We start from the raw sequence: 57,671 nt of genomic DNA, 5'->3' as shown, positions 1-57,671 counted from the left end.
GCAATTGCACCTAACACAACCGTATGTGCCTGTGTTGTAAAATGCTCCTGATGACTTTCACCAACTGCAAAAACATCAATACCCGCTTCATCTGCTAATTTACTTGCTTCAATAATTTCATTAATACGTTGCTCATAACTAACTTTTTCACCTTTAAATGGATTCAATAAATGATCACCTAAGGAATACAAACCAAACTCAAGAGGCGTATTTTTATTCATTTCTAATTTTGCCATTAAACATTCTCCTTTATATTTCGTGTAACTTACTTTCAATTTGTTCACGTTCTGCTTCTAAAAAGTCGGGCAAGTTCAATTGACTTCCTAATTGTTCAACAGGTGTATCAATAGTAAATCCAGGCGCTTCAGTCGCAAATTCATACATAATTGAATTATGTCGATAGTATAATGATTTAAAGAAATAGCGATCAATTATACCCGAATTACTTTGTGGTTGTTGTTGTAATTTCTTGTAAATTACATCTAATTCACTCATTTGTGGTGTATTAACTGCAATATGATGGATATAACCTCGTCCAGGTCTTTCACGTTGTTCCTGTTGCTCAATAACTACAAAATCCGAATATAAACCTTGTGGTGCTAATGTCAGCACATCGAATGATTTATTATCTCTTTTGCGATAACCTAAGACATTTTCCAAAAATTCTACCGTACGCGCTGCATTTCTAACTCTTAATTCTACTGGCCCTATTCCTAAAATTTGATATGCTTGAGGTATTTCACTATAAGCGTTATGTTGCCATTGATGTGGTACTTCAAAACTATCATTAACAAGCAGTATGATTTCTAAGTCGTCTTCATCTTTAAAAACAACACCTTCTTGTCCAAGATAGTACAAATGTTCAGACTTAATACCATTATTCTCAAGACGTTTTTCAAAATAATGAAGTGCCGCTTGATTTGGTACTAATAATGAAAATCGATAAATCGTTTCAGTACCTGGCTGCTTATGACCCGCATTGGGAATTTCAAAAAAGCTTAAAATTGTTCCGGCTGTACCTACTTCGTCCCCATAAAACAAATGATACATTGAAGGATTGTCTTGATTAACCGACTTTTCAACCAATCGTAATCCAAGGACATTTGTGTAAAAATCCTTATTACGTTTTGCATCTTTTGTATACATGGATATGTGATGATGCCCTACTATATTCATACTATCCCTCCTATTAGTATAAATTTTATACCAACTTACATAAAAAAGATAGTTATATGCCATTTACCCCTTTTCTGCAAATAAAAATATGTTTGCACTCATTCGTAGATACACAGCTAGTATGTAAAACGCCATAATAATTGCATAATTATAAATTTATGTGTGGCAATTTATTTTTTCTAAACGTTTATAAAATACTTCAAAAACTAAATCTTCAAGATTTCACAAAAGTATATTGACAACGCTTTCATACATGTCTAATATAAGTTTATCGCACAAAATGCATATAAATACATATTAAGGAGGATTTTATGAATTTTCTTAAACCTGCAAAGCATATTAAGCCTTTGCCAGAAAATCAGATAGATGATACCTATAAACGATTACGTCTCCAAGTATTTCTTGGTATTTTCATCGGTTACGCTGGGTACTATTTATTACGTAAAAACTTTTCATTAGCGATGCCGGCATTGCAAGAGCAAGGTTTTACAAAAGCGGAACTAGGTTTTGCACTTTCTGCTGTTTCCATCGCATATGGATTTAGTAAGTTCTTTATGGGTACTGTAAGTGATCGGAGCAATGCTCGGATATTCTTAGTTCTTGGATTAGTACTCACTGCTATCGTCAATTTGTTAATGGGATTTGTACCGTTCTTTACATCAGGTATCGGTATTATGTTTGTCCTATTATTCTTAAATGGATGGTTTCAAGGTATGGGCTGGCCACCTTCAGGCCGTGTTCTCGTTCACTGGTTTAGTGTAAGTGAACGCGGAAGTAAGACTGCCCTTTGGAACGTTGCGCATAATGTTGGTGGAGGTATTATGGCACCTATTGCTGCTTGGGGTATTACAACAACAGCATTTATCAACTTTGGTTATTTAAAAGGTTTCGAAGGTGTATTCATTTACCCTGCACTCTTAGCACTTATCATTGCCGCAATTTCATACGTATTGATTAGAGACACACCTCAATCTCAAGGTTTACCTCCAATCGAAATTTATAAAAATGACTTTGCTACAAGCGATAAGAAAACATTAGAAACAGAATTAACTACAAAAGAAATTTTATTTAAATATGTACTGAACAATAAATGGGTATGGGCAATTGCCTTTGCAAATATATTTGTTTATTTCGTGCGTTATGGTGTACTTGATTGGGCGCCAGTCTACTTAAGTGAAGAAAAACATTTCGACTTAAAAGCATCAGGTTGGGCATACTTCTTATACGAATGGGCTGGAATTCCTGGTACATTATTATGTGGTTACATTTCTGATAAATTATTCAAAGGTCGTCGTGGACCTGCAGGTTTCTTCTTTATGTTAGGTGTCACAGTATTTGTATTAATTTATTGGTTAAATCCTCCAGGCAATGCTTGGTTAGACAATGTCTCATTAATTGCCATTGGTTTCTTAATATATGGACCAGTTATGTTAATTGGTTTACAAGCATTAGATTATGTACCTAAAAAAGCAGCTGGCACAGCAGCTGGATTAACAGGATTATTTGGTTATCTGTTTGGTGCTGTAATGGCCAACATCGTCTTAGGTGCTGTAGTTGATAAATTCGGATGGGATGTCGGTTTTATTTTATTAACAGCAATCAGTGTGTTTGCAATGTTGAGCTTTATCCTCACTTGGAATAAAGTAGGACAAGAAACCGTTCATCATTAAATGATAAAAAATAAAGTCATATGGTTATCTTATCGAAAGATGATATATTCATCTCTTATAAGTTCAACCATATGACTTTTTAATTAGTATTCAAAAAATATTTACATTGCCACTTTTGTGTTTGCTCTGCTCTTTTATTCAATTGATTACACCACTTAGGATAAACTCTAAAAGCCATCTTACCTTTATGTTCAAATGTAGTTAAGATACCTTTTTCTATCAATAATTCCCTAGGAAATAAAAAATAACCGCTTAATTCTTCATCAATAACTATAATCATTAAGTAATCTGCAAATGCCTCTTTTGAGTATGGTTGATTACAATTGTTCTCGTCTTTTGTCCAACATGTAACAAAATACCCTGCTTTAGTCGGTGTTTTCTTAGCTAACCTACTTTGATATGTTTCCTCTTTAAAGCTAAATGTTAATGCTTCGTAATCTTGATTATATTTTTCTTCAGTTAAATCTTTAACTTCTGATTCTTCACTAAAAATATATTTCAACAGTATTTTAGATTTATACATATGCCATTCTCACTTTATTTTTTCATAATCGTATCATATATTTATTTTTTATTTGAAAAATACACTTCCGACCGAAATATACTCAGCCAGAAGTGTACGAAATATTTAACCTTCTATTAATTCAGATGTATCAACTGTCAAACGATCACGTAATAAATAGACGATTAACATTGCTGCTAAAGCACAAAGTGACTCAGCAATTAATAATGACCAAATGACACCTGTTAGTCCAAACAAAGCATTCATAATAAATAGTACTGGAATGATAACCACACCTTGTAAAATGGCCATAATTGTAGCACCGCGACCTTGACCAGTTGCTTGAAGCATACCAGTAAACAAGAAACCTATACCATTTAATAATAATGATGTCATTGTTACTTTCAAAATAAATGTCGCCATCTCAACGATGGCTTGATCAGTAGTAAATAGTCCGACCATATGATGACCAATTGTAAATACAGCAATCATACATACAACAAAGATAACGCCGATAGACATGATAACTGCTTTGATAACGTCTTTCATACGACCTTTATTTGACATAAAGTTATATGCAATTAATGGTACAACACCTTCACATAATCCCATGATAATAAGTTCTGGAAATTGCACAAGTCTAAATGAGATACCATAACTTGCAATCACGAAGTTTCCATAATGTGCTAAAAATAAATTTAAAACTAATCCTGTGAATCCCATTAAGATACTCATTAAAAATGCAGGAATACCTATTTTAAAGATTTCAGAAAGCATTTCTTTATTAGGTTTCGCAAGTTTAATATTAACTGACACAACGTCACTATTTTTCATAAAATAAACGATAAAGAACAGAGCAGCAGCAACATTACTGATTGCAGTACCCAAAGCTGCACCAACAACGTTTAAATCAAAACCAAAAATTAAAATTGGATCTAAAATAATATTTAAGCCTACACTAGCTAGCATACCAATCATAGAAATCATTGGTGCCCCAATTGCACGTGCAAATTGTTCTAATATGAAGAATAAAATTACAAAAGGCACACTTAAAAACATTACTTTCAAATAATTACTTGTTAAAGCTAACGTTTCACCTCTAGCCCCTAAAATTGCTGCGATTTGATCACTGAATGGTAAAGCAACTAAAATTACGATAAGTCCTAGTGCAATACCACCATAAATAGAGAAACTACTTACAAATTTACTCTTACTATAGTCTTTCGCACCTAATAAACGTGAAATATAAGTTCCTGCACCAACGCCAAATAAATTACCCAACCCCATTAAGATAGCAAATACTGGCAGTGTTAGTGAGATAGCAGAAATCATGTGGCTATCTTCTAAAAATCCTATAAAGTAAATATTTAATATGCCATAAATAACGCTTAATAAAGTCCCTATCATCATTGGCAATGAGAAATGCATCATCGCTTTAAATACTGGCGATTTCTCAAAATAATATAATTGTTCGTCTTTCATTGTTCAATACTCCTTGTCTTTTTCAATAATTAGCTCACTAACAATTAGATATCTAACTATAACATTAAAGATAAAGTGACTGATTTCTACCAGTCACGCTTACCATTTATTGTAAACTAGATAACATTTTCGTTAAGTTTGCTTTCATTTGTTCATTTTCTTCTTCAGATAACTGCGATACGAGTGTTTGCTCCATTTCATCAAATATCGAAGTGAATGCTTCTACAAGTTTAATCCCAGAGGTAGTCAGTCCTATATTCTTTCTTCTCGTATCTTGTGCATCGACATAGCGATAAATCAACTTTTTACGTTCAAGGTTCCTTAATAAATTACTGACAGTTGGACCTGTTCGTTGTAATGCTTTAGCAATATCATTTTGTGTCAGTCCATCTTGTTGATGTGCATAAAGATAACCTAACGTATGACCTTGCTCATTTGTAATATCAAATTGCTCTAACTTTTGATCAGCCTTTTGTTTCATCTCATGACTAATCATTCTAAATAAATACGAATAAGTGAATTCCATTTATTGCACCACCATTTCGTTAGATGTCTAACTAAATATACTGCGACATTTTTAAATTGTCAACATGAAAATCTAATTTATTTTAAAAGTTCCTATAAAATCTTGCGCCATAAACATTTTGATATGCAATTTTTCGGATTAAAATATGAAAGAGATTGCATATCTACGTTTTTAAGAAATCGCTTACAATTACAAACAGGAGGATATTACGTTGTTAAGTTATAGACAAATCGAAATTTTGTATCTTTTAATTCATGAGCAAACGTTTATTCCAATCAATACCATTGCTAATCAACTTGGTGTATCACCTCGTACCATTCAATATGATATAGCATATATTGAGCAATATGCTGAAACTTATCATTACCAAGTCAGCCGTAATAAAGCTGCAGGCATCAAAGTAACAACAGCTAACACAACGATATTAAATGAATTAGAGCACAATCTAACGAATCAAATTCATTTTTCAAAAGATGAGCGACTCACACATATCGCTTTAAAGTTATTCGAAACAACTGATCCTGTTTCAACAAAGCAACTTGCACAAGATGTTAATGTTTCGCGTCGGACAATTGCAGATGATATTAAAATGATTCAAGCCCAACTAGATCAATACCATTTAAAGTTAAATTATGTCCACAATAAAGGATTCAATATTATTGGTGAGGAAGATCATTATCGTAAAGCGTATGCACACTTTATACATCAATATATGAAACAAGCTGCACCTTTTATAGAGGCTGATATCTTTAATTCAGAATCTATCGCATTGGTTCGCCGTGCCATTATTAAGACATTAAATAGTGAAAATTATCAATTAGTTCAGTCGGCTATCGATGGCTTAATCTATCATATACTCATTGCCATTCAGCGTTTAAATGAAAATTTTTCGTTCGATATACCTATCAATGAAATTGATAAATGGCGACATACTAATCAGTATGCTATTGCTTCAAAACTGATAGAAAACTTAGAACGCAGTTGTAATGTCACATTTCCAGAGTCTGAAATTATCTTTATCACGTTACATTTACTAGGCTCTAAAATGACCGAACATACAGCATCTTCAATTACCTTTGAATACCATGATTTATCGCAAAATATACATGAATTGATCACTTGTGTTAGCCAAGAATTAGGCATTGACATGTCAAAAGACAACAAGTTGCATACCAGTCTGATCACACATATCAAACCAGCTATACATCGTATTAAATACGATATGCTACAACCTAATCCTTTGAGGCAAGAAGTTATGCGTCGCTATCCTCAAATCATTGAAGCCGTTAGCAAGCATATTAGCCCAATTGAACAAGATGCTGCTATTCGCTTCAACGAAGATGAATTAACATACATTACAATTCATTTCGCATCAAGTATAGAGCGTGTTGCAACACATAAACAATCAATGATTAAGGTTGTCTTACTATGTGGTTCTGGTATAGGCACGTCGCAACTTTTAAAATCAAAACTAAATCATCTGTATCCTGAGTTTCACATTTGGGATGCCTACTCCATTTATCAATTGGAAGAAAGTCGATTATTGCAAGATAACATTGATTATGTCATTTCAACAGTACCTTGTGAAATCTCAGCTGTACCAGTTATTCATGTCGATCCATTTATCAACCAGCAATCTCGTCAAAAATTGAATCAAATTATCAATGACTCAAGAGAACAACGAGTCATGAAAATGGCAACTGATGGCAAGTCACTCGCAGATTTATTGCCTGAACATCGCATCATAATAAATAAACAACCATTATCAATTGAATCGGCAATTACAGTGGCTGTGCAACCTTTAATCAATGATGGCATTGTCAATTCAAATTATACAGCTGCAATTTTAAAACAATTAGAACAATTCGGGTCATATATGGTCATTAGTCCACATATTGCACTTATTCACGCTGGTACTGATTATGTACAGAATGGTGTAGGTTTCACACTAACTTATTTCACTGAAGGGATTATTTTTGGTAGTAAAGCTAACGATCCCGTTCACCTTGTAATTACATTAGCAACAGACCACCCCAATGCACATTTAAAGGCATTGGGACAGTTAAGCGAATGCTTAAGCAACGACTTATATCGACAAGATTTCTTAGATGGGAATATTTTTAAAATTAAACAACACATTGCTTTAACTATGACAAAGGAGGCTTAATAACGTGTCATTAGACATTTTGTCAACAACACGCATCATTGTAAAAGAACAAGTAAATGATTGGACTGAAGCTATAACTATAGCTTCTCAGCCATTACTACAAGAACAAATTATTGAACAAGGCTATGTTCAAGCAATGATTGATAGCGTTAATGAGCTTGGACCTTATATCGTTATCGCACCTGAAATTGCAATTGCACATGCAAGACCAAACAATGACGTACATCAAGTTGGTTTAAGTCTATTAAAGTTGAATCAACATGTGGCATTTTGTGATGAAGATCACTACGCATCACTCATTTTTGTATTGAGTGCCATCGACAATCATTCACACTTATCTGTATTACAAAATTTAGCAACCGTACTGGGCGATAACCAAACAGTCCAGCAACTATTAACTGCAACAAACGCACAAGACATTAAAAACATTTTAAAGGAGCATGATTAATATGAAAATTTTAGTAGTATGTGGCCACGGTTTAGGAAGTAGTTTTATGGTAGAAATGAACGCACAAGAAGCACTTAGGCAACTTAATGCACCATCTGATATCGAAGTTGAACATAGTGACATTATGACAGCAAGTCCAGAGATGGCTGACTTGTTTATTTGTGGTAGAGATTTAGCTGAAAATGCCGAACGTCTAGGGGATGTCTTAGTTCTTGATAATATTTTAGACAAAGCTGAATTACAACAAAAGCTCGCAGAAAAATTACAACAACTTAACATGATTTAAAGGAGGTACGACCTATGCAAGCAATCCTTAATTTTATAGTCGATATTTTAAGTCAACCAGCCATTCTTGTTGCACTGATTGCCTTTATAGGTTTAATCGTTCAGAAAAAACCTGCCGCAACAATCACTTCAGGAACCATTAAAACGATATTAGGCTTCTTAATTTTAAGTGCAGGTGCTGATGTCGTCGTTCGATCTCTTGAGCCATTCGGCAAAATATTCCAACACGCATTCGGTGTGCAAGGTATCGTACCTAATAACGAAGCTATCGTCTCACTAGCCTTAAAAGATTTTGGAACAACAGCTGCACTCATCATGGTCTGTGGCATGATTGTTAATATTTTAATTGCCCGCTTCACTAATTTAAAATATATCTTTTTAACAGGTCATCATACATTTTACATGGCTGCGTTTTTAGCAATCATTTTAACAGTCAGTCATATTAAAGGCTGGCTAACGATTGTTATCGGCGCACTCGTATTAGGATTAATCATGGCAGTCTTACCTGCATTACTCCAACCTACGATGCGAAAAATTACAGGGAATGATCAAGTAGCGTTAGGTCATTTCGGCTCAATCAGTTACTTTGCCGCAGGTGCTGTAGGTCAATTATTCAAAGGTAAGTCTAAATCAACGGAAGAGATTAAATTTCCAAAAGGATTAAGTTTCTTGCGAGAAAGTACAATTAGTATCTCGATTACGATGGCATTACTTTACTTCATCGCATGCTTATTTGCGGGCGTTAGTTATGTACACGAATCTATTAGTGATGGTCAAAACTTTATTGTCTTTTCATTAATTCAAGGCGTGACATTTGCTGCTGGTGTATTCATTATTTTAACGGGCGTTCGCTTAATCTTAGCTGAAATCGTCCCAGCATTTAAAGGCATTTCTGAAAAGCTTGTACCAAATTCTAAACCTGCATTAGACTGCCCTATTGTGTTCCCTTATGCACAAAATGCAGTACTAATTGGATTCTTTGTCAGCTTTATTACAGGTGTCATCGGTATGTTTATCTTATTCTTATTTGGTGGCGTCGTCATTTTACCTGGCGTAGTTGCACACTTCTTCTTAGGTGCAACGGCTGCTGTATTCGGTAATGCAAGAGGCGGTATTAAAGGTGCTGTTGCTGGCGCCGCTCTAAATGGTATCCTAATAACGTTTTTACCATTATTATTCTTGCCATTTTTAGGCGAATTAGGTGGTGCTGCAACAACTTTCTCAGATACAGACTTTTTAGCTGTCGGTATCGTGTTCGGTAACGCAGTAAAATATATGGGATTATTTGGTGCGATTCTATTTATTATTATCGTAGGTGCGACAGCAATTTTATTAAAAGGTCGTCAAAAGCCACAGCAATAGTGCTAACGTAAAAATATAAAACACCGTCACATATTGAGTGAATGCCCCTTTTATCAAGAGGAAAGCCACTTACTTATGGACGGTGTTTTTGTATTATATTAAATAATGTTTAACGAGGGTGCGACATTAACGCCTAAACAAAATTAACTTAAAATCATCTCAACCAATGATTCCACCGTAACATTACCAAAATAATAAACGATGTCTAATTGCTTTAACTGATGCGTTAAATCTTCTCTTGTCATTTTTGTTCCTTGTAATGCTTGTTCCACATCTTTTATGTCACCTTGTCCAAAGAAATCACCAAAAATTCTACAATCTGCAATACGATTTTGTTCAACAGAAATGGTAATATCTACAGTACCTGATGATAATCTTTCACTTCGATTATATTCATATTTGGGTGACTTCCCATAATTCCAATCCCAATTTTTATACTTTTTACTCGCCAATTCTTCAATCGATTCCCAATCTTCATCAGATAATTCGTATCGTTTTGCCTCTTTAATGTCATCGATTCCCAAAATCTGCCTCACCATTAAATTTTTAAATTCTTCAATGGTTATATCACGATACTTTTCATCCAGTGCTTCTCTAAGATGACCAACACGTGCACGCACAGATTTAATCCCTTTCGATGCAATCTTTTTGCGATTAGGCTTTAACACTTTATCCATTGCTTCATAATTAACATCAAGTAATAGCGAATAACCGCCATAAATACGATTGTTCATTAATGTCATTGCGGCGCCTGACACTTTTTTACCATTCAATGTTAAATCATTTCTACCGCTTTGTATCACATCTGTCGCACCTAATGCATGCAACGCCTTTATAGCTGGTTGATAAAATCGTTGAAAATCACCATAAATTGAAGTGTCTTGTTCTAAAATACAACACATATTAACGGCACCTTTATCAACATACACAGCGCCACCACCAGTATCTCGGCGAACTACTTGAATACTGTGTTTATCTATATAATCTTGATTCACTTCTATAGCAGTATTTTGAAAACGTCCAATTTCCACTTTTGGATCACAATAATAAGGAAATAAAATATCTTCATCTAAAAAGATATTCTGGTTAACATAAACTTGCATAGCGAGTGCAATCGCACCATCAGTAATATATTCTCCATTTCTAATCGGTTCTATTAAGTACATCTTCTGTCTCTCCAATGTTGTTATTTTTCGTTGTGCTGTCGTTCCGGAGTGCTACTGTAATCAATGTTGAGATATCATCAGTCAAATGTATGGTACGTTCTTGAATTGAATTCGGAATGCGATATGCTTTTTTATTCATCGTCATATAAAGGGCATTTTCATTTTTACGTGTCATACGCTGAAAAGGATGCTTCACAAATTGTGGTGTAGTATAACCAATTCCAATTTCCAAATACAACACTTTATCATCTTGATGTTGCTCTAGAAAAGCATTATAACGTTGTAGTTGCGCATGAAATTCAGCATCTTCAACCATGCCAACTTCCGCTTTACGTTTATTCACTTCCATTGGGGCATCACATTTTGGACATCTTGGAATCATCTCCCAAGGTATAAGCATATCTTGTTGCGCAACAACCATTTTACGAATTAAATCATCATTGCGATACGTTTGAGCATGACAATGCTGACTACACTGTTGCAGTATATACTCCCCTTGTATATGAAATACATGAGTCATATCATATTCAGCAGCATCGAAAGCATTGTCTGCATTCGTAGTTATGATATGGTACTGTTTACCTTCCACTAAGGATTTTAATGCGAGATAAGACTGACCTACAGGTTGATCTAAATAGTTTAATGTAATAAAACGACTCTCAAATGCCCAATACTCTTGCCAACTGCCATAAGGATGTAAACTCGCTTGCAACATATCAAAAAAGCGATATTTTTCAATGAAATCTGGGAAATTTTCCGTAAAACGCTCTCCTACATATGTAAATCCGTCAGATGCAGACATGCCTGCACCAATTCCAATCACTATCGCATCTGCTTCATCAATCGCAGTACGCAATACTTCAGCCTGCTTTGTCTTGTCATCCATTAAAAGAGACATTGCATTCCATTTACTACTCTGCATCACGGTTCAATGCCTCCTTATACAGTTGTAAATCCTTATCTGTAAATACATTGAACACGACTTTCAATGTTGAATTTGTTTCTTTGAGATAGCTTTCTACTGTTCGAATAGCAATTTCTGCTGCTTCATCTTGAGGAAAAGCAAATACACCTGTAGATATACAGCAAAAAGCGACATGATTTAAACTATGTTGATCAGCAAGCTTAAGACAACTCAAATAGCATTTAGCTAACAAGTCCTGATTCATCTTTGAAACAGGCAATCGACGTATTTGCGGACCAACCGTATGAATTATATACTTTGCTGGCAAATTATATCCACGTGTTATTTTGGCTTTACCTACACCTTCATTGCGCCCTTGTTGTCGAATAATCTCTGCACAATCAAGTCGAACTTGAACACCCGCTTTTGTATGAATAATATTATCAATGCAGTCATGATTAGCTTGCATACATCCTAGAAAACGACTATTTGCAGCATTAACAATAGCATCGATTTTTAATGTCGTGATATCACCTTGCCAAACAAAGATATTGTCACCTTTAATCGGCTTCAAATCCTTCAAATCCGTAACATGTTGACGATTCAAATCACTTAACATAGCATCTTGTACAGCTAAATATTCATCACTTACAGGTAATGCCGGTCTGACATTTGCTAAGCCTCGATATAATTCCCACAAATCTTCAAATGAAGATGGCATTACCAATACGTCATTGTCATTTCTCTCTCGACGCATATCATTGATTAAATATTCAAGTCTCGCTTTATTTGATTTTAATGTTTCCATTTAAGCCTCCGGTAATGCCAGGAATGCTTCTTTATCGACATCATCCAATTTGAACAACCAATTTTCTTCTGGTTTTTCAGAATTTAAAATTGTCGGTTCTTCTTCCGCTTTTGTATTTCGCTCAATAATCGTTCCTGACAATGGCGTTTGCACATCAATGACCGTTTTCGATGCTTCGATACTCACAATTTCATCATCCACTTTAACTTCATCTGGACTTACGAATTCAACATAACCTACCGTCCCAATATCATCTTGCAATTCAGGTGTCATACTAAACACATACAAATCTCCTACTTTTTCTACCCATAAATAATTGGCTAACTTTTTCATCTTATCTTCATCCTTTCTCTTCTATTTAAAATGCTACAAATAGATTTCTGCGAGTAATTTTAATGTTTTACAACGCTGTTCAATGCCTGGAATAAGCGGTGCTACTAACACCTCATCAACTTCAAACGTAGCAATGAAATCATCTAATTGTGCTTTAACCTGTTCTTGTGTACCTGCAATGATGCGTGCTTGATGTGCTTGAATCACCTCTTTGTCTCGATCATTAAGCTTATACTTTTGTGCTGTGTCTACCGATGGAAAATGTTCAAATTCTGCAAATTGTAATTTACCTAATAACCAAACATCTAAGGCATGTTGCAATGCTGCTACTTCCGCTTCATTATCAGCTACAATGACAAATACAGATGCCATCACCTTTGCGTCCATTTTAATCGTTGATGCTTGGAAATGTTTTTTGTAAATATCAATGTTATCCTTCGCTGCATGTATCGCATTTATATCTGGTAGCAAAAATGTTCCAACAGAAAGCCCTATACCTAGTTCGGCAGCTATTTTGGCAGATGTTGCGCTACTACTTAATAACCACATTTCTGGAAAATGATCAATGTGTGGTTGGACACCTAACGTATGCGCACTTGGTTTATCCTTTATTGTAAGATAATCACGTAATAACGAAATCGATTCATCGTAACTATCATATGTAGGATTTATTCCATCTAAAGCTTGCTTTACCATAGTAGTACCGGGATTATTACCAATACCTAAATCAATACGATTTGGATATAACGCTGCCATCATTCTAAAATGCTCAGCAATTTTATAAGGTCGATAGTGCGGCAACATCACACCACCAGAGCCAACTCGTATGTGATTTGTCTGCGCCAATGTATGCATCATCAAAAGTTCTGGACTACTACACGCAAACGCTGGTACATTATGATGTTCCGTAAACCAAATTCGCTTAAAGCCAAGTCGATCTGCTAATTTTGCAAGTGTCACTGAATCCTGCAACGCCTTTTGTGCATCCTTACCTTCATCTATTAAGGCATAGTCTAATACGCTTAATTTAACCAATCCGTCATCTCCAAACTTATCCTGTCATGTCAAACCGACATAACATTTTAACGTTCTTAATACCATTCCCTCTTCATATACCCACGTATATGATAACGTTTTTCAATTAACTTTTATATCTTTTCGCTTTTATTTTTCTTTTTCATATTCATATTTTCAGACCTACAAATGCCATTCATTAGTTTAATTTTAATTTTAAAAATGTTTTCCATGTACCAATTCTATTCTATCAAGACTGTTCATCATTGATTATTCATTCTTTCCATGGTACTTTGAAAACAATATTGAATAGAAAAGGAATCATAGTATGTACCGATACAAACCACTTTTACAATCAATCCACTTACCTAATGGCATCAAAATTTCGAATCGCTTTGTATTATCACCAATGACCGTAAACGCATCAACAAAAGAAGGCTATATTACAAAGGCAGACTTGGCTTATGCTGCACGTCGCTCTAATTCAGCTGGTATGCAAGTCACCGGCGCTGCTTACATTGAACCTTATGGTCAATTGTTTGAATACGGCTTTAATATTGACCATGATGCTTGTATCCCTGGATTAACTAACATGGCATCTACGATGAAACAACATGGTAGCCTCGCTATTATTCAGCTAGCGCATGCTGGTCGTTTTTCAAATCAAGCAATTTTAAATTTTGGAAAGGTGTATGGACCAAGCCCTATGACGTTGCATTCACCGATTGAACACGATGTTATCGCCATGTCTCATGAGAAAATCAATAGTATCATTCAGCAGTATCACGATGCTACATTACGCGCGATTAAAGCAGGGTTTGATGGTGTGGAAATTTCGATTGCACAACGTTTGCTGATTCAAACATTTTTCTCAACTTTTTCGAATAAACGTACAGACCATTACAGTGCCGACTCATTAAAAAATCGTGCAAGATTATGTTTAGAAGTTATGCGTGCGGTACAAGAAGTGATTGATAAAGAAGCACCTGACAATTTTATTTTAGGATTTCGAGCAACGCCAGAAGAAACCAGAGGTAGTGATTTAGGATATACCATTGACGAGTTCAATCAATTAATCGATTGGGTCATGGACGTTTCAAACATCCAATATTTAGCAATCACTAGCTGGGGTCGACATATTTATCAAAATACGTCTCGTACACCAGGTGAACATTTCGGTCGGCCAGTTAACCAAATTGTCTATGAACATTTAGCAGGTCGTATCCCTTTAATTGCAAGTGGCGGGATTAATTCTCCAGAGTCTGCTTTAGATGCTTTACAACATGCAGATATGGTCGGCATGTCTTCGCCTTTTGTCACAGAACCTGACTTTGTGCATAAACTTGCTGAACACCGACCACATGATATCAATCTTGAATTTTCTATGGCAGATTTAGAAGATTTAGCCATTCCACATGCTGCTTTTAAAGATATTGTTAAAATGATGGATTATGGGGAAGGTCTAAAGAAGCATACCCGTGACGCTTTACGTCAATTGGAACAGAATTATCATGACTCATCGTCTTAAGACTATTTTTCATGGAAATTTAATACAGTGTTATAATGACATCAATTTCAAAAATAAGGAGTCTGTATAGTCGTGACTGAAATTAAAGATAAAGTAATTACTAAAGATGCATTTGAATTACCCTACACAATTATTAAAGCAAAAAATCAACCAACAAAAGGCGCTATTGTCTATATCCACGGTGGTGGATTAATGTTCGGTAAAGCTAACGATTTATCCCCACAGTATATCGATATCCTTACGGAACATTACGATTTAATTCAACTAAGTTATCGCTTATTACCAGAAGTAAGTCTCGATTGCATTATTGAGGATGTCTAAGCATCATTCGATGCGATTCAATCACAATATTCTAATTGCCCTATTTTTACCTTTGGCAGATCATCAGGTGCATATTTAAGTCTATTAATTGCACGAGACAGAGATATTGATGGTGTTATTGATTTTTATGGTTATAGTCGCATCAACACTGAACCTTTTAAAACAACTAATAGCTATTACGCTAAAATAGCTCAAAGCGTAAACGAAACAATGATTGCACAACTCACTTCACCAACACCGGTTGTTCAAGATCAAATCGCACAACGTTTTTTAATCTACGTTTATGCACGTGGCACAGGTAAATGGATAAATATGATTAATATTGCTGATTATACCGATTCAAAATACAACATCTCACCAAATGAACTTAAAACACTTCCACCTGTTTTCGTTGCGCATTGTAATGGCGATTATGATGTTCCCGTTGAGGAAAGCGAACATATCATGAATCATGTTCCACATTCAACATTTGAACGCGTGAATAAAAACGAGCATGATTTTGATCGTAGACCTAATGACGAAGCAATCACTATTTATCGTAAAGTTGTTGATTTCTTAAACGCTATAACAATGGTGTAATATACCATTATTTTTAAAAACTCAATTTATCATCATGATAAACAGTTATTCAATCAACCATATTATTCATACAATTTATTAAGCTCATAAACAGATACGCCTGTCCCTTTAGTTTTCGCTAATGAGACAGGCGCTTTATTTCACTTTACTATTTTTAAATTCAACACTGTGATGTTACTTATATCTGCTGTGCCATGTTAGTAGCACGAAATGCATAGCATATTAAATTACGAAAATGAATTTAACTTGCTTTCAATTGTGTACCTTTACCTTCAGTTGCTTCAACACGCAACAAGTCATTTATAATACCTGTATAGAAGTTGGCGAGTTCTGCACCTTTACGCTTGAAATCTAGGAAATCTACACCGATAAAATCGACATGATCCCATCCTTGTATGATTGGTTTAACTTGCCAGATACCTCTTCGTGTGGCAGGTTCATCATTCGTAACATTAACAAATGGTTGATTGGACGGATGTAATGACGAAATCACTGGCACGACACCATCATTTTTACGCCATTCTTCTCTTGCATCATGACCAATAATTCTACTCGTTGTATCCATTAAGAAAAATGTACCTAAATCAGGATTTTCATAACCTAATGGACCAGTATGAGATGATACACCTGTATAAGTCGTGTACGTAATATTTGGATTCATACTTGTCATGTTGTTCAATTTTGCAGAGCCATCTAACGTTAAATCATAGGCAGCATTGTCGTCTGATGTCCAAATTTTGCTTTTACTAACGCGTTTTATATAGTCAATGTAACTCTCATTTGGTAATTGTTTAAAGCCCCATTGCGTTAATCCTAAATCGATATTCGAATACTTGTTACCCATAAATCGATTTAAAGCGAACATGATTTTTCTAACAGCTTCTGTATTTCCAAACTTATCAGCTGCTTGTGAACCATTATGTGGTGTTGCTAATGTTGTGATTGATGCAACCATATTGTCATGACCACCAGTGAATAATGGTGATATTTCTCCACCATGCGCTTTATGATAGGCAATTTCTTCTTTGTTACCATTTCTTAAAAACTCTTCCATTAAACGAATTGTTTGACCACCCATACTATGCCCTACAAGATGTACCTTTTTACCAGGTTCCCAATTAGGCATGATTCCTTTATATGTCTTACCATAGCGCTCATGTCCGTATTTAGCTGCATGTGCTGCACCATAATCTACGCGACCACCTTTGATGTAATAATAAAGTTCTACAGCACGATCATAGTTGCTACCAAATGCACTAACACTTGCTTGATGTACATTATAGCCTTGCTTTCTCAATTCTTCGATAACTTTAAATTTATTCCCACCCCAATAATTTGGGTATAAAGCAGGTGCATTATCGCCTACTAATCCTAAAAATCCATGTACAAAAACAACTGGATATTTGTTAAGTGGTTGTACTTGATTCGCTTTAAGTGGTCGAACCTTTTTAGCATCTGCTGCTGCATTTGTAGTCGAACGTGTTTTAGGCGCTTGAAGCGCATCTTTGATTAGTTGTTTATTATCAGTATTTTTATCTGTCGGTTTCTCTGGGGAATTTTGACCATCGATATGTTTACTTAAATCGCCAACTTGTGGTTTCTGTTCACTTTGGCGAACAGTATCATCTTGCTTTGCATCTATGATTTGATGCGCGGGTTGATGTGTATCTTGTTGATTTGGATGCTTGTCCGTGGTTGCATCTTGTGTTTTTGTTGATTTAGGTGCAGTTTTATCATTAGATGGGGGTGTTGTTGAAGTTGGTGCTGCTTTATCATGATTTGGTATTACCTTTTGTGCCGGAATGGATGGTTGTGATTTATCAACATCATTCGATTGTGACGTTGTCGATTGTGATCCATTACATTCAGCATGATGGGTGTTTTGAACCTGGTCATTTTGGCGTTCAGTTTTGTTAATCGCGTTATTTTGGTGTGACTGTCTAGAACCTTGTCGTTCAGAATCTTGCTTTACTTGATTATCATTTTGCGTTCTGATTGTTTTACTATTTTGTGTTGATTGATGCTTCGATGATTGAAGCGTATCTTTACCTTCTGTCACTGTTCCACTTTTACCATTCTCTTTATGCATATCGTCTAATTGCTTTCCTGACTGCATTTGATGTGACGTTATGGCATTCCCTTGTTCTCCCGGTTGATTTAGTGTTTCTTTTTGTGCCGCTGCATTAGTCGTTGGTGTTTTTTCCGAGGCTTGTGCTTCATGTGATGTCACAACAAACATTGTAGCCGCTAACACTGACACCACGCCTATTGAATACTTTCTAATACTATACTTTCTTTCTTCTTGTCCTCTTAACATATAATCACCTCAAAAGTATTTTTTTGACCCCCTCTTGAGAATGAAAAACAACTGCACCTTCAATATAACATGACATATATTATTTTTTGATTAAGACTACAAAATTAATAAAAATTTAATAATACGATATTAAATCGATACTAATCATTTACAAATATCTGTATCCTCAAATAATTTGTAATCACTTTTAATTGTGGCGTTGAATCAACACAACAACATTTAAGATAAATATTTTATTAAGTAATATAGTTTCAATCTATATATAATTAGTTAATTTGTATTGGTATGAAAATAATTCAAACTATACAATTATAGTAAGTTTTCAGATTTTTCTAAATTAAAACAATGATTCATCTCATTAAGGGGAAGATGCATCATACAGTTTTGTGTATTCATTTAAACAAAGGGGTTGCTTTAATGAATCAATATCATTCTAATGCACAACAACCAAGTGCATGGCGTTTTTTTGTCTATAGTTTAGTGGGCATACTATGTTTCTTTATTCCTTTTACGATTAATGGTAACAACACTATTTTCGTCGATCATGTTCATCTAGCCATTCGCTCAATCATAGGTCCACTTATGCCCTATGTTGCACTGATTATGATTTTAATTGGTACAGCGTTACCAATAGTGAGACGTACTTTTATGACTTCAATCACAAACTTGGTCATTACATTATTTAAAGTTGCAGGTGCAATAATCGGTATAATGTATGTATTTAAAATCGGTCCATCAATACTATTTAAAGCTAACTATGGTCCGTTTTTGTTTGAAAAATTAATGATGCCATTAAGTATCTTAATTCCAGTAGGTGCAATTGCGCTTTCTTTATTAGTAGGCTATGGCTTATTAGAATTTGTCGGTGTTTATATGGAGCCTATTATGAGACCTATTTTTAAAACACCAGGAAAATCCGCTGTCGATGCAGTGGCTTCGTTTGTCGGCAGTTATTCCTTAGGATTATTGATTACTAATCGTGTCTATAAGCAAGGGATGTACAACAAACGAGAAGCCACGATTATTGCGACTGGCTTTTCAACAGTTTCAGCAACTTTTATGATTATCGTTGCTAAAACTTTAGGATTAATGCCGCATTGGAATTTATACTTTTGGATAACTTTAGTCATCACATTTGTCGTGACTGCAATTACTGCATGGCTACCGCCAATCACCAATGAATCAACAGAATATTATAACGGACAAGAAGGAGAACAAGAAGTTGCTATTGAAGGAAGCAGACTGAAAACTGCATATGCAGAGGCGATGAAACAAAATGCATTAACACCTTCCCTCGTGAAGAACGTTTGGGACAATTTGAAAGACGGTTTAGAAATGACTGTTGGTATTTTGCCTTCTATATTATCGATTGGTTTTTTAGGACTGATTGTAGCGAACTATACACCATTCATTGATTGGCTTGGCTATATATTCTATCCATTTATTTATATTTTCCCAATTGCTGATCAGGCTGTACTTGCAAAAGCTTCAGCGATTTCTATTGTAGAAATGTTTTTACCATCTTTGTTAGTAACTAAAGCTGCAATGAGTACTAAATTTGTCGTCGGTGTAGTAAGCGTATCAGCCATTATCTTTTTCTCAGCATTAGTGCCATGTATACTAGCAACTGAAATTAAAATACCTGTCTGGAAACTCATCATCATTTGGTTTTTACGCGTGGCATTGTCGCTATTAATCACCATCCCCGTCGCTTTACTTATTTTTGGATAATTCAAATTGAAAATAAAATCACTATCATAAACAAACAAAACGAGATGAACCCATTACATTCATTCAGCCACCTAAGATAATTAGGTACCTTTAATTAATGATGGTCATCTCGTTTTTTATCGTTATCATTTAATCTTCCATAACTTGAACAAAACGTTTCGTAATTTCTTTTGGTCGTGTTATCGCACCACCAACGACTGAACAATGAACGCCTAAGTCCATCACGCGTTTATACATATCCGGTGTAATGACATTACCTTCCGCAATAACTTTTGCATCAACACTTTGTAGTACATCTTTTAGAAATTGGAAGTCATTTTGATAAAGTAATTGTCCTTGCGTATAACTAGTATAACCATGTAACGTCGTGCCAATATAATCAAAGCCAAGTCGTGCCGCATTTTTAGCTTCTTCAACGGTCGCGATATCAGCCATGATTTCAACGTTAGGTGCATGTGTTCTAATATATGTCACTAATTCGTCTAACGTTTCTTTCGGGCGTTGCTGTAACGTTGCATCCAATGCAATGACTTCACATTGGCTTTCTATCAGTTCATCAACTTCTTTTGACGTTGCAGTAATGAAAACATCTGAGTGATCATAGTCACGTTTCACAATGCCAATAACTGGTAAATCTACCGTTTCTTTAATTGCTAAAATGTCTTCCTTAGTATTTGCGCGAATACCAACAGCACCACCTTCATACGCAGCTAATGCCATTTTCGACATAATAAAAGATGAATGTAATGGTTCATCTGGTAGTGCCTGACAAGATACTATTAATCCATGTGGTAACATTATTCCTCACTCCATAAGTCGTTTTTTCACGTAAAGTCATTTACAATATATCATTAAGATAATTTTTATCAATGCTTTTTACTATCTTGAAAATATTTTTCATATATAATAGTAATCATTAAGATGAAGGGGTGACACAATGAAATTTGAGAATCGTGTTCAACGTTATCAACATTTATTTACAAAAACTGATAAACGCATCGTCAATTATATAAGACAAAATGGTTATAGCGATGCCTTTTCAACGATTAACTCCTTAGCCCATGCGATTGGTACATCACCAGCAACGATGACACGCTTTAGTCATAAGCTGGATTATGAGAATTTCCAAGATTTAAAATTTAATATTCAACAAGAAATGACAGAGACAGTTATTGAAAATAGCCCAATCATTCAAAGAATTCATAAATATCATCAACAAATCATTCAACAAACTGGTGAATTTATTGATAACGACATTATCCAAACCTTTATCGACAAACTTCAATCAAGTCGACATATACTCTTTGCTGGACTAGGTAGCTCTGGTTTATCAGCGACTGAATTTTATTATCGTATGATTCGTATGGGGCTAAAAGGTAATGTTACTACCGATTCACATTTAATGAAAATATCGGCATCTCTACTATCTCATTCGGACATGTTTATTGCTATGTCAAATAGTGGTAATACTTCGGAATTAATTTCAGCAGCGGAAGTCGCCAAATCTCATGGTGCATATGTCGTTGCCATCACAAATTTCGAAGGTAGTAAACTTACAGATTGTGCAGATTTAGTACTTTTAACAACGGATCAATCGCGTAATACCGACCATCAATTTATCAACACACAAATTGCGACACTCTTTTTAATCGATATCGTGAGTTATCATTTATTAGAAAATACAAATCTGAGTCAAACTTATCAACATACTAAATCTATTATCCTAGACAACAAATAACTAGTAGTATATTCAAATCCACCTGCAACTGTAAACAATCATCGTGATTGTCCCAACAAGTTGCTAGGTGCTTTTTTAATTTCAATGCCAAATACTTTTTTACATTTTTGAGAACTATACTTTCAAGCGTCTTCAATTTAATATGCCCGTGTCACACTGTTGGTTGATATAGTTTAGATTGGTCCTAGATAGAGTGTGATGTGTGGAACTAACAACAGCTCTCATCTCTCTTATCGGTTTCAAATTCTATTTTAGAATGACTCCTTCTTTCAACCATCATTGCAAACAGCCATATAATGCTGCATCATTTTTACTCTTAGTCGTTTGTATCGGTGCATAAACATAGTCTTTTGGTAAATAGTGTGCAACTTTCGGCTCGATATATTTAATGAGATTGTCTCCTTGTTCAGATATACCGCCACCAATTAATATAAGACCTGGATCATACATGACTTGTATTTGGGCAATCCCTTCTGCTACATCTTCTGCCCACTCATTCAATATTTGTTTTGCAATATCATCACCTTCTTCAGCTGCTTCAAACAATACTGGCACATGTGTGCTTCTCGTAAATCCTCCGTCAATCATGCGCTTTTTCAATGCACTCGTTGCAGCACGTTGCTCAAACGTTGTATTTTCAGTTGGACGATACAATAAATACCCAACTTCATTTGCCTTATGAAGTTCACCATTATCAATATGGCCTTGATTATTTTTGTACGCACCCCCAATGCCTGTACCAAGCGTCATACAAAAGATCCGTTCTGCTTGATATTGATGTAATTTCAATTCGCCTAGTAATGCAGCGTTTACATCATTTTTTACTTTGACATAAGGAGACAGGGATTTTAATAATCGCTTAAAATTAGTACCTTTATAATTCGGAATGGTTGGCCCTGCGTATACAATTTCGCCTTTTTGTTCATCAACAACGCCTGCTGATGAAATACCTATGACAGGTTGGATCAAATGATATTGCTTCATATATCCTGTTACAATCTCATATACTTTGTCAGTAATAAGCTCACTTTTATTGTCCGGCGTTGGTATTTGTTGATAGTCAAACATATTCAATTGCTTATCAATAACTGCCGATTTAATTTGAGTGCCTCCAATATCGATTGCGATGTAATACACCTTACTCACTCCATTTCTATTGATTTTGAAAAATATTTTCATTAATTATACATAAATATGACTACAATTTTCAAAAAATATTGTTACATTTTATGATAGCGTTTACAATTATAGCTGTAAACTATATTATCAAATGATTTTTTGGAGGGACTTCATAATGAACAAAGATTTAAAAGGTTTATATGCAGCGTTACTCGTTCCTTTTGATGAAAATGGTCAAGTAAATGAACAAGGACTTAAACAAATTGCTCAAAATGCCATTGAAACTGAAGAATTAGACGGTCTTTATGTAAATGGCAGCTCAGGCGAAAACTTTTTATTAAATACAGAGCAGAAGAAGCAAGTTTTCAAGGTTGCCAAAGAGGCAGTTGGGGATAAGGTGAAATTGATTGCTCAAGTAGGTTCGTTAGATTTAAATGAAGCCATTGAACTTGGAAAATATGCCACAGAACTCGGTTATGATGCACTTTCTGCCGTAACACCATTCTACTATCCATTTACTTTTGAAGAAATTAGAGATTACTATTTCGATATTATCGAAGCAACACAGAACAATATGATTATTTATGCAATACCAGATTTAACAGGTGTGAATATTTCTATTGAACAATTCAGCGAGCTATTTAATCATGAAAAAATTGTTGGTGTTAAATATACAGCGCCGAACTTCTTCCTACTCGAACGTATTAGAAAAGCATTCCCAGACAAATTAATCTTATCTGGCTTTGATGAAATGTTAGTTCAAGCTACGATTTCTGTCGTAGATGGTGCAATTGGTTCTACATATAACGTTAATGGTCGCCGCGCTAGAAAAATCTTCGACTTAGCAAGACAAGGTCAAATTCAAGAAGCTTACCAACTACAACATGATTCAAACGACATTATCGAAACAGTGTTATCAATGGGGATTTATCCAACATTGAAAGAAATATTACGTCATCGTGGCATTGATGCAGGATTACCGAAACGTCCATTCAAACCTTTTAACGAAGCACATCGACAAACATTAGATCAACTCATTGCAAAATACGATTTATAGACATCAAAGAATCAATACATTGTAAAGGGGATGTTGTCCATGAAAGAAGTTGGATTTGGCACACTGAACTGGGTTGCCGTTATCATTTATCTACTAGCTATGTTGTTCATTGGCGTTTATTTTACCAAGCGCGCGAGCCAAAGTACGAATAGTTTCTTTACCGCAAGTGGTCGCTTGCCATCTTGGGTAGTTGGGTTTTCAATTTATGCAACTACATTAAGTGCAATTACGTTTATGTCTACACCAGAGAAAGCATTTTTAACAGATTGGTCATATATTGCAGGTAACATCGCTATCGTAGCAATTATTCCATTACTCATTTATTTCTATGTTCCATTCTTTAAAAAGTTAAAGGTAACATCTGCATATGAATATCTAGAAGCACGTTTCGGACCTAGCATTCGTGTCATTGGCTCTTTACTATTTGTAGTTTATCATCTAGGGCGTGTAGCAATCGTTATCTACTTACCAACATTAGCGATTACATCTGTATCAGACATGAATCCTTATATCGTTGCATCACTCGTTGGTTTACTATGTATTTTATATACATTTTTAGGTGGATTCGAAGGTGTGGTTTGGAGTGATTTCATTCAAGGCGTCATTTTATTAGGCGGCGCTTTAGTTATCATTATTCTAGGTGTTATGAACATTAATGGCGGTTTTGGCACTGTCTTTGCAGATGCGATTGAGCACAAAAAATTAATTAGTGCAGACAATTGGAAACTGAATACTGCAGCAGCTGCCATTCCAATTATTTTCCTAGGAAATATTTTCAACAATTTGTATCAATACACGGCGAGTCAAGACGTCGTGCAGCGTTATCAAGCTTCTGATAGTTTAAAAGAAACAAATAAATCGTTATGGACAAATGGTATCCTAGCTTTAATTTCAGCACCTTTATTTTATGGTATGGGTACAATGTTGTATTCATTTTATGCACATGAAGCTGTTTTACCAAAAGGCTTCAATACATCATCTGTAGTGCCATATTTCATTTTGACTGAGATGCCACCATTTGTAGCAGGATTACTTATTGCTGCCATTTTCGCAGCTACACAGTCTACCATTTCATCTAGTTTAAATTCTATATCTGCTTGTATTTCAATCGACATTAAGCAACGCTTCTTCGGAAAAGGTAGCGAGCGACACGAAGTTAACTTTGCGCGTTTCATTATTATCATTGCAGGTATTTTCGGTTTTGGAATGTCACTATACTTAATTGCTTCTAATTCAAATGACTTATGGGATTTATTCTTGTTTGTAACTGGATTATTCGGCGTTCCATTGGCTGGTGTATTTGCAGTTGGTATTTTCACTAAACGTACGAACACATTCGGTGTTATTTGTGGATTAATATTGGGTATCATCTTTGCTTATGTCTATAATGGTGTTGGCAAAGGTAACTCACCTTTCTATGTATCTACCATTTCATTTACAGTTGCTTTTGTCTTTGCTTATATACTTAGCTTCATTGTCCCTTCAAAACATAAAAAAGATATAACGGGATTAACAATTTTTGAAAAAGATAAACCATCAACATACATTTCAAAAACGGCTACGAAAAAGTAGATTGTTATGATAAAACCCCATCACTAAGTTATGATGCGCTGTTGCGCCAACTTGGTGATGGGGTTTTGATGTTGTTATAAATTTAATTTAGATACTTCGATTAATTTACAATACTAGGCCAATGATTGATCCTGAAATGATTGAAGCTAGAGTTGAACCAAGTAACAGCCTCATTGCAAAGGATGCAACTTTTTCTCCTTGTTTATCACTAATGCCTTTAATTGAACCTACGATGATACCAACCGTACCAAAATTAGCGAAGCTTACTAAGTAAACTGAAATGATACCTTGTGTTCGAGCAGATACATCACCCAGGACATTTTTAAAATCAAGCATTGCTACAAACTCATTTGTAATTAATTTAGTCGCCATTAAAGAGCCAGCTGGAACAGCTTCGCTCCATGGAATCCCCATTAAGAATGCGATTGGTGCAAACACATAGCCAATAAGCTGTTTAAAGTTCAAACCAACACTACCAAACATGATATTAATTGCTTCCATTAGTGAAATAAATGCTAACAACATTACGGCTACTACAACAGCGATTTTAAACCCATCCATTGCACTATCACCAATCATTTGGAAAAAGGCAACTTTCTTAGGTTTTCCTGTTTTTCCATTCAATGTTTTAGTTTCTGTGGATTTCGTTAAGTTATCAATTTCAACATCAGTATCATCAGATTTATAGGGATTGATTACACTGGCGATGATAAGCGCACTAAAAATATTTAACATTACTGCTGTAACTACGAACTTAGGCTCAATCATCTGCATATATGAACCCAACATTGCCATACTAACAGCACTCATACCAGATGTCGCAATTGTATATAATTTTGCTCTAGACAACTTTGGTATAATGTCTTTTATAGTTAAATAAACTTCTGGCTGTCCAAACATCGCTGTCGAAATAGCAAAGTAACTTTCTAAACGCCCCATTCTCGTTATTTTATTAATAGCAATACCTACATATTTGATAATAAATGGTAATACCTTAATATAATTAAAAATGCCTATTAATACAGAAATGAACACTAATGGCAGCAACACATTTAAAAAGAATGTAAAGCCATTTTTATTTTGTATATCTCCAAAAACAAAGTTTATACCTGCTTTACTAACATTTATTAACCCTTCAAAAAATGAACCTAATGCAGTTAAGATTGTTAAACCAATCGTTGTGTTCATCATAAATAACACAATCAACACTTGAATAAATATCATTATTAACGTCTTTTTGAAGTCTATGTTTTTACGATCAAAACTGAATAAAAACGCAACAAATAGTGCAAATGCTATCCCTGTGATAGCGAATAAAATATTCATGTATCATCACCTACAATAATTTATTAACAGCGACAGCAATTTTAGCACCCAACGCCGCATTGTTTTCAACAAGTTTTATATTTGCTGCTAAACTTTTACCATTCGTTTTTTCTACAATTTTCCCTAACAAGAACGGTGTGGCGTCCTTACCTTTAATACCTTGGTTTTCGGCTTCAACAACAGCTTCATTTATGATTGCCTCAATATATGCTTTTGATAAGGCATGCTCATATGGAATTGGATTAGCAACAACAATGCCACCTTCAAGATTTAACTGCTGTTTTGTTAAATGAATGTCAGCAAGTCGTTCTGGCGTTTCAACCGAACTTGTTAACTTAATACCGCTTTCGCGAGTGAAGAATGCTGGCAATTCATTCGTTTGATATCCAATAACTGGAACGCCTTTTGTTTCTAAATACTCCATTGTCTTAGGTAAGTCTAAAATTGATTTGGCACCTGCACAGATAACAGTGACATTTGTTTTAGACAGTTCTTCTAAGTCTGCTGAAATGTCCATCGTATGTTCTGCACCTTTATGGACACCCCCAATACCTCCAGTAACAAAAAATTGAATACCAGCCATTGCAGCACATATCATCGTCGTCGCTACAGTAGTAGCACCAATACGCTGCATAGCAACAATTTCTGCTAAATCCCTTCTAGACACTTTAGCAACGTCTTTATTAGTTGCAAGTATTTCTAAATCTTCACTTTCTAAACCAATTTTAATTTTGCCATCTATAATGGCTATGGTTGCTGGAATGGCACCATTATTCCTGATAATTTGCTCTACTGTTGTTGCCATTTCAACATTTTGTGGGTACGGCATACCATGCGAAATAATTGTTGATTCTAATGCTACAATCGGTTGATTGTTCTCCCGTGCTTGCTGAACTTCTCGAGAATATTCAATATACTTTTGTAAATTTGCCATTTTTATAATCCTCCATATCGTGATAAAGTTGCTGTTGATCTAGGTTTTGCCTAACTGTATATTTCGTTTCTATCGTTTTCTTTGCGTTAACCATACCAGCAATTAATATATCTTCAGTAGGCATCCCATTTAACCAGCTATACACTACTGCAGCACAGAATGAATCACCTGCACCTGTAACATCTTTCACACTATTTGATGGCATAACTGACTTGATGATTTCTTCCTCACCACTTCGATAAATGAGTTCTTTCACGCCATTTGTCACAATAACATTTTTAACACCTAAATCATTCCAGCGTTTAGCAGCTATTTTTAAATCATCAGTAGATTCTATTTTTAAATTTAAGTATGTTTCTGTTTCATCTTTATTCGTGATAATCCAATCAATAGCATGTAATGAATCAGGCATATTTTTCATTTTTGGGGAAGAAACCGTGGTGATAACTAATTTGATTTGATGTTTCGTGGTATAGGCACATAAGAAGTTTAATGCCTCTTTGCCTAAATTCAAATCGACAATAATGCACTTAGCCTTTTTCAATAAGTGTGAACGCTTAATTAAAAATTCAGGCGTAATGTAGTCAAACACTTCCATATCTGCTAAGCCATATGTCATGTCGCCTTCTTTACTAATTAAAGCTGTATATGAACCTGTACTCGCATTTTCAAATTGTTGAACATGATCCAAATTCATAAATGGTGTGGACAATCGTTTAATCATTTCCCATTCACTATCTTGTCCACTAGCAGATAAAAAAGCGACCGTTTCGCCAAGCCTACCTAAGTTCTCAGCAATATTTCTTGCTACGCCACCAATAGAGCGTGTTGACGTTACAGGATTTGATGTTTCTGCAACTAAATCTTTATGCACATAAAACTTACGATCTACATTCGCTGCGCCAATACAAACAATAGGATAATCTTCATTTAAAACATATGCCTTTCCCATAACATATTCCTTTTGTATTAATCCTGAAATAATGTTTGCTACGCTGGGTCTAGATAATCCAATTGCCTCAGCAAGTTCACGTTGTGAAATAAACGGATTATCTTTAATTCTTTTTAAAATTTCTTTCTCAGAATCGCTCATAACATCCCTCCTCATATTGACTTAAAATAATTGAATCAGTGAATTTACAAAAATATCGTAGCATGCAGTTATTTCTGTTGTAAACGCTTACATTTACCGTTATATCAATGATATTTGTTTATAAAATACGCATAATTTCGTAAAAAGTAAGTTCATTCCATCGCGTAAAAGGCACTTGAGAAAATGATAAATGTTTATACAGTATGATATTTGTCGACTATAAATTATGACATTTTTATGTCTTATATTTTCTATAAAAAAACGTGACTCATTATCGACTTTTACATCGACTGAATCACGTTACTATGTTTTATTTGTTTTTACTATTCAATATGATGATGTTATGCGTCTACTGCACCTCGATTAATCATGTCTTGCTTAGTAACAATTGGATATTTTTTAAATACGATTGAACCAAGATAACCTGCAAGCGCACCTACAATCGCCATTACTACACCATAAATCACAATTGTCGTCGGATGATTAAATCCAAACATAACTAAAAATCCTGCAATCGGTGTAGCTGTACCTGTCGCATCGTTAATTAAACCTGACATAGCAATAATTAAACCAGCAATCGCACCACCAAAGAAATTTGTAATATAGATTGGAATTGGATTGGCTGATACAATATCTGCTTGTGATAAAGGTTCAATACTTACTGCAATCGTAGACTTACGATCACCTAATTTTAAGCGATGGAATAGCGTCCCATTCATAAATGCCGAACTAAATGCTGCCATGGCACCAATAGCCATAGGTACACCCGTTAAACCTAACAAAGCTGTCAATGCCATTGAACTCAATGGCGCTGTGCCGACAACCGTGATAATACCACCTAAAATGATACCCATGATAATTGGATTCGTATTCGTACTACTTTGGATAATATCACCAATTCTAATCAATGTACTATTCACTACTGGCGTTAATAATACTGCAATAAGACGAGCTAATGGCGCTAAGATGACAATCGATCCAATTAAGTCGACACCATCCGGCACATATTTCTCTGTATATTTCATCACATATCCAATCATATAACCCGCAAAGAAACCTGGTAATAAATCCATACCACCGCACGCGGCTGCTATAACTAATGCATATACTGGTGACACCCCGATAGCTAATGCTGTTAATCCAGCGGCAGCGACACCACCTAGACCTCCCGCAGCGTCTCCTAGCTCTTCTAAAAATTTAATACCGAATACTTCGCCACCAACATATTTATTAAATGCTTCTACTAAAAATGTTGCGATTGCTGCATTAGCTAATGCTCCCATGGCGCGCATACCATTAGGCGCTTTATATGTAAATAATGTAAAAATCACTAAGACCAAAAATAAAAATAAAGTACCTATCAATAAATCCATAACCATTGACCCCCATTACGATAATTTTATATTCAATCCCCATATTTAAATATTGAATACTTAGAGGCCATTTTACTACAAAAAATATTATATTTCACGGAATATTTCTAATTTTCGATAATAATTATTATTAATTGAATGTGAAAGTTTATTCAAATAATACATAAACATAAAAATACCGGCACATGATGTACCGGCTTAATAAAACTATTCTACTGTTTCATTTTCAAGATTAAGGATGCCATCTTTCATATGATATGAACGATCACAATATGCTTTAAGTCGTTCATCATGTGTAACAATAATACATGCTTTCTTTCTTTGTTTGGCTTGATCACGTAGAATTTTAATGACTTCAATCGCATTTTCAGTATCTAACGCCGCGGTAGGTTCATCCGCTAAAATAATCGACGGATTCGTATATAACGCTTTGGCTATGGCCACACGTTGTTTCTGACCACCTGAAATTTCTGAAGGTAACTTATTAAGCAATGATGTTAGCCCTAATTGTGACATAAGTTGCTGATAGTCTTCATTAGACATAACATTCTTATTTTTCTTTTTCAATAATGTAAATTGTTGCTTTACCGTTAAAAATGGCACAAGGTTTGTAGCTTGTAAAATAAAACCTATCTCAGACATTCTAACTTTTGCCAATGCTTTTTGCTTCATTGTCGTAATATCTTGGTTATTGATTAAAATGTGCCCAGATGTCGGCGTTTGTAAAGCACCTGCCATAGTTAGAAATGTACTTTTACCAGAGCCAGAAGGTCCAACCAATGCTATAATATCACCTTTATTTATCTCAAAATTTGTATCTTTAACCGCTTCAATGTTACGATTCCCATCTTTAAATGACTTTGTTACATTTTCAAATTTCAACATTTGCTACACCTCCTACCCAATCGCCTTTAACGGATCTATTTTTCTAATTGTTAAAATGGAGAATAAACTTCCTAATACAGAGACAATCATTAACACAATTGCAAATACGAGTAATGTTAGTACATCGAATTTGACAGGTACTGCATCAGGTAAAAATGCACCTGTAACGCCTGTTAACAGTAAACCAAATGCCGTACCAAATAATGCTAATATGAGCGTCTGCGAAATAACTACGTTCGCTAAATAGCCATTCGTAAATCCTTGAGCCTTTAATATGCCAAATAAACTTGTTTTTTGTAATGTCATGACATATAAGAAAATGCCTATAACTGTAGCTGAAATGACAAATAAGAATGAAATCATAAAGTTTAATGTTAAGTTCTGTGGTTTATAACCTGGTAAATTTTCAATAAAGTCATTAATACTTACCGCTTCAAGCTCTTGGTTTAATTTTTTGTCTTTCCAATTTGTATCACGTACAACAACTGCATTGATTTTATCTCCAGTCAATCTAGGATTGATTTTGGCAATGGTAGCGTCATTCGTGAAAATGACTGGTGACGCATTATATTTTGCACTTTCTGTAAAACCTACGATATGCAATTTTTCATCTGATTGAGATAGTGATAATGTGTCACCAATTTTAAATCCTTTATTTTTAAGTGTTTCATCAGCTAACACTTCATTATCTTTAGTCGCTTTATGCCCTTCTATTAATCTCGGAACTAAAAATGATGACTTTTCAACACCGAACACTAAAACATTGTCTTTTTGATGGCCATTAGAGACAATTTCACCTGTTTGCTTCAAAGTAGCTTGCTTCTTGTATTTATTTTCAATATCTTTCTTGTTAAAAACAGATTGTTGCACAGTTTGATTGGCATCTTTATTTAGAACAATGGCATCTGCTTGCCACTTATCAATGCCTTCTTTATTCATATTGATAAGACCATTCGCCAATCCAGATAATAAAAATAGCAAGTAACTAATCATCGTTAACACACCAATAATTAGTCCAAACTTCAATTTGTTGCGCCGTATTTCATTCCAAGCTAAAAACATGCATTTCTCTCCCTACTACTATGATTTAAACATTGTTTATATTCTTAGATGCACGTACGTCGTGTTGCGCTCTGTAATGTTATACATACACTTATCCTTCATTATACCCGAACTTTTTATATTAAAAGCAAATTTATGGAAAATGCAATTAATTGTCTATTATTTTTGTACGGTACATTTAAAATTAAGGATCAATTTAAAAACGCCTACATATACCTTTAAGTACATGTAGACGTCCAATTCATATATTATTTAACTTCGCCTGTTTTAGGATCGAATTGCTTAATAGCATTTTTACGTAATTTATCTTTTGCTTTGTCACTTGCTTTATAGTTATTGTTGTAAATTGTAGCTTCCCAACTACCATACATTGGGTTAGGGAAAATGATATATTTCTTACCGAAATCGTCTTTATGTTTTTCAATTAATGCTTCACGAGATTCAGCTGTAGCTTCTTTTGGATCTGTAAAGTCTAATAAATTATCTCCAAATAGCATGACAAGTTTATGATCCTTTTGAACTATTTGTCTGCGTGATTCTTTACTCTTATCATGTTTACCTTTTAGTAAAATATGACTCTTCTTAGCTTGAGGGATACCTTGTTGTTTTAAGTTCTTTTGTGTTGCCTTTAAATCTTTTTCTTTATCTCTATCAGAAATATAGTAGATATCGACACCTTTTTTGTCAGCATATTTCAAGAATTCTTTTGCGCCATAGACAGGTTTAGCTTTAGCAGCTTGTACCCATTCATGCCAACCTTCCGGGAAAGGTTTATTATGTATTGATGCATAGCCTTGATATGGAGAATTATCTAAAACTGTTTCATCTAAATCCAAAGCAATAGCTAACTTATGTTTACCTTTATTCTTTTTAATCTCTTTATCTAACTGAGTCTTTGCACTGTTATAACCTTGTAAATATAATGCTTTTGCTTCAGCTGAATTTTGATACCAAGCCACTGCCATAATATTTTGATTACCAAGATTCACCTTTTGTGATGCTGGTATAGAAGCTTGTTGCGTTTGTTGAACTTCAGCAGAACTTTTGGCAAACGCTGTAGAATTTGTCGTTTGTGGTGCTGAAACTGTAACCGCTACCGATAATGATGCTATTGCAATATACTTTGAAATTTTATTCATCTTATCACCTCATGATTAATATTTAAAATACAGTTAAAATTATAAATGCATTTATTTAATATTGCTATACTATGAAAAGATATTTAATATTATTTCTTGAAAAGCTAACAAATATGTGAACATTTCATATAAGCATGATTTAATGGGAGACCTATCACATGAGAGAGATTTGTGATTTATCACGTAATAAACTTAAATTCATTTGAGTGACTAGGCCTTTCTATCAGACATATTAACTCATCCACGTATCATTATGTGTACAGTGTGCTATCTCTTATTTACCTATTGGAACAACCATAAACCCATCCATAGTTTACCTTTTATAAATAGCAGTCCTCACTCATACAATTTCTCATAAAAATCACAACGCTCCAACGTATTTCCAACTTACTTTCACCTATTTTAATTCATAAAAACGACACTTTAATTGTCATTATCCAATAATAGCAAGACGTTATTATTGCAATCTTTTTTATAAAATAATAGAATCATAGTATTGTCATTTAAAGATAAAGTAAGTACGTTTTTTTTTTCAGATTTTTTAAATTATTATGAATATCTAGTTTTAGGAAGGAAATTACATTGAAAAAACAAGTTATTATTTCGGGCCTCATGTTATTTTCACTATTTTTTGGAGCCGGAAATTTAATATTCCCGCCCATGCTCGGCCATACAGCGGGTCAAAATATGTGGATTGGCATGTTTGGCTTTGCCCTTACTGGCATTTTACTACCCTTTATTACTGTTATCGTTGTCGCATTTTATGATGAAGGTGTTGAAAGTGTAGGCAATCGTATACATCCATGGTTCGGGTTTATTTTCGCTGTCGTCATTTACATGTCTATCGGGGCATTTTACGGTATTCCACGTGCTGCAAATGTCGCGTATGAAATTGGCACAAGACACATTTTACCAGTACATAACCAATGGACTTTAATTATATTCGCAGCAATCTTTTTTGCTATCGTTTATTGGATTAGTTTAAATCCATCGAAAATCGTTGATCATTTAGGAAAATTATTAACACCGTTATTACTATTAATGGTCGCTCTATTAAGCATTGCTGTCATTTTCAACCCTGAATCTGCACTAAGTGCACCTAAGGATAAATATATAACACATCCTTTCATTGCAGGAAGTTTGGAAGGCTATTTTACAATGGATCTCGTTGCAGCATTAGCTTTTTCCGTAGTCATTGTCAATGGCTATAAGTTTAAAGGCCTCACAGATCGCATGAAAATATTAAAATATGTCTGCTTTTCAGGTCTTATTGCAGCCATATTACTTGGTATGATTTACTTTGCGTTGGCATATGTAGGTGCGTCAACAGCTCCAGGAAACTTTAAAGATGGTACTGATATATTGACGTACAATTCATTACGCGTATTTGGTTCGTTCGGTAACCTCGTATTTGGAATGACGGTTATTCTTGCATGCCTAACAACATGTATAGGACTCGTCAACGCTTGTGCAACATTTACTAAGAAACACGTGCCTAAGTTTTCTTATAAAATATTCGCACTTGTTTTCTCTATCATAGGATTTTTATTTACAACACTTGGTTTAGAAATGATTTTAAAAATTGCTGTACCATTGTTGACATTAATATATCCCGTGTCTATTGCACTTGTACTGATATCATTTGCTAACATGTTTAGCACATTCAGATTCAGTTGGGCCTATCGACTCGCAACTGTTATTACATTGATTATTTCAATTTTACAAATACTAAATAGTTTCAACTTATTACAAGGTGTTATTTTGAAATGGTTTATGATGTTACCTTTAGCAGATATCGATTTAGCTTGGCTTGTACCATTCATTCTTTTGGCAATCATAGGTTTCATCATCGATGTAGTTATACGTCGTCCGAAACAAGCGACAACTTAATAGATGCATAATCTCCTAGTAATGATCGTCGCATCATTACTAGGTTTTTTTTGCATGAAAATCTGTATTTATTCATTGATACTAACTGACGATTAATTATTTTAAAATAAATGATTTGTTAAAAAATCCTAGCTGTTATTCAAAAATATTAGTTTTTAAAATTAATTTTGTGAAATTATTCACAAATAAGGCGATTCATAGTATACTCTGATTAACAAATGAAAAGTGAGGATGTCATTGTGAAGGAGAAACATATTAAATGGGATAAAATATTTTATGGGGACGACTGGGTAAATAACGTAGTCGAAACGATAAGAACGAAAGATATATTACAAATCGTTTATTTAAAACGTTATTTATTACGCGCTATGATGGCAGGATTTATTATCGGTATTATTACGGTCTTCGTGCTATCAGTTAAAGCAACACACGAACCAGATTTACCGCCAGGCATTGTGAATATGGCCAGCGCCATTACATTCAGTTTTGCGTTAGTACTCATTTTATTTACAAACTCCGAACTACTAACCAGTAACTTCATGTACTTTACTGTAGGCCTGTATTATAAAGTAATTAAACCGACTAGAGTATTGAAAATATTTTTATTGTGCTTTGCAGGAAATATTTTAGGTGCTGCTATTTTATTTAGTTTCATGCGTTTTTCAAATGTAATGACGCCAGATATGTTAAATCAGTTATCAGCAGTTATTGAGCATAAAACGTTGTCTACTGGTTTTGTAAGTATATTAATGAAAGCGATATTCGCCAATTTCTTTATCAATATTTCATTAGTTATTGCCATGCAAATTGACGATGTACTCGCAAAAATGTTTGTCATGATGTTCGGTGTTACCATATTCGCCTTTATGGGTTATGAACACGTAGTTTACAACAGTTGCTTATTTATGGGTGGTTTAATTTATCAAGTTGATACATTGCACTCCATACCAGCTATTTCGAATATTGCTGCCGCTTTTATCGGTAACTATATCGGAGGCGGTCTCATTATAGGTTTATTCTATGCTTACTTGAATGATCATCATCAATTTTATAAAAATAATTAACTCTATTTGAACAATGCGTTAGTCGATGCCTTTAATATTTAGAAGTGCATTGTCTAACGTATTTTTTTAAAGTTCGTCAATGCTTTTTGTCCGATGGCATGCTTATTATCAAATACAAAATACTCTCTTAAAAGCAGTTATTGACTGAAAATCTACTTCTAAGAGAGCACTTTATTTAATCGGTTAATTTGTTAAAACCTAACAGAAATATAATTACTTAAGAAATCTTGAAATTTCAATATACGATGTTTATGATAAGTCGCTTATTTGATCTTTAGGCTTGTTATTAGTAAGTAGTTTAATACCACTGACTAACCATAAAGCAAATGTAATTATGTTACCACTTATTACAGCTCCAATAATCAACAATATACCACTCATTTTTTTGTTTTTAGATGCTTTAAACATACCGATTGCACCTAAAATAATTGAAATGATTCCAAATATAAATAGGAATAAGAATAATACAGTGAAAATTGCTGCTGCTGTTTCTGCATCAACTGGGTCAACCTCACCATTAACTGTTGTTGACACATCTGTAGTCATTACACCTGATGCTGCTAAAACCATAAATAGTAAACTAAATACCGTTGCTAAACCCTGAACAACAATTCCTATTATTGTCATTATTTTGATCGATTTTTCCATTGTCTTACTCCTTTATTATTATTTACAAACTTACGTTTGTGTTCTTATATATAAATGTTTAAATTTATATCGTGTTTATTTTAAAAATTATTGTCGCTAAAGCTCATTTACTTTTTGAAACTGGTTAAAAGTTTTAAAGAAAGCATACATTAATCTTTTTCCACTTCTACATTTTCATCTTCATAATCTGCTTTATGGTCTTTCATATACTTAATTGGATCTATTTCTCTATTGATTTCTGCCTTACCATCTTTTATTTCATATGCGAAATAATACATTTTTTCACGATCTTTATACAATTGAATACCAATAACAATGACTTTACCATCTTTATAAACATGTGTATTACTGTCTTCTTGTTTAATGTCTGTTTTAATAGTGTTTTGTACTTTCGAGGCAATTTTATTCATTTGATTCTGTTCTTTGTACACTTTATCAATATCTTTTTGATACTTTTCACCTTTATTAGAACAACCTGCCAATACAATTGCTAACATTAAAAATACTACCAACATTCTTTTCATCATTTTTCTCCTTAGATGGCTGTCATTTTCCACACACTACAATACTGATAATATTCTTTATCATTGTGATGTTTGAACAATGTTTAGCCAATTGTTATCAACTTAAAATTCGTTTAAATGTTTGACGCAAGATTTTGATTAATTATGATATTAAAGTCTGTTTAATATAAACATCTATTCCAGTGTTAATTTACAACTATCTACTGAAAATTATGTCATCATAATAAATTATGCAATAACTATTTGATACCTTTACATTGCTATGTATCTCTAAAAATTGCCTCCTATATATTTATTTAATCTCCAAATATTTAACTATTTATAATTATAGTAAAAAACATTTTAATAGTATATACTTTTCTCATATTTTTTTGATATAAGTTTTAAAAAATAAGTCGATGTGCATCAACTTTATAAAATACACTACAATAACCTTTTCAATTAATGGCAATTTTAAATTTATATCGTGATTTATTAATTAGTTAAACTCATTTATACATATGATGTATGGATACCGAGAAGCTAATAGACTTTTTAAGTTGCAAATAATCTTATCGTTTACCTTCTTCTTTGAGTCAAATGTAAAACGAGGTTGGTTTTGCACAGCCTTCTATAACATATATGCTACTCTTGCTCTTTAACATACTTCTCTACTTCTTTAACTTTATTAATTTCATATTCCGTTTCTGGTAAAACACCAAACTTTTTGTACATATAATAGTTTTCCTTTCCTGATGGTCCAAAACCTAATTTAATCCAATCAATATAATCAAAAGATACTTTCAAATTCCCCTCTCTTGTAAAGTCAAATTCACATGATGTCCATGGTTCTAAATCTTCTTTTTTAAATAAATCCCTTAAATTCATAAACAAGTAATAAAGATTCATCCATAAATCATCAAATATTTCTTCTGAAATATTATAATCTCTAGATATATCCGTGTAATAATTCAATTCATCGCTACCTGGTTTTGTATAATTAAAAACGACTTCTCCACCTTCATCATCTAGGTAGGCAATTGTATATACCTTTTCCCATTCTACCGGTATCATACTGCTGATCTCATTTGCAATTTCATTGTACATTTCACTTAATTTTTCTTCGAAAGTCATGTTATCTCCCCTATAGTTCAGCTTCTTCTTGCTCTTTAATATATTGCTCGATTTCTTTAATTTCTTCCATTTCGTATTCCATTTCTGGTATAACTCCAAATTTTTTATACATATAATAATTTTCACGGCCTAATTGATCAAACTCTGAATTCGCCCAATCAATATAATCAAATGAAACATTCAATTTGCCGTCTCTTGTAAAGTCAAATTCACATGATGTCCATGGTTCAAGTCCTTCTTCTTTAAATAAATCTCTTAGTTTATCAAATTGCTTATATAATTCATATACTGAGTCCATAAATTCTGATCTTGATATATTATATTTATTTAACACGCTCGTATAGTAAACTAATTCATCACTTCTTGGTTCAGTATAATTGTAGAACACTTCTCCGCTTCTTTCATTTACATAAGCCATTGCATATACCTTTTCCCATTCTACCGGTATCATACTGCTAATTTTATTTGCAATTTCATTGTACATTTGACTTAGTTTTTCTTCGAAAGTCATATTATCTCCCCTATAGTTCAGCTTCATCTTGCTCTTTAATATATTGCTCGATTTCTTTAATTTCTTCCATTTCATATTCCATTTCTGGTATAACCTCAAATTTTTTGTACATATAATAATTTTCACGGCCCAATTGATCAAACTCTGTATTTATCCAATCTATATAATCAAATGAAACTTTTAATTCACCTTCTTTTGTAAAATCAAATTCGCATGATGTCCATGGTTCTAAATCTTCTTCTTTAAATAAATCTCTTAACTCCTCAAACAAATCATATAAATCCATCCATAAATCATCAAATACTTGCACAGAAATGTTATACTCCTTAGGTATATCGGTGTAATAATTCAATTCATCGCTGTTTGGTTTAGTATAATTAAAGAATACTTCACCTCCTCCATCATCTATATACGCCATTGTATATACCTTTTCCCACTCTACCGGTATCATACTGCTAATCTCATTCGCAATCTCGGTGTACATTTGACTTAGTTTTTCTTCGAAAGTCATATTATCTCCCCTAATCTCTACTTTAATAATAACGATATATTTATAAATACATTCAAATAACTTGAAATTCTATTTTTACAATTTAGTAAAATCTAAATATATGCATCCATTTAAATTTTCACCCTAAATTGGTTCATCATCTTGAAACTATATATTTTTCTTAAATCCTTCAGAGTTTTTACTTACAATACACGTTTCCATTTTTCGAAAATGGAAACAGCCTCGTGATTTTCAACGCAAATAAATGAAGGGACAAATTTAACAAACCGTTTGAGTTACTCATGTTCATCTACCTTTCATTAATCATTATTAAAATTTAGATTCGCTTTCTAAACCATTACATTTTTTATATTTTAATATTGAAAAAATCACATTTTACATTCATTGTCATTATCTTTTTATCTTCAAAGTATTTGAAGTCTTTTAGATTCAGCTACATCTATTATGTATAAATCATTAGGACGGATTTCTTTTAAACCCGTCCTATTTTAAATTAATATATTCTATTGCTTTAATCTTGATTGCTGTATTTTATAAACGAATACTGTACCGATTGTAAATAAAATGATAGCAATAATGAATAATGGTATTCCAAACATATTAAAAAGTTCACCGTAAAGTTTTATTCCAATTTCCATAAACCTAGCTTTCATTACGAAGTAAAATAAGATAGACATAAATATAAATACTGCATATGTCCCAATGATTGATAAAATTATCGTTGGTTTTGATATAGATTCAAGTGCTTTAGAATTTTTATGCGGTGTATAAACAAATAGCCACATGACATTCATTGCCAACATTCCAAAGCTACCTAAACATAAAATAAATCCATAAACACTTGCTAAACTTAAAATCCCTGCAATTGTTAAAAGTATTCACCAAGTATATTTCATGCTATGACACTTCTTTTCCTATTTTGTTATATCTTAAAACAGAAATCCCACTTATTAACCAAGCAATAAATGTTAATAAATTGGCACTGATCACTGCACCAATAATATACAAAATGCCACTCGCTCTATTATTCACAAACAACTTTTTCATAGCTATAATGCCTAATAAATCTGAAGCTAAAGAAACAACAAATAATATTGCAAATATTGTCACGAATGTTGCTTGAGCAGTTTCTGGACTTTGTATAGTTTGTTCACCATTAACAGTTGTGGTCAATTCTGGCTGTATAATTCCTGTTGCTGATAAAATTAAAAATATTAAAAATAACAATGTTAAAAAACTTTGAATAATAATTCCAATTAAAGACGTCACTTTGATTAATTTTTCCATTTTCCTACTCCTTAAAATTATTTTACTTTAATATCTTTATAATCTGATTTGTGTTCTTTCACGTATGTTTTAGGATTAATATCTCTCTTATAATAAATTTTGTCGTTTTTAAACTCGTAAGTCGCGTAAAACATTTGATCTTTATCTTTAAATAACTTATAGCTGATGATAATTAATTTGCCATCATCAAATACATAAGTATTTACTTTATCCTTATTAAATTCAGGATTAACTTCATTACTCTTTTTAACCATCTCTTTATGAGTTTCTTGTTGAATTTTCATTACTTTATTAATTTGACTTTGATATTTATTTTCATTTTGCTCATTACCACAACCATAATTTATTATACTCATCATTATAATTAACAATCCTATGCATAATCTTTTCATCGGTTACTCCTTAATTATCTATTTTTAATAAAAAAGTCTTTCAACTCTATCGGTTTGCGATTAGGTTTTATAAAAAATTCCCAAAAGTGATAGGCCGGCTGTCCGGATTTTTTATTTTCTCTAAATGAGCGAATATGTAAAAATCTAAAATAGAATGGAATCGCATATAATCCTGGAATGATATACAGAATCGACAATACTTTTGTAACTTTCACCCTATTAGCTAATTCAATATTACTTTGATCATATTGATAGTTTTTCAATAAAATAAAGTAAAAAATAATTTCTAACAATATGGTAATTGCATATGCAACCATAATTGAAATATAACAATAAAAGCTTACTCTATCGCCAAAATCCCTACCATACTGCAAACGATTATTTATTATACCTGCAATAACTGGTAGAAACGCCAGTAAAATCATCATTGCAAATGGAATAACTTCAAATGATAAAAATATTTTGTTTATTCTCTTTATTTTTTCCATTTCTGCTCCTTTAATTAGTTAATTTTTCAATAGCAGCAACTATTGAATTTTTTGCATTTTCTAGTACAGATAATGTACTATCTAATGAATTAACTTCATTTTGCATCTCGGTAATTTTATCGATGAGTCTATCGATGTTATCATCAATATTTTTTATACAATTTGTTATTGAGGCACTTATGAGTTCGTTTTCACTTTGATCTTCCAATTTCGAATGATTCTTCCTAGAAATATCAGCAATTTTAAATTGCAGCAAACTAAGATTAAACAAATCTTATTGCTTAACCTCTTTCCCATAATTAACTTTCTTGGCTTTTAATATATTGCTCGATTTCTTTAATTTCTTCCATTTCGTATTCCATTTCTGGTAAAACACCAAACTTTTTGTACATATAATAATTTTCACGGCCCAATTGATCAAAATCTGAATTTATCCAATCAATATAATCAAAAGATACATTCAATTTACCTTCTCTTGTAAAGTCAAATTCGCATGATGTCCATGGGTCAAGACCTTCTTTTTTAAAAGTTTCTCTTAACTCATCAAACATTCGATAAACTTTAAACCATGAATTCTTAAAAATATCTTTTGAGATATTGCAATCTTTAGGTATGTCTGAATAATAATTTAATTCTTCACTACCTAGTTTAGTATAATTAAAAATGACTTCTCCAGCTTGATCAGTTACATAGGCTATTGTAAATACTTGCTCCCATTCTACTGGTATCATCCCACTAATCTCATTCGCAATCTCGTTATACATTTGACTTAGTTTTTCTTCGAAAGTCATATTATCTCCCCTATAGTTCAGTTTCTTCTTGTTCTTTAATATAATCTTCTATTTTTTTAACCCTATTTATGGCATATTCTTTTTCGGGCCAAATTCCAAACTTTTTATACATGTAATAATCTTCTCTTCCCATTGGTCCAAATTCTGAATTCACCCAATCAATATAATCAAAAGATACGTTTAATTTACCTTCACTTGTAAAATCAAATTCACATGATGTCCATGGTTCTAAATCTTCTTTAAATAAATCTCTTAACTTCTTAAACAATCTATATAAATCCGTCCACAAATCATAAAATACTTTTTCAGAGACATTATACTCTCTAGGGATATATGTGTAATAATTCAATTCATCACTACCTGGTTTAGTATAATTAAAAACGACTTCTCCACCTTCATCATCTACATAAGCAATTGTATATACTTTTTCCCACTCTACTGGTATCATTTCACTGATTTCATTTGCAATTTCATTGTACATTTGACTTAGTTTTTCTTCGAAAGTCATATTATCGCCCCTATATTTCAGCTTCATCTTGCTCTTTAATATATTGCACGATTTCTTTAATTTCTTCCATTTCATATTCCATTTCTGGTATAACCCCAAATTTTTTATACATATAGTAATTTTCTCTAGCTAACGGACCTAAACTTAATTTAATCCAATCGACATAATCAAAAGATACGTTTAATTTACCTTCGCTTGTAAAGTCAAATTCGCATGATGTCCATGGTTCATGTCCTTCTGTTTTAAATAAATTCCTTAAATTCTTAAACAAGTAATACAGATTCATCCATAAATCATCAAATATTTCTTCCGAAACATTATAATCTCTAGATATATTCGTGTAATAATTCAATTCATCGCTACCTGGTTTAGTATAATTAAAAACGACCTCTCCACCTCTATCATTTACATAGGCTATTGTATATACTTTTTCCCACTCTACTGGTATCATCCCACTGATCTCATTCGCAATCTTGTTGTATATTTCACTTAGTTTTTCTTCGAAAGTCATGTTATCGCCCCTATATTTTCAAAATAGATATTGGTTTCATTTCCGTTAAATAAAAAGCACTAAACAACACCTCTACGTCGCTTAATGCTTCTTCAAATTAATATTACTCATTTTAAACCTAAATACACTAATGGAACTAAAATAACTGCAACTATTGTTACGATAAGTGGAATTCTAAATAATTTCGAGTCTTTGCAGTATTATATTATTTGTAAATAATAGCCCTAAAACTCCTACTCATTATTTTGTCTTTCAATTTATTTAACTATTTATAATTATAGTAAAAAAGATATTAATAGTATATACTTTTTTACCATTTCGTAAATAAAAATTTACCAACAACTATATGTAATACAATTATAATAATCTTGATAAAATCATATTCAGAATAAATAACCAACAACTGAAAACTATTAGACTTATTACAACAAAAGCAAGCGTTCCTTTTCTAATTCTAATAATCAAATCCCATTAATATCAATCCACTCAAATTCTTTCACATCATTGAGTAAAATAATGTGTTGAAGTTGATTTTTTATATAAGTATACTCCAACAGTAATTTATAAAATTATTTAGTCATCATCTTCTTTGTTTAATTCAAAAATATAGAATCTACTGTATTGCATAATAAATTGAAATGCCACAAATTGTGTACAAGCAATAATAATGATACTTACCATTATGACAAACTTGGATTCTACGACATTAGGAATCAATATATATTCGATAATTTTTTCAATATATATAAATGAGCTCAACGCAGTTAATAATAAACCGAAATGTGTTTTAGTTTTACCACCCCAACGTTTTGTTACTTTAGGTAATTTTAATAACGTGAACATTCCGCCAATTACTAATAATAAATAGCTAATTATGATTGAAATCGTACCCATTAACCAATAATTGAATAAATCATAATGGTTTTGTACAGCTGCAAAATAATACAGGTTACACAGTGCAAATACTACAGTGATAGTAGTTAACACATTTATAACAACTAAAAATCGGGCATATATTTTTTTATATTTCTGTGCGCTTTCCTTTTCGAAATCTATAAATCTAATCCATTGAAGTAAACTAATTATGATAATTATTAATTCTATTATTGTCGTTATCTTTAAATAATTGGGAAACCTTTCATAATCTAAACCAAAAAAGAAAGTCAGACATGAAAAAAGTATCAAAAACAATGATATTAAACTTAAGGCTTGTGCACCTGGCTTTCGAAGAGTATCAATATTTTCTTTAGTAATCATATCTATCTCCTATACATTATTTTTCAAATAGCATATTACGTATTTAAAGCTATAAGTACTTAGATTCTTTTCGATTAAAAGTATGAAAACCTAAAATTATCTTTATATTATTATTTGATGAGCATCAACTATACGGTATCTATTGCTTTTTACTTAACCGCCAAAAAAGACTAAACAAAGCTTTATTGTTTAGTCTCACATTAAGATTGTCTATTCTTCTTCTTGCTCTTTAATATATTGCTCGATTTCTTTAACTTTATTAATTTCATATTCCGTTTCTGGTAAAATTCTAAATTTTTTGTACATATAATAATTTTCTTTTGCTATTTGACCAAATTCTAATTTAGTCCAATCAATATAATCAAAAGATACGTTTAATTTACCCTCGCTTGTAAAGTCGAATTCGCATGATGTCCATGGTTCAAGACCTTCTTCTATAAATATCTCTCTTAGTTCCTCAAATTGATCATGCAACTCATATACTGAATCCATAAAGCTTGATTTCAATAAATTATACTTCTTTATCACACTTGTATAGTAAAATAATTCATCACTTCTTGGTTCAGTATAATTGTAAAACACTTCTCCACATTCTTCATCGATATATGCCATTGCATATACTTTTTCCCACTCTACTGGTATCATGCTGCTAATTTTATTCGCAATCTCGTTATACATTTCACTTAGTTTTTCTTCGAAAGTCATGTTATCTCCCCTATATTTCAGCTTCTTCTTGCTCTTTAATATATTGTTCGATTTCTTTAACTTTATTAATTTCATATTTCATTTCTGGCATAACTCCAAATTTTTTATACATATAATAATTTTCTTTTGCTAATGGTCCAAAACCTAATCTAACCCAATCTATATAATCAAATGATACATTCAATTTACCTTCTCTTGTAAAATCAAATTCACATGATGTCCATGGTTCTAGCCCTTCTTTTTTAAAAGTTTCTCTTAACTCATCAAACATTCGATAAACTTTCAACCATGAATTCTTAAAAATATCTTTAGAGACATTACAATCTTTAGGTATATCTGAATAATAATTCAATTCATCACTACCTGGTTTAGTATAATTAAAAATGACTTCCCCAGCTTGGTCAGTTACGTAGGCAATTGTATATACATTCTCCCACTCTACAGGTATCATACTGCTAATCTCATTCGCAATCTCGTTGTACATATGACTTAATTTTTCTTCGAAAGTCATGTTATCTCCCCTATAGTTCAGCTTCTTCTTGCTCTTTAACATAATCTTTTATTTTTTCAACCCAATTTATGGCATATTCTTTTTCAGGCCAAATTCCAAATTTTTTATACATGTAATAATGTTCTCTTCCCATTTGTCCAAACTCTGAATTCGCCCAATCAATATAATCAAAAGATACGTTTAATTTACCCTCGCTTGTAAAGTCGAATTCGCATGATGTCCATGGTTCGAGTCCTTCTTCTATAAACAATTCTCTTAAATTATCAAATTGCTTATATAATTCATATACTGAGTCCATAAATTCTGATCTTGGTATATTATATTTATTTAACACGCTCGTATAGTAAAACAATTCATCACTGCTTGGCTCAGTATAATTGTAGAAAACTTCTCCATTTCTTTCATTTATATAAGCCATTGCATATACCTTTTCCCACTCTACAGGTATCATCCCACTAATCTCATTTGCAATTTTATTGTACATTTCACTTAGTTTTTCATCGAAAGTCATGTTATCGCCCCTATATTTTCATTACCGTTAAATAAAAAGCATTAAACAACACTTCTACGTGGATTAATGCTTCTTCAAAATAATATTACTCATTTTAAACCTAAATAAACTAATGAAACTAAAATAACTGAAACTATTGTTACAATAATTGAAATTCTCAATGATTTTTCACATTACAATTTATTCAACTTCTTATCATTATAATAATCTTGATAAAATCATATTCAAAATAAATAACCAGCAACTAAATAATATTGGCCTTATTACAACAAAAGCAAACGTTCCCTTTCTAACTCTAATAATCAAATCCCAAACTGCAAATATTATAATGATAAATAAGCCGAGTATGAAAAATGAGATACTTAAGTCACGTGTTTCTGCAGTGATTTGAGGTGTTGACTTTAATGTCATTAATACCGTTAGTACTATAGCTACTATCAAAGAAATAATCCCTTTATACTTAGCTATTTCAATGTTTATACGTAAGCTTTCAACTGAATTGTATTCAGATTTATTAACTATTCCACTTGAACTATCTGTAATGTTCTTATATTTTAGTAATAGTGGTCTGTTCCAAAGATTTCTAAAAGCCATCCATGCATAAAACAAACTCCCCATATACAAAATCACATTGAAATTTGTTAACTGATCATAGCTGTCACCTATAAAAATATAAGTGATACCAATTACTACAAACACAATGGCATAGATGATTATAGGCAATACTACTATTTTTTCAGAATACATCACAGCAGTTAAATATATAATATAATACAGTCCAGCTACGACAATTAATAATAAGAACTCCATATTCGCACCTCAATATTCCATAACTTTTACTTTAATATCGATCCATTTAAATCCATTCACATCATTGAGTATAAAATAATATGGTGATATACGTTGAAGTTGATTTTTTATATAAGTATACTCCAATAGTAATTTACAAAATCATTTAGTCATCATCTTCTGTGTTTAATTCAAAAATATAGAATCTACTGTATTGCATAATAAATTGAAAGGCTACAAATTGTGTACAAGCAATAATAATGATACTTACCATTATGACAAACTTGGATTCTACGACATTGGGCACCAATATATATTCGATAATTCTTTCAATATATATAAATGCGCTCAACGCAGTTAATAATAAACCAAAATGGGTTTTAGTTTTACCACCCCAACGTTTTGTTACTTTAGGTAATTTTAATAACGTGAACATTCCGCCAATTACTAATAACAAATAACTAATTATGATTGAAATCGTACCCATCAACCAATAATTGAATAGGTCATAATGATTTTGTACAGCAACAAAATAATAAAGGTTACATGTTGCAAATACTGCAGTGATAGTAGTTAGCACATTTATAACAACTAAAAATCGGGCATATATTTTTTTATATTTCTGTGCGCTTTCCTTTTCGAAATCTATAAATCTAATCCATTGAAGTAAACTAATTATGATAATTATTAATTCTATAATTGTCGTTATCTTTAAATAATTTGGAAACCTTTTATAATCTAAACCAAAAAAGAAAGTTAGACATGAAAAAAGTATCATAAATAATGATGCTAAACTTAAGGCTTGTGCACCTGGCTTTCGAAGAATGTCTATATTTTCCTTAGTAGTCATATCTATCTCCTATACATTGATTTTGTAATAGCATATTACGTATTTAAAGCTATATACTTAGATTCTTTTCGATTAAAAGTATGAAAACCTAAAATTACCTTTATATTATTATTTGATGAGTATCAACTTTATATTCTCTATTGCTTTTTACTTAACCGCCAAAAAAGACTAAACAAAGCTTTATTGTTTAGTCTTACATTAAGATTGTCTATTATCGAATTACTCTTCTTGTTCTTTAACATATTTCTCTACTTCTCGAATTTCTTCCATTTCATATTCCATTTCTGGTAAAACACCAAACTTTTTATACATATAGTAGTTTTCCTTTCCAGATGGGCCAAAACCTAATTTAATCCAATCTATATAATCAAATGATACTTTCAAATTCCCCTCTCTTGTAAAGTCAAATTCACATGATGTCCACGGTTCTAAATCTTCTTTTTTAAAAACTTCTCTTAACTCATCAAACATTCGATAAACTTTATACCATGAATTCTTAAATAAATCTTTTGAGACATTGCAATCTTTAGGAATATCTGAATAATAATTCAATTCTTCACTTCCAGGTTTAGTATAATTAAAAACGACCTCTCCACCTTCATCATCTACATAAGCAATTGTATATACCTTTTCCCACTCTACTGGTATCATCCCACTGATCTCATTTGCAATTTCATTGTACATTTTACTTAAATTTTCTTCAAAAGTCATGTTATCGCTCCTATATATTTTTTATTGACTTCGATATTTCTTTTCCATTAACTATATATTCAACCAAAAATTCGGTTGGTCTTTTACTATTACCACTATATTTAACTTCCATTTTAATATTTTTTACTTCCTTTCCAGAATTAATAGCATTTTTCCACTCTTTCTCAATATTATACCATTGTCCATTTTCCTTAAATGAACGGTTGATAAATTTACTTTGTGCCACAAGGTTATCTATGTCTTTTGACCCACCAAACATTCTAGCAATTAAATGACCTCCATCATCGTCTGGTAATCTATCCTCTCCACCTACAGTTTTTTGTGCATAGTTATTACGATCTCCATCTTTTAGAGAGAGATTGTCTACATAAACTTCTTTTATGCGCCCTTTATGATCAGTCCGATATATGTGACCATTAGGCGTTGTATATTCAATATTCGCCTTTAGTTTCTTAGGTCTAAGTCTTGCATATTGCTCTCCATATTTAACCTTGGTGTAGTTTGGTGATTCAACATATTTTGATGAATTAATTTCATGGCTACTTACACTATGTTTGCCTTCACTTCTCACCATACTATCTTTTGGACCATGTGTCACGTGATTTTGTGGTGTAACAGCACGTTTCATGTTTTGACCCATGTTTCTCAAAGTAGTTGTTTCAGCAAAGTTTATACCGCCTATTCCCGCCGATGCAAGCTGTTGTTTAGATGGAATTACAAATTCTTTATCAAGTCCATTATTCACTATTCGTTTGACATTTTGTGCTTGTTGTCCAATCCAATTTCTACTTTGTTGAACAGTATAAGTTGCTTGACCACGCATGTTACTCAGCATTTGTCCAACATGAGTATTTTGAGCAAAGTTACGAGATTGATTCAACACACTGTTTTTCATCATTCCCATTTTAGGTGAAATACGACTAACTGCTTGTTGCATTGTCTTTTGCAATCCTGTTTTAACTGCAAATTTTTCTCCGCCTTTGAAGCCTAATTTCATTAAACTTTTCCCAGCACCTTTGAGGAAGCCCATACCTGGCAATGGAATAAGCGAAAGTCCTTCCATGATTCGTTCTTCTTTAGATAGCTTTCTTCCAGTTATAATATTTTTTCCTGTGGCTGCATTGGCTGCTGAATAAGCGGTATATGCACCTGCTGCTACTGCACCTGCGACAGGGTTGACTATAGTTAAAGCTATAATTCCGACACCCGCTAAAATATCAACTGCCAATTCTTTTTTCTTTTGCTCCTCTATCTCTTCCGCTTCAGCTACTGTCATGTAATCACAAGAAGCACCCTGAGTCATCATTTTTTCAAAATCACTCTTAGATAATTTCTTATCTTCTTTTTTCATTTCTTTGTAATGCTGATCAATTACTTTTACAAATTCTTGATCCGATTTTAATATTTCATCGATGCTATAAACATCGCTGTCACTTTTCTTGGCATCTCCCTTTGCAATTTTCCCAGAAGCCCCATAGGTATCTCTACCATGACCTCCGCCATTTTTTATTAATATATTTTCCAATTTAACATTCGTTATACCTTTGAATGCTTTATCTATATCTTCTATAAATGGCGTGTCAATAATTTCTTTCATTTTCGAATCTAATTGAGATGCATAATCATATAGCTCATTTTGATAATACCCCATTAATTTAGATCCTTGTGGACCTACTACACTACTTGTTAATGATATTGCGCCATCTTCGTCTAAAGAACTGACATCACTTACCGCATCATCCATTGTTGTATCTACATCTAAGAAGTCTTGACCCTCTATTGCATCTATTACACTTTGGATAGATGACTTTTCATTGTCATAATCAGCTGTTAGATATTCAATATCTTTTGTCATGTCATGCACCTATCCCTCAATATTATAGTAAAGCTTGGCAAATTCCGTACCCCAATGTTCATCTGCTTCAAAGAATTTTTGTGCTGAATTCATGACGCCACCACCGAGTGTACTCAATGGACCTTTGAGACCACTAATGACTGTTGCAGCACTACTATAGCCATTTTCCATAGAATGTGCAGCTTTTTCACTACTGTAGTAATTTAATTGCGCTATTTTCCCAAAGTTTTGAGCTATTTCATCATACTTTTGACTAATGCTTTCCAATTCTTTTACAACATGTGCAATCGTTTCAGCTTTAACACTAATTTTTCCACTCAACGTCATTACTCCTCTGCTTTATTAATATGATTTTCATCAGTATTGAATCCAAATAATTCTCGTATAAATGTATTAATGACGCCAATATGAACATTCAGTACTTTATCTTTTAATGGGTATCGAATGAGTAGCAAATCATTTTGTTCATAAATGTTATATAAACTTTGTTGAGGGTCACCTTGATGATTGTATATTTCAATTTCTAACACACGCCCAATCGTATCGATACTTTCATTATTTAAGTTCTCCAATGTTTCATCGTCAATTTGTTTAAAGTCCCAATCATTGGACTTTTCTTGTCTCATTAATAAAGGATATGATTGTACAATCGACCACCATGCAATGTCTTTATTTATAATTCGTATTTGAAACCCATTATTTTTAAACCGGCTTAACAAAATATATTCATCTTTTTCATAGCTAAATGGTGCAAAATACATATCATTAATTCGAATATTTACAATTGCGCTAATATACTCTCTTACTAATGTAGCCACTTTAAAACCTGCATCAGTTAACTTGTCATTCTCTGTTACTAATTCCTTTTCAATTAAAGCAGCTTTAGCTTCTTCAAAATTTGATGGATCAAACAATTCAAAATTTACGAGAGGCAATTTACTACCACCTAAAATTGTTAATTCTTCGTAAGAAAAATAATCTATTCGCTTAACATCTTTCATCATGGGTTCACCCTATCAAGCCCTTGCTTAATTGATAATGTATCGTATTTCGCTAGATTTTGACTTAAGTTATCAATTGCTTTTTGATGGTCAGCCATCGGTTGTACTAATTCTTCTTGAAACTTTGCCATAATGAGTAACACATCTTTCACCTTATTGGCGAACTGTCCTTCCCAATCACTACCTTCGATATACTCAGCGAGCTGTTGCGTTTGCTTTTGACATGCTTCAATATCTTTAGCTGTTTTTGCCGCTAATTGTTTCGCTTGATCAACCTTGCCACCATCTGCTTTAATACCTTTATATCCACCCATATCTTCACCTCAATATTAATTCATTGCTTTATTAAAATATTCACTTGCCTTTTCGCCAGCAATTTCCTTAGCTTTTTGGAGGGATTCTTTATTTTTATCGATATCTTCACCCAACATTTCAAGCTTTTGTTTCATCAAATTTCTTTTTTCAATATATAACGTATTGGGCGCCTTTCCCTTAACAGTTACACTGTCCTTATTAGCACTAGATTTTGCAGTTTGTACGTCCTTTGCTGTGCTTTCAATATCATCTAGCGCAAAACTCAAATTAAATTCTAATCGCTTATATTGTTCAGCTTTTCTTAAATATCCAGAACGAACTTCAATTTCATGCGCAATCTCTTCAGCATGCTTTTTTATATCTTTAAATTTCGACTTAACCATTGTTTCAATATCATTAAAATTCATAACATACCTCCCTCCTATTTAATTCATTGCTATTTAAACCATCTAATCTTTTGATAAGCTTGGTTTGCGACCATATATGCTTCGTTTTCTTTAATAACAGGTTCTCGTTGAATAAATCTAAATTTAAAGAATTGTTGGTCTGAAATACGAATACCTATACTAAATTGGTTAATCATTTTACGTGCAACATCAATCTGTTTATCATAAGCATCTATTAATTCTTTATGAATGCCGACAAATAAAATGTTCAAGCCAAGTTCTGGTCCTTTTGTAATAAGTTTTTTAACATCATCTTCCGGAATATACGTGCAATCAATAAATGTTTTAAAATCATTGATAATGTAAAGTGAATCTTTTTCAAACGGACCGTCCATTTCTCTTTGTTTTAAGTCTTCAATCATTAGTTGATGAATCGCTTTAATGTCTTCTCTTTCTTCGGCAAAGTTAGCCACTTGATGCCTATAAGCTTTAAACTCTCCACTTGAGTCTGCGATACAAATCGCATATTTTTCATTTAATATGTCAATTTCTTTCATCATAATTTCAGCAATATGCGCAATTTCTCTCGGATTTTCTGATGAAATCATTGCTGGTTCAGTTAATTTAATTTTTTGTAGTGTAACACCTTCATAATCTAATCCAATTGGTAAAGCACCATTGGCAACTATATCCGGTAAGCTTAATGATTCTCTGTAATCTTCATATTTAATTTCATCTGGCATCATAGGAATATCACTTGGTGTTTCACCTTTATAAAATTCTGTCATCGCCGATACTTCATCATTAATTTGATCATTATATGATTTGGTCTCATCATGTTTAAATGGTTGGCCAATATGGAATGATACGTTGTCATCACTACTTAACAATGCTCGACCCACTACATCTTTAACCGCAAATTTTTGCTGTCCTACTACGTTCGACACCTCTGATTTATCATATAAAAACATGGCGATACGCGTTTTCATATTAATGTACATTGGTGTTTTCATAGCGTTAGCTCTTGAGGCGGTTAAGGTTACTTGCATGTCTAATGCTAGCCCTTCACGTGTCATTTTAATCATCATATTTTCAAAAACTTCTTGGAAAGGTGAACCTTTTACTGCGTCAAAGTTATCAATAAGAATAAAGACATGCGGAATTGTTTCACCAGTTAATTTTCGATATTCAGAAATACTAGTGACACGATACTGACTTAAAATCTTCTTACGCCGATCAATTTCATCATTAAATATACGTATCGCCTTCGCAATCTTGTCTTCTTGATCTACTGTAAAGTAATCAGCGACATGTGGTATGTCTGTGACTGGCATCAAACCATTGGTACCGAAATCGAACAAGTACATGTGTGCTTGATCAGGACGATGGTGTCTTGCAACATCGAAAATAATGTTGTGTAAGAACGTTGTTCTACCATATCCTGGACTTCCGATTAACGCGATGTGACCAGCTTTTTTCAATTGTAATACCATAGGCCCTTGATATTGTTCTTCTGGTACGTCTTTAAGTCCTAATGTTAATTCCACTTCTTTTGCATCATCTGACCATAATTTTCTGAAATCTGTTTCTACTAAATCTTCTTGATATACATTTTCTGGCAATGGTGGTAACCATGGACGCTTAACTTCTTCAATTTCTAATCTCGTTGTAATAGATTCGATATGATCGATAACCGCTTCTAACTCAGTTTGATTTTCTTTCGTTTCTTCATCTTCAAGTCCACTCAAGTCTTTGTTGATTGCTTGAAGTTGACCATAGTCATTAATCATGTAAATCGTCTTATCTTCAACTTCTAATTTATCGCCTTCGATGTCATATGTTGCTCCACTCCATGCAGATTGGAACAATTCATAAATTTCATTATTACCAACTTGTAAATACGCACGACCTGGTAATGTAATGTCTGCTGCATCTGGTGTTTTTAAAATTTCATTACTGTCTTGTCTATCTTGTACTTTTAATGCCAATTTAAATTTAGAGTTAGACCAAATTTGGTCATCAACAACACCCGATGGTTTTTGTGTCGCAAGTATTAAATGAATACCTAACGAACGTCCAATACGTGCCGTTGATACAAGTTCTTTCATAAAATCAGGTTGTTCTGATTTTAATTCGGCAAACTCATCGGAAATAATGAATAAATGTGGCATTGGTTCTGTCGCAACACCTTCTTTAAATAACTTATGGTATTGATTAATATGGTTAACATCATGCTCTCCGAATAAACGCTGACGTTTTCTCAATTCGGCTTTGATTGATGTTAAGGCACGCATCGCTTCATCGCCATCTAAGTTTGTAATCGTACCAACTAAATGGACTAAATCTTTAAATAAGTTCGCCATGCCCCCACCTTTATAGTCAATCAATAGGAACGCAACTTCATGAGGGTGAAAATTAATAGCTAAAGATAAAATGTATGATTGGATAATCTCAGATTTCCCTGAACCAGTGGTACCAGCAACTAAACCATGTGGCCCGTGTGCTTTTTCATGTAAGTTCAATGATAAAATATCATCTTTACCTCTTACACCTAAAGGTACTGCCATCGTTTTGTATGTTTCGTTTTGTCTCCATCGATTAACCACATCAAGCTGATCTACTTCTTTCACGTTATACATCTCTAAAAATGTAATACTATCAGGAATTGCATTTTTCAAATGTTCGACGTGTATCAAATTCGCCAAACGTCGCGCGATATATTCTTTATCGACGTTATCAATATTTTCAGGTGTAAATTTCAATTGAACTAATTCTTTTTCTTTCGTAATCAGTTCGCCTTCAGTACGAGACTTGATATCAATAATGGTATCTACATGCTCTGGCAAACTTTCAATCACATCTTCAACAAAGATTAATGAAATACCATATTCTGATAAATCTTGGTTTACATATTCTAAAATGACATGATCAATAATTAATGACATATCTGTAATGACAAACACTAATTGCGGTGTGAAAATAATTTGCTCATTACTTCTGCTGCGTTCACGCACAGCTTGGATACGTTCTTTGATCATGCTATAAATTGACGTTAAAATTTGGTCACGCGTTCGTTGATTGTAAACAAACCCTCTAATGTTTTGACCTCTCAATGTCATATGTGGCAACCAACGTGCCCATTTCAATGTTTCAACTTCATCTTCACGTGTCACAAATAGAAACTCTAAATCGTGATAACTATGGAACGTTGACAATTGGATTAGCATTTTCTCCAATTCTTCTAAAATGAGATGTCGTGCACCAATATATGCAATTGGCCCATGATTTAAATCATTGATTAATGGTGCTTGTTCTACATCTGTGTAAAATTCATACAATTCTTTAGCATCGTCGAATAGTTCATCACGACGTTGGTTAAATTCTTCTTCTTGGTAATCTAATTTGAATGACTTTTCTACATTCGCAATACCTAACTTATAATGTAAAAAATCGTGATGATGCGATGTTTTTTCATATATTCTTGGTGCTTTCGTTTCAACGATATCTTTAATTTCAGCAACCGTTGGATAATGGTAATTCAAACTAAAACGTTGTGCTTTAATCGCTTTATTAATTTCTTTAGATTTATTATCCAAATAAGCTTTGTAATCTTTCTCTCGTTTTTCAACATCTTTGTTATACTTTTTCTTTTCAGAGAAATACGTTGTAATACCAAATACTATCGTTACTGTACTCATACCAATCATCATTAAAATATAAATACCAATTGGTCTCACTAAAAAGATGACAACAGTTAAAGCAATCATTACTAATGGCGGTATAATGGAACGCCATATCACTGTATTGTTCTTCTGTATTGGCTGTGGCGGTCTTTCAATCTTAATATCATCGGTCGGTTCACGGTGAATAATCCTTGGCGAACGATGGTACGTATTGTAATCATCTGCCTGTGCATGTGGCATCTCTTGTGTTAAGCGAATTAATGACGATGCCACTGTATTCTGACTCAATACATTTAAACCATCAGCTTGTACTTCGAGCCATATCCCTTCAACATAAATATGATCACCAATGTAAGCTTTGTTCGTTAGTTGCTCTTGTAGTTCATAGTTAATATACACATCTGTATTTTTATCGTGCACAATGCGTACGTATTGTGATTCTTGTATTGATTGAAAATCTTTAATAATGATGGCATTCATCAAGCTTTGAATAACCATATCATCATACGCATTTGGTCCAATTGTCATCGTATCTTGAATTGAAGGATACGCAAATGATGCATAATCAGCTTCTGTATAAAGCTGTAATGTAATGTCATCAAGGTCACCTTTTCTAACAAGCACCTTATTAATAGAAGTATGATTCGCTTGCCAAGTACCTTGATTATTTTGTTCTAAATGAATGACTTCGCCTAACGATTTCAACGTAATATCTGCACGCTCGTCTTCGCTAATAGTATATGTCTTACCATCTCGCAAATTGAGCATCTTCAATTGTTTGTTATATTTTATAATCAATTTATGCATTGTCTTTGCCTCAGTCCTATACTATTTTTTTCTTTCAGCTTCTTGGCGTTTTTCTTTATCTTTTTGTGCTTGTTCTTTTTGTTTCTTTTCGTTCTCTTCTTGTTGCTTTAATTTCTCATCTTTTGCTTTTGCTTTCTCTTCTTCAGATTTCGCTTTTTCATCTTTAACTTGTTTTTCTTTGTCTAAAATATCTTGCAATTTATCGTTATACTTTTTCGTTTCTTCAGAACGTTTATCATTCGATAAATCTCCGTTATTTTTAATCTCATTTAATTTATTAATCAACGCTAACTTTGTAATATCGTTATCATCTAAATAAGTGGCTATATTAATCGCTTCATCAAGATGTCCTTGTCCTAATTCCATCCAATATAATAAGTAGTCTTTGTTTGAATTTGGTGTCACGTTATTAAGTAAATTTTCTTTCTTATCTTT

61 protein-coding genes and 2 pseudogenes (2 of these 63 cut by a window edge) are annotated in these 57,671 nt (G+C 33.0%); 14 read left to right on the top strand and 49 right to left on the bottom strand.

The window, feature by feature from the left end:
* Window positions 1-236 carry the 5' end (the start) of an LLM class flavin-dependent oxidoreductase gene (locus tag JV528_RS00575; protein WP_001086100.1) on the bottom strand. Its footprint begins 826 nt before the window's first position, so only the first 236 of its 1,062 coding nucleotides appear in the window; its start codon is at window positions 234-236; its stop codon lies off the left edge, out of view.
* Window positions 237-249: 13 nt separating this feature from the next.
* The gene (locus JV528_RS00570) at window positions 250-1,176 is read right to left on the bottom strand and encodes a VOC family protein (RefSeq protein WP_204177121.1); all 927 of its coding nucleotides are present in this window, start codon (window positions 1,174-1,176) and stop codon (window positions 250-252) included.
* A 311-nt stretch (window positions 1,177-1,487) separates the two neighbouring features.
* On the opposite strand from JV528_RS00570, the gene glpT reads away from it, so the two are divergent.
* Window positions 1,488-2,846, top strand: a complete 1,359-nt coding sequence (glpT, locus tag JV528_RS00565) for a glycerol-3-phosphate transporter (protein ID WP_001010116.1) — start codon at window positions 1,488-1,490, stop codon at window positions 2,844-2,846.
* 79 nt (window positions 2,847-2,925) lie between these two features.
* Here the strand turns inward: glpT and JV528_RS00560 are convergent, their stop codons facing one another.
* The 3 genes from JV528_RS00560 to mepR all read right to left on the bottom strand — a co-directional run bounded on the left by JV528_RS00560 (window position 2,926) and on the right by mepR (window position 5,356).
* Window positions 2,926-3,369 (bottom strand): MepB family protein, encoded by a 444-nt coding sequence (locus JV528_RS00560; protein WP_000278309.1) that lies wholly within the window; start codon window positions 3,367-3,369, stop codon window positions 2,926-2,928.
* 105 nt (window positions 3,370-3,474) lie between these two features.
* Window positions 3,475-4,830, bottom strand: a complete 1,356-nt coding sequence (gene mepA / locus JV528_RS00555) for a multidrug efflux MATE transporter MepA (protein ID WP_204177120.1) — start codon at window positions 4,828-4,830, stop codon at window positions 3,475-3,477.
* A gap of 106 nt (window positions 4,831-4,936) precedes the next feature.
* Entirely contained in the window at window positions 4,937-5,356 is a 420-nt protein-coding gene (mepR, locus tag JV528_RS00550) for a multidrug efflux transporter transcriptional repressor MepR (RefSeq protein WP_000397416.1), read from the bottom strand.
* A 211-nt stretch (window positions 5,357-5,567) separates the two neighbouring features.
* Between mepR and JV528_RS00545 the strand changes: the two genes are divergently transcribed.
* Genes JV528_RS00545 through JV528_RS00530 form a run of 4 tightly spaced genes read left to right on the top strand, consistent with a single transcriptional unit; the run spans window position 5,568 to window position 9,618 of the window.
* Window positions 5,568-7,523 (top strand): BglG family transcription antiterminator, encoded by a 1,956-nt coding sequence (locus JV528_RS00545; RefSeq protein ID WP_000954285.1) that lies wholly within the window; start codon window positions 5,568-5,570, stop codon window positions 7,521-7,523.
* Window positions 7,524-7,527: 4 nt separating this feature from the next.
* A complete protein-coding gene (locus tag JV528_RS00540) occupies window positions 7,528-7,971 on the top strand; it encodes a PTS sugar transporter subunit IIA (RefSeq protein ID WP_000050762.1) in 444 nt (147 codons plus the stop codon).
* A 1-nt stretch (window position 7,972) separates the two neighbouring features.
* Entirely contained in the window at window positions 7,973-8,257 is a 285-nt protein-coding gene (locus tag JV528_RS00535) for a PTS sugar transporter subunit IIB (protein WP_000699537.1), read from the top strand.
* Between the two features lie 14 nt (window positions 8,258-8,271).
* A complete protein-coding gene (locus tag JV528_RS00530; RefSeq protein WP_001147973.1) occupies window positions 8,272-9,618 on the top strand; it encodes a PTS ascorbate transporter subunit IIC in 1,347 nt (448 codons plus the stop codon).
* 143 nt (window positions 9,619-9,761) lie between these two features.
* Here JV528_RS00530 and lplA read toward each other — a convergent pair whose 3' ends face one another.
* From lplA to JV528_RS00500, 6 genes are all read right to left on the bottom strand, one after another.
* Window positions 9,762-10,784 carry a lipoate--protein ligase gene (gene lplA / locus JV528_RS00525; RefSeq protein ID WP_204177118.1) on the bottom strand — a complete coding sequence of 341 codons (1,023 nt, stop codon included), beginning with the start codon at window positions 10,782-10,784 and terminating at the stop codon, window positions 9,762-9,764.
* Window positions 10,762-11,706 carry an SIR2 family NAD-dependent protein deacylase gene (locus JV528_RS00520; protein WP_001191940.1) on the bottom strand — a complete coding sequence of 315 codons (945 nt, stop codon included), beginning with the start codon at window positions 11,704-11,706 and terminating at the stop codon, window positions 10,762-10,764. Before JV528_RS00520 ends, lplA begins: the two co-directional genes overlap by 23 nt.
* Entirely contained in the window at window positions 11,696-12,496 is an 801-nt protein-coding gene (locus JV528_RS00515; protein ID WP_065315603.1) for a protein-ADP-ribose hydrolase, read from the bottom strand. Before JV528_RS00515 ends, JV528_RS00520 begins: the two co-directional genes overlap by 11 nt.
* On the bottom strand, window positions 12,497-12,829 hold the full coding sequence (locus JV528_RS00510) for a glycine cleavage system H family protein (RefSeq protein WP_000731878.1): 333 nt from the start codon (window positions 12,827-12,829) through the stop codon (window positions 12,497-12,499).
* Window positions 12,830-12,862: 33 nt separating this feature from the next.
* A complete protein-coding gene (locus JV528_RS00505) occupies window positions 12,863-13,864 on the bottom strand; it encodes an LLM class flavin-dependent oxidoreductase (RefSeq protein ID WP_000240064.1) in 1,002 nt (333 codons plus the stop codon).
* 113 nt (window positions 13,865-13,977) lie between these two features.
* Entirely contained in the window at window positions 13,978-14,076 is a 99-nt protein-coding gene (locus JV528_RS00500) for a hypothetical protein (RefSeq protein WP_014532562.1), read from the bottom strand.
* A 95-nt stretch (window positions 14,077-14,171) separates the two neighbouring features.
* On the opposite strand from JV528_RS00500, the gene JV528_RS00495 reads away from it, so the two are divergent.
* Window positions 14,172-15,371, top strand: a complete 1,200-nt coding sequence (locus tag JV528_RS00495) for an NADH-dependent flavin oxidoreductase (RefSeq protein ID WP_204177113.1) — start codon at window positions 14,172-14,174, stop codon at window positions 15,369-15,371.
* Window positions 15,372-15,443: 72 nt separating this feature from the next.
* Window positions 15,444-16,271 (top strand): annotated as a pseudogene (locus JV528_RS00490) (alpha/beta hydrolase).
* Window positions 16,272-16,512: 241 nt separating this feature from the next.
* On the opposite strand, the gene lip2 reads toward JV528_RS00490, so the two are convergent.
* Window positions 16,513-18,588, bottom strand: a complete 2,076-nt coding sequence (gene lip2 / locus JV528_RS00485) for a YSIRK-targeted triacylglycerol lipase (RefSeq protein ID WP_204177112.1) — start codon at window positions 18,586-18,588, stop codon at window positions 16,513-16,515.
* A gap of 417 nt (window positions 18,589-19,005) precedes the next feature.
* Between lip2 and JV528_RS00480 the strand changes: the two genes are divergently transcribed.
* Window positions 19,006-20,319: a YjiH family protein gene (locus tag JV528_RS00480; protein ID WP_001077708.1), complete on the top strand. Its 1,314-nt coding sequence runs from the start codon at window positions 19,006-19,008 to the stop codon at window positions 20,317-20,319.
* 129 nt (window positions 20,320-20,448) lie between these two features.
* On the opposite strand, the gene JV528_RS00475 is transcribed toward JV528_RS00480, so the two are convergent.
* Entirely contained in the window at window positions 20,449-21,117 is a 669-nt protein-coding gene (locus JV528_RS00475) for an N-acetylmannosamine-6-phosphate 2-epimerase (RefSeq protein ID WP_000936725.1), read from the bottom strand.
* 139 nt (window positions 21,118-21,256) lie between these two features.
* Between JV528_RS00475 and rpiRa the strand changes: the two genes are divergently transcribed.
* Window positions 21,257-22,057, top strand: coding sequence for a pentose phosphate pathway transcriptional regulator RpiRA (rpiRa, locus tag JV528_RS00470; protein ID WP_000667382.1), 801 nt, complete (start codon window positions 21,257-21,259; stop codon window positions 22,055-22,057).
* Window positions 22,058-22,333: 276 nt separating this feature from the next.
* Here the strand turns inward: rpiRa and JV528_RS00465 are convergent, their stop codons facing one another.
* The gene (locus JV528_RS00465) at window positions 22,334-23,194 is read right to left on the bottom strand and encodes an ROK family protein (RefSeq protein WP_000291432.1); all 861 of its coding nucleotides are present in this window, start codon (window positions 23,192-23,194) and stop codon (window positions 22,334-22,336) included.
* Between the two features lie 157 nt (window positions 23,195-23,351).
* On the opposite strand from JV528_RS00465, the gene JV528_RS00460 reads away from it, so the two are divergent.
* Entirely contained in the window at window positions 23,352-24,233 is an 882-nt protein-coding gene (locus JV528_RS00460) for an N-acetylneuraminate lyase (protein ID WP_204177110.1), read from the top strand.
* 39 nt (window positions 24,234-24,272) lie between these two features.
* Window positions 24,273-25,805 (top strand): sodium:solute symporter family protein, encoded by a 1,533-nt coding sequence (locus JV528_RS00455; protein ID WP_000665735.1) that lies wholly within the window; start codon window positions 24,273-24,275, stop codon window positions 25,803-25,805.
* A gap of 105 nt (window positions 25,806-25,910) precedes the next feature.
* On the opposite strand, the gene JV528_RS00450 is transcribed toward JV528_RS00455, so the two are convergent.
* The 4 genes from JV528_RS00450 to JV528_RS00435 form a co-directional block, all read right to left on the bottom strand.
* Window positions 25,911-27,131: a NupC/NupG family nucleoside CNT transporter gene (locus JV528_RS00450; RefSeq protein ID WP_001022967.1), complete on the bottom strand. Its 1,221-nt coding sequence runs from the start codon at window positions 27,129-27,131 to the stop codon at window positions 25,911-25,913.
* 10 nt (window positions 27,132-27,141) lie between these two features.
* Window positions 27,142-28,065, bottom strand: a complete 924-nt coding sequence (locus JV528_RS00445) for a pseudouridine-5'-phosphate glycosidase (RefSeq protein WP_000002065.1) — start codon at window positions 28,063-28,065, stop codon at window positions 27,142-27,144.
* Complete coding sequence (locus JV528_RS00440; RefSeq protein ID WP_001283967.1) at window positions 28,040-29,158, bottom strand: carbohydrate kinase; 1,119 nt, start codon at window positions 29,156-29,158, stop codon at window positions 28,040-28,042. The genes JV528_RS00445 and JV528_RS00440 overlap by 26 nt, the downstream gene beginning before the upstream one ends.
* A gap of 341 nt (window positions 29,159-29,499) precedes the next feature.
* A complete protein-coding gene (locus JV528_RS00435; protein WP_223181135.1) occupies window positions 29,500-30,489 on the bottom strand; it encodes a PTS sugar transporter subunit IIC in 990 nt (329 codons plus the stop codon).
* Between JV528_RS00435 and JV528_RS14615 the strand changes: the two genes are divergently transcribed.
* On the top strand, window positions 30,440-30,580 hold the full coding sequence (locus tag JV528_RS14615; RefSeq protein WP_011446983.1) for a hypothetical protein: 141 nt from the start codon (window positions 30,440-30,442) through the stop codon (window positions 30,578-30,580). The two genes, JV528_RS00435 and JV528_RS14615, sit on opposite strands and share 50 nt — an antisense overlap.
* Window positions 30,581-30,738: 158 nt before the next feature.
* On the opposite strand, the gene JV528_RS00430 is transcribed toward JV528_RS14615, so the two are convergent.
* From JV528_RS00430 to JV528_RS00420, 3 genes are all read right to left on the bottom strand, one after another.
* The gene (locus JV528_RS00430; protein ID WP_204177108.1) at window positions 30,739-31,416 is read right to left on the bottom strand and encodes an ABC transporter ATP-binding protein; all 678 of its coding nucleotides are present in this window, start codon (window positions 31,414-31,416) and stop codon (window positions 30,739-30,741) included.
* Between the two features lie 12 nt (window positions 31,417-31,428).
* Window positions 31,429-32,478 carry an ABC transporter permease gene (locus JV528_RS00425; RefSeq protein WP_000477929.1) on the bottom strand — a complete coding sequence of 350 codons (1,050 nt, stop codon included), beginning with the start codon at window positions 32,476-32,478 and terminating at the stop codon, window positions 31,429-31,431.
* Between the two features lie 248 nt (window positions 32,479-32,726).
* A complete protein-coding gene (locus JV528_RS00420) occupies window positions 32,727-33,617 on the bottom strand; it encodes a 5'-nucleotidase, lipoprotein e(P4) family (protein ID WP_001033884.1) in 891 nt (296 codons plus the stop codon).
* Between the two features lie 582 nt (window positions 33,618-34,199).
* On the opposite strand from JV528_RS00420, the gene brnQ2 reads away from it, so the two are divergent.
* The gene (gene brnQ2, locus JV528_RS00415) at window positions 34,200-35,507 is read left to right on the top strand and encodes a branched-chain amino acid transport system II carrier protein BrnQ2 (protein WP_046597223.1); all 1,308 of its coding nucleotides are present in this window, start codon (window positions 34,200-34,202) and stop codon (window positions 35,505-35,507) included.
* Between the two features lie 239 nt (window positions 35,508-35,746).
* Complete coding sequence (locus JV528_RS00410; protein ID WP_204177106.1) at window positions 35,747-36,571, top strand: formate/nitrite transporter family protein; 825 nt, start codon at window positions 35,747-35,749, stop codon at window positions 36,569-36,571.
* Between the two features lie 249 nt (window positions 36,572-36,820).
* Here the strand turns inward: JV528_RS00410 and JV528_RS00405 are convergent, their stop codons facing one another.
* From JV528_RS00405 to essB, 28 genes and pseudogenes are all read right to left on the bottom strand, one after another.
* The gene (locus tag JV528_RS00405; RefSeq protein WP_000415671.1) at window positions 36,821-37,219 is read right to left on the bottom strand and encodes a DUF4064 domain-containing protein; all 399 of its coding nucleotides are present in this window, start codon (window positions 37,217-37,219) and stop codon (window positions 36,821-36,823) included.
* A gap of 149 nt (window positions 37,220-37,368) precedes the next feature.
* Window positions 37,369-37,743 (bottom strand): DUF4467 domain-containing protein, encoded by a 375-nt coding sequence (locus JV528_RS00400; protein WP_000827564.1) that lies wholly within the window; start codon window positions 37,741-37,743, stop codon window positions 37,369-37,371.
* Between the two features lie 624 nt (window positions 37,744-38,367).
* Window positions 38,368-38,856 (bottom strand): TIGR01741 family protein, encoded by a 489-nt coding sequence (locus tag JV528_RS00395; protein WP_000142002.1) that lies wholly within the window; start codon window positions 38,854-38,856, stop codon window positions 38,368-38,370.
* Window positions 38,857-38,866: 10 nt separating this feature from the next.
* On the bottom strand, window positions 38,867-39,367 hold the full coding sequence (locus tag JV528_RS00390; protein WP_086037518.1) for a TIGR01741 family protein: 501 nt from the start codon (window positions 39,365-39,367) through the stop codon (window positions 38,867-38,869).
* Window positions 39,368-39,377: 10 nt separating this feature from the next.
* Complete coding sequence (locus JV528_RS00385) at window positions 39,378-39,878, bottom strand: TIGR01741 family protein (RefSeq protein ID WP_000142148.1); 501 nt, start codon at window positions 39,876-39,878, stop codon at window positions 39,378-39,380.
* A 503-nt stretch (window positions 39,879-40,381) separates the two neighbouring features.
* Window positions 40,382-40,756, bottom strand: coding sequence for a DUF5084 family protein (locus tag JV528_RS00380; RefSeq protein ID WP_260017157.1), 375 nt, complete (start codon window positions 40,754-40,756; stop codon window positions 40,382-40,384).
* Between the two features lie 19 nt (window positions 40,757-40,775).
* The gene (locus JV528_RS00375) at window positions 40,776-41,165 is read right to left on the bottom strand and encodes a DUF4064 domain-containing protein (RefSeq protein ID WP_000413098.1); all 390 of its coding nucleotides are present in this window, start codon (window positions 41,163-41,165) and stop codon (window positions 40,776-40,778) included.
* A 17-nt stretch (window positions 41,166-41,182) separates the two neighbouring features.
* Window positions 41,183-41,557, bottom strand: a complete 375-nt coding sequence (locus JV528_RS00370; RefSeq protein WP_000824866.1) for a DUF4467 domain-containing protein — start codon at window positions 41,555-41,557, stop codon at window positions 41,183-41,185.
* A gap of 14 nt (window positions 41,558-41,571) precedes the next feature.
* Window positions 41,572-42,045, bottom strand: a complete 474-nt coding sequence (locus JV528_RS00365) for a DUF5083 family protein (protein ID WP_000411368.1) — start codon at window positions 42,043-42,045, stop codon at window positions 41,572-41,574.
* 10 nt (window positions 42,046-42,055) lie between these two features.
* Window positions 42,056-42,301 carry a hypothetical protein gene (locus tag JV528_RS00360; protein ID WP_043039937.1) on the bottom strand — a complete coding sequence of 82 codons (246 nt, stop codon included), beginning with the start codon at window positions 42,299-42,301 and terminating at the stop codon, window positions 42,056-42,058.
* Window positions 42,302-42,344: 43 nt separating this feature from the next.
* Complete coding sequence (locus JV528_RS00355; protein ID WP_000142106.1) at window positions 42,345-42,836, bottom strand: antitoxin YezG family protein; 492 nt, start codon at window positions 42,834-42,836, stop codon at window positions 42,345-42,347.
* A gap of 10 nt (window positions 42,837-42,846) precedes the next feature.
* Window positions 42,847-43,344 carry a TIGR01741 family protein gene (locus JV528_RS00350; RefSeq protein WP_000142072.1) on the bottom strand — a complete coding sequence of 166 codons (498 nt, stop codon included), beginning with the start codon at window positions 43,342-43,344 and terminating at the stop codon, window positions 42,847-42,849.
* A 10-nt stretch (window positions 43,345-43,354) separates the two neighbouring features.
* Window positions 43,355-43,855, bottom strand: a complete 501-nt coding sequence (locus JV528_RS00345; protein ID WP_000141989.1) for a TIGR01741 family protein — start codon at window positions 43,853-43,855, stop codon at window positions 43,355-43,357.
* A 357-nt stretch (window positions 43,856-44,212) separates the two neighbouring features.
* Window positions 44,213-44,326: pseudogene (locus JV528_RS14870) on the bottom strand (DUF5080 family protein); the annotation flags it as partial.
* A 102-nt stretch (window positions 44,327-44,428) separates the two neighbouring features.
* On the bottom strand, window positions 44,429-45,112 hold the full coding sequence (locus tag JV528_RS00335; protein ID WP_000628843.1) for a DUF5079 family protein: 684 nt from the start codon (window positions 45,110-45,112) through the stop codon (window positions 44,429-44,431).
* Window positions 45,113-45,322: 210 nt separating this feature from the next.
* Complete coding sequence (locus JV528_RS00330) at window positions 45,323-45,817, bottom strand: TIGR01741 family protein (RefSeq protein ID WP_000142009.1); 495 nt, start codon at window positions 45,815-45,817, stop codon at window positions 45,323-45,325.
* A gap of 10 nt (window positions 45,818-45,827) precedes the next feature.
* On the bottom strand, window positions 45,828-46,328 hold the full coding sequence (locus JV528_RS00325) for an antitoxin YezG family protein (RefSeq protein WP_065315707.1): 501 nt from the start codon (window positions 46,326-46,328) through the stop codon (window positions 45,828-45,830).
* A gap of 10 nt (window positions 46,329-46,338) precedes the next feature.
* Window positions 46,339-46,839 (bottom strand): TIGR01741 family protein, encoded by a 501-nt coding sequence (locus JV528_RS00320; RefSeq protein WP_162635655.1) that lies wholly within the window; start codon window positions 46,837-46,839, stop codon window positions 46,339-46,341.
* A gap of 198 nt (window positions 46,840-47,037) precedes the next feature.
* On the bottom strand, window positions 47,038-47,649 hold the full coding sequence (locus JV528_RS00315) for a DUF5080 family protein (RefSeq protein ID WP_000394916.1): 612 nt from the start codon (window positions 47,647-47,649) through the stop codon (window positions 47,038-47,040).
* A 145-nt stretch (window positions 47,650-47,794) separates the two neighbouring features.
* Window positions 47,795-48,478 carry a DUF5079 family protein gene (locus JV528_RS00310; protein ID WP_000208397.1) on the bottom strand — a complete coding sequence of 228 codons (684 nt, stop codon included), beginning with the start codon at window positions 48,476-48,478 and terminating at the stop codon, window positions 47,795-47,797.
* A gap of 219 nt (window positions 48,479-48,697) precedes the next feature.
* Window positions 48,698-49,189: an antitoxin YezG family protein gene (locus JV528_RS00305; protein WP_000142165.1), complete on the bottom strand. Its 492-nt coding sequence runs from the start codon at window positions 49,187-49,189 to the stop codon at window positions 48,698-48,700.
* Between the two features lie 10 nt (window positions 49,190-49,199).
* Window positions 49,200-51,044 (bottom strand): DNA/RNA non-specific endonuclease, encoded by a 1,845-nt coding sequence (locus tag JV528_RS00300; protein ID WP_000159021.1) that lies wholly within the window; start codon window positions 51,042-51,044, stop codon window positions 49,200-49,202.
* A 9-nt stretch (window positions 51,045-51,053) separates the two neighbouring features.
* A complete protein-coding gene (esxD, locus tag JV528_RS00295) occupies window positions 51,054-51,371 on the bottom strand; it encodes a type VII secretion system extracellular protein EsxD (RefSeq protein WP_000175722.1) in 318 nt (105 codons plus the stop codon).
* Complete coding sequence (locus JV528_RS00290) at window positions 51,371-52,045, bottom strand: DUF5081 family protein (protein WP_000655877.1); 675 nt, start codon at window positions 52,043-52,045, stop codon at window positions 51,371-51,373. Before JV528_RS00290 ends, esxD begins: the two co-directional genes overlap by 1 nt.
* Window positions 52,045-52,359 carry a WXG100 family type VII secretion effector EsxB gene (gene esxB / locus JV528_RS00285; RefSeq protein WP_000509668.1) on the bottom strand — a complete coding sequence of 105 codons (315 nt, stop codon included), beginning with the start codon at window positions 52,357-52,359 and terminating at the stop codon, window positions 52,045-52,047. The genes JV528_RS00290 and esxB overlap by 1 nt, the downstream gene beginning before the upstream one ends.
* A gap of 15 nt (window positions 52,360-52,374) precedes the next feature.
* Window positions 52,375-52,767 carry a type VII secretion substrate EsaC gene (gene esaC, locus JV528_RS00280; RefSeq protein ID WP_001010289.1) on the bottom strand — a complete coding sequence of 131 codons (393 nt, stop codon included), beginning with the start codon at window positions 52,765-52,767 and terminating at the stop codon, window positions 52,375-52,377.
* A gap of 29 nt (window positions 52,768-52,796) precedes the next feature.
* On the bottom strand, window positions 52,797-57,236 hold the full coding sequence (gene essC, locus JV528_RS00275; RefSeq protein ID WP_204254800.1) for a type VII secretion protein EssC: 4,440 nt from the start codon (window positions 57,234-57,236) through the stop codon (window positions 52,797-52,799).
* Window positions 57,237-57,257: 21 nt separating this feature from the next.
* Window positions 57,258-57,671: the end of a type VII secretion protein EssB gene (gene essB, locus JV528_RS00270; RefSeq protein ID WP_000240338.1), read on the bottom strand. The gene runs 921 nt beyond the window's last position; only the last 414 of its 1,335 coding nucleotides appear in the window; its start codon lies off the right edge, out of view; its stop codon occupies window positions 57,258-57,260.

This window comes from Staphylococcus sp. GDB20D11A (assembly GCF_016893255.1).
Taxonomy (GTDB): domain Bacteria; phylum Bacillota; class Bacilli; order Staphylococcales; family Staphylococcaceae; genus Staphylococcus; species Staphylococcus aureus.
Note: the sequence above shows the minus strand (reverse complement) of the source record. Positions and strands in the feature narration are given on the sequence as shown.

What these genes read in the sequence shown, in the direction of transcription:
- JV528_RS00495 (WP_204177113.1), top strand. Translation starts at nt 14,172, where the DNA reads ATGTACCGATACAAACCACTTTTACAATCAATCCACTTACCTAATGGC.
- JV528_RS00560 (WP_000278309.1), bottom strand. Translation starts at nt 3,369, where the DNA reads ATGTATAAATCTAAAATACTGTTGAAATATATTTTTAGTGAAGAATCA.
- JV528_RS00290 (WP_000655877.1), bottom strand. Translation starts at nt 52,045, where the DNA reads ATGAAAGATGTTAAGCGAATAGATTATTTTTCTTACGAAGAATTAACA.
- JV528_RS00310 (WP_000208397.1), bottom strand. Translation starts at nt 48,478, where the DNA reads ATGACTACTAAGGAAAATATAGACATTCTTCGAAAGCCAGGTGCACAA.
- JV528_RS00530 (WP_001147973.1), top strand. Translation starts at nt 8,272, where the DNA reads ATGCAAGCAATCCTTAATTTTATAGTCGATATTTTAAGTCAACCAGCC.
- esaC (WP_001010289.1), bottom strand. Translation starts at nt 52,767, where the DNA reads ATGAATTTTAATGATATTGAAACAATGGTTAAGTCGAAATTTAAAGAT.
- JV528_RS00300 (WP_000159021.1), bottom strand. Translation starts at nt 51,044, where the DNA reads ATGACAAAAGATATTGAATATCTAACAGCTGATTATGACAATGAAAAG.
- JV528_RS00420 (WP_001033884.1), bottom strand. Translation starts at nt 33,617, where the DNA reads ATGAATAAAATTTCAAAGTATATTGCAATAGCATCATTATCGGTAGCG.
- JV528_RS00520 (WP_001191940.1), bottom strand. Translation starts at nt 11,706, where the DNA reads ATGCAGAGTAGTAAATGGAATGCAATGTCTCTTTTAATGGATGACAAG.
- rpiRa (WP_000667382.1), top strand. Translation starts at nt 21,257, where the DNA reads ATGAAATTTGAGAATCGTGTTCAACGTTATCAACATTTATTTACAAAA.
- esxB (WP_000509668.1), bottom strand. Translation starts at nt 52,359, where the DNA reads ATGGGTGGATATAAAGGTATTAAAGCAGATGGTGGCAAGGTTGATCAA.
- JV528_RS00500 (WP_014532562.1), bottom strand. Translation starts at nt 14,076, where the DNA reads ATGGAAAACATTTTTAAAATTAAAATTAAACTAATGAATGGCATTTGT.
- JV528_RS00445 (WP_000002065.1), bottom strand. Translation starts at nt 28,065, where the DNA reads ATGGCAAATTTACAAAAGTATATTGAATATTCTCGAGAAGTTCAGCAA.
- lplA (WP_204177118.1), bottom strand. Translation starts at nt 10,784, where the DNA reads ATGTACTTAATAGAACCGATTAGAAATGGAGAATATATTACTGATGGT.
- JV528_RS00405 (WP_000415671.1), bottom strand. Translation starts at nt 37,219, where the DNA reads ATGGAAAAATCGATCAAAATAATGACAATAATAGGAATTGTTGTTCAG.
- JV528_RS00440 (WP_001283967.1), bottom strand. Translation starts at nt 29,158, where the DNA reads ATGAGCGATTCTGAGAAAGAAATTTTAAAAAGAATTAAAGATAATCCG.
- mepA (WP_204177120.1), bottom strand. Translation starts at nt 4,830, where the DNA reads ATGAAAGACGAACAATTATATTATTTTGAGAAATCGCCAGTATTTAAA.
- JV528_RS00475 (WP_000936725.1), bottom strand. Translation starts at nt 21,117, where the DNA reads ATGTTACCACATGGATTAATAGTATCTTGTCAGGCACTACCAGATGAA.
- JV528_RS00400 (WP_000827564.1), bottom strand. Translation starts at nt 37,743, where the DNA reads ATGAAAAGAATGTTGGTAGTATTTTTAATGTTAGCAATTGTATTGGCA.
- lip2 (WP_204177112.1), bottom strand. Translation starts at nt 18,588, where the DNA reads ATGTTAAGAGGACAAGAAGAAAGAAAGTATAGTATTAGAAAGTATTCA.
- essC (WP_204254800.1), bottom strand. Translation starts at nt 57,236, where the DNA reads ATGCATAAATTGATTATAAAATATAACAAACAATTGAAGATGCTCAAT.
- JV528_RS00355 (WP_000142106.1), bottom strand. Translation starts at nt 42,836, where the DNA reads ATGACTTTCGAAGAAAAACTAAGTCAAATGTATAACGAGATTGCGAAT.
- JV528_RS00345 (WP_000141989.1), bottom strand. Translation starts at nt 43,855, where the DNA reads ATGACTTTCGAAGAAAAACTAAGTGAAATATACAACAAGATTGCGAAT.
- glpT (WP_001010116.1), top strand. Translation starts at nt 1,488, where the DNA reads ATGAATTTTCTTAAACCTGCAAAGCATATTAAGCCTTTGCCAGAAAAT.
- JV528_RS00515 (WP_065315603.1), bottom strand. Translation starts at nt 12,496, where the DNA reads ATGGAAACATTAAAATCAAATAAAGCGAGACTTGAATATTTAATCAAT.
- JV528_RS00535 (WP_000699537.1), top strand. Translation starts at nt 7,973, where the DNA reads ATGAAAATTTTAGTAGTATGTGGCCACGGTTTAGGAAGTAGTTTTATG.
- JV528_RS00425 (WP_000477929.1), bottom strand. Translation starts at nt 32,478, where the DNA reads ATGTTTTTAGCTTGGAATGAAATACGGCGCAACAAATTGAAGTTTGGA.
- JV528_RS00365 (WP_000411368.1), bottom strand. Translation starts at nt 42,045, where the DNA reads ATGGAAAAAATAAAGAGAATAAACAAAATATTTTTATCATTTGAAGTT.
- JV528_RS00315 (WP_000394916.1), bottom strand. Translation starts at nt 47,649, where the DNA reads ATGGAGTTCTTATTATTAATTGTCGTAGCTGGACTGTATTATATTATA.
- JV528_RS00350 (WP_000142072.1), bottom strand. Translation starts at nt 43,344, where the DNA reads ATGACTTTCGAAGAAAAACTAAGTCAAATGTACAATGAAATTGCAAAT.
- JV528_RS00390 (WP_086037518.1), bottom strand. Translation starts at nt 39,367, where the DNA reads ATGACTTTCGAAGAAAAACTAAGTCAAATGTACAATGAAATTGCAAAT.
- JV528_RS00460 (WP_204177110.1), top strand. Translation starts at nt 23,352, where the DNA reads ATGAACAAAGATTTAAAAGGTTTATATGCAGCGTTACTCGTTCCTTTT.
- JV528_RS00335 (WP_000628843.1), bottom strand. Translation starts at nt 45,112, where the DNA reads ATGATTACTAAAGAAAATATTGATACTCTTCGAAAGCCAGGTGCACAA.
- JV528_RS00370 (WP_000824866.1), bottom strand. Translation starts at nt 41,557, where the DNA reads ATGAAAAGATTATGCATAGGATTGTTAATTATAATGATGAGTATAATA.
- JV528_RS00450 (WP_001022967.1), bottom strand. Translation starts at nt 27,131, where the DNA reads ATGAATATTTTATTCGCTATCACAGGGATAGCATTTGCACTATTTGTT.
- JV528_RS00330 (WP_000142009.1), bottom strand. Translation starts at nt 45,817, where the DNA reads ATGACTTTCGAAGAAAAACTAAGTGAAATGTATAACGAGATTGCGAAT.
- JV528_RS00510 (WP_000731878.1), bottom strand. Translation starts at nt 12,829, where the DNA reads ATGAAAAAGTTAGCCAATTATTTATGGGTAGAAAAAGTAGGAGATTTG.
- JV528_RS00480 (WP_001077708.1), top strand. Translation starts at nt 19,006, where the DNA reads ATGAATCAATATCATTCTAATGCACAACAACCAAGTGCATGGCGTTTT.
- JV528_RS00570 (WP_204177121.1), bottom strand. Translation starts at nt 1,176, where the DNA reads ATGAATATAGTAGGGCATCATCACATATCCATGTATACAAAAGATGCA.
- JV528_RS00385 (WP_000142148.1), bottom strand. Translation starts at nt 39,878, where the DNA reads ATGACTTTCGAAGAAAAACTAAGTCAAATGTACACCGAGATTGCGAAT.
- JV528_RS00305 (WP_000142165.1), bottom strand. Translation starts at nt 49,189, where the DNA reads ATGACTTTTGAAGAAAATTTAAGTAAAATGTACAATGAAATTGCAAAT.
- JV528_RS00320 (WP_162635655.1), bottom strand. Translation starts at nt 46,839, where the DNA reads ATGACTTTCGATGAAAAACTAAGTGAAATGTACAATAAAATTGCAAAT.
- JV528_RS00375 (WP_000413098.1), bottom strand. Translation starts at nt 41,165, where the DNA reads ATGGAAAAATTAATCAAAGTGACGTCTTTAATTGGAATTATTATTCAA.
- esxD (WP_000175722.1), bottom strand. Translation starts at nt 51,371, where the DNA reads ATGACGTTGAGTGGAAAAATTAGTGTTAAAGCTGAAACGATTGCACAT.
- JV528_RS00430 (WP_204177108.1), bottom strand. Translation starts at nt 31,416, where the DNA reads ATGTTGAAATTTGAAAATGTAACAAAGTCATTTAAAGATGGGAATCGT.
- JV528_RS00455 (WP_000665735.1), top strand. Translation starts at nt 24,273, where the DNA reads ATGAAAGAAGTTGGATTTGGCACACTGAACTGGGTTGCCGTTATCATT.
- JV528_RS00395 (WP_000142002.1), bottom strand. Translation starts at nt 38,856, where the DNA reads ATGACTTTCGAAGAAAAATTAAGTGAAATGTACAATGAAATTGCAAAT.
- JV528_RS14615 (WP_011446983.1), top strand. Translation starts at nt 30,440, where the DNA reads ATGGCGCGCATACCATTAGGCGCTTTATATGTAAATAATGTAAAAATC.
- JV528_RS00325 (WP_065315707.1), bottom strand. Translation starts at nt 46,328, where the DNA reads ATGACTTTCGAAGAAAAATTAAGTCATATGTACAACGAGATTGCGAAT.
- mepR (WP_000397416.1), bottom strand. Translation starts at nt 5,356, where the DNA reads ATGGAATTCACTTATTCGTATTTATTTAGAATGATTAGTCATGAGATG.